The organism is Bacteroides intestinalis DSM 17393 (assembly GCF_000172175.1).
Classification (GTDB): Bacteria; Bacteroidota; Bacteroidia; order Bacteroidales; family Bacteroidaceae; genus Bacteroides; species Bacteroides intestinalis.
The window spans coordinates 1,613,396-1,671,066 of the sequence record NZ_ABJL02000008.1 but is presented as its reverse complement, the minus strand read 5'-3'; the positions used below and the strand labels follow the sequence as shown (position 1 = coordinate 1,671,066).

The 57,671-nt window shown below is 44.7% G+C and carries 47 protein-coding genes, 1 other RNA gene and 3 pseudogenes (2 of these 51 running past the window's edge); 29 read left to right on the top strand and 22 right to left on the bottom strand.

From position 1 onward, the window contains the following. The 3 genes in view from BACINT_RS16100 to BACINT_RS16090 are tightly spaced (at most 25 nt apart) and all read right to left on the bottom strand, a layout consistent with a single transcriptional unit that may run on beyond the window. On the bottom strand, positions 1–554 hold the 5' portion of the coding sequence (locus tag BACINT_RS16100; protein WP_007664942.1) for a dihydroorotate dehydrogenase-like protein. It extends 424 nt beyond the left edge of the window; 554 of the gene's 978 nt are visible here — the first part of the coding sequence; the start codon lies at positions 552–554; its stop codon lies beyond the left edge, outside the window. Between the two features lie 25 nt (positions 555–579). Beyond that, positions 580–1,248, bottom strand: a complete 669-nt coding sequence (locus BACINT_RS16095) for a YggS family pyridoxal phosphate-dependent enzyme (RefSeq protein ID WP_007664939.1) — start codon at positions 1,246–1,248, stop codon at positions 580–582. A gap of 20 nt (positions 1,249–1,268) precedes the next feature. Next, a complete protein-coding gene (locus tag BACINT_RS16090; RefSeq protein ID WP_007664937.1) occupies positions 1,269–1,733 on the bottom strand; it encodes a DUF4494 domain-containing protein in 465 nt (154 codons plus the stop codon). A gap of 625 nt (positions 1,734–2,358) precedes the next feature. Between BACINT_RS16090 and BACINT_RS16085 the strand changes: the two genes are divergently transcribed. Continuing rightward, positions 2,359–2,952 (top strand): master DNA invertase Mpi family serine-type recombinase, encoded by a 594-nt coding sequence (locus BACINT_RS16085; RefSeq protein WP_270348543.1) that lies wholly within the window; start codon positions 2,359–2,361, stop codon positions 2,950–2,952. Between the two features lie 72 nt (positions 2,953–3,024). Here the strand turns inward: BACINT_RS16085 and BACINT_RS16080 are convergent, their stop codons facing one another. Beyond that, complete coding sequence (locus BACINT_RS16080) at positions 3,025–3,633, bottom strand: HdeD family acid-resistance protein (RefSeq protein WP_007664932.1); 609 nt, start codon at positions 3,631–3,633, stop codon at positions 3,025–3,027. A 125-nt stretch (positions 3,634–3,758) separates the two neighbouring features. On the opposite strand from BACINT_RS16080, the gene tpx reads away from it, so the two are divergent. Both tpx and BACINT_RS16070 read left to right on the top strand, forming a co-directional pair. Further along, entirely contained in the window at positions 3,759–4,259 is a 501-nt protein-coding gene (tpx, locus tag BACINT_RS16075) for a thiol peroxidase (protein ID WP_007664930.1), read from the top strand. A gap of 220 nt (positions 4,260–4,479) precedes the next feature. Beyond that, on the top strand, positions 4,480–5,388 hold the full coding sequence (locus BACINT_RS16070; RefSeq protein WP_007664928.1) for a DUF368 domain-containing protein: 909 nt from the start codon (positions 4,480–4,482) through the stop codon (positions 5,386–5,388). Between the two features lie 72 nt (positions 5,389–5,460). Here the strand turns inward: BACINT_RS16070 and BACINT_RS16065 are convergent, their stop codons facing one another. The 3 genes from BACINT_RS16065 to BACINT_RS16055 all read right to left on the bottom strand — a co-directional run bounded on the left by BACINT_RS16065 (position 5,461) and on the right by BACINT_RS16055 (position 9,559). Further along, on the bottom strand, positions 5,461–6,885 hold the full coding sequence (locus tag BACINT_RS16065) for a tetratricopeptide repeat protein (RefSeq protein WP_007664926.1): 1,425 nt from the start codon (positions 6,883–6,885) through the stop codon (positions 5,461–5,463). Between the two features lie 27 nt (positions 6,886–6,912). Further along, complete coding sequence (locus BACINT_RS16060) at positions 6,913–8,652, bottom strand: glutamine--tRNA ligase/YqeY domain fusion protein (RefSeq protein WP_007664925.1); 1,740 nt, start codon at positions 8,650–8,652, stop codon at positions 6,913–6,915. Positions 8,653–8,749: 97 nt separating this feature from the next. After that, positions 8,750–9,559: a PstS family phosphate ABC transporter substrate-binding protein gene (locus BACINT_RS16055; protein WP_007664923.1), complete on the bottom strand. Its 810-nt coding sequence runs from the start codon at positions 9,557–9,559 to the stop codon at positions 8,750–8,752. Between the two features lie 258 nt (positions 9,560–9,817). Here BACINT_RS16055 and pstC point away from each other — a divergent pair, with 258 nt between their 5' ends. The 6 genes from pstC (at position 9,818) to BACINT_RS16025 (ending at position 15,020) form a co-directional block, all read left to right on the top strand. After that, positions 9,818–11,002 carry a phosphate ABC transporter permease subunit PstC gene (gene pstC / locus BACINT_RS16050; protein ID WP_007664920.1) on the top strand — a complete coding sequence of 395 codons (1,185 nt, stop codon included), beginning with the start codon at positions 9,818–9,820 and terminating at the stop codon, positions 11,000–11,002. Between the two features lie 27 nt (positions 11,003–11,029). Further along, positions 11,030–11,890, top strand: coding sequence for a phosphate ABC transporter permease PstA (pstA, locus tag BACINT_RS16045; protein ID WP_007664917.1), 861 nt, complete (start codon positions 11,030–11,032; stop codon positions 11,888–11,890). Between the two features lie 22 nt (positions 11,891–11,912). Continuing rightward, a complete protein-coding gene (gene pstB, locus BACINT_RS16040; RefSeq protein ID WP_007664912.1) occupies positions 11,913–12,668 on the top strand; it encodes a phosphate ABC transporter ATP-binding protein PstB in 756 nt (251 codons plus the stop codon). An 82-nt stretch (positions 12,669–12,750) separates the two neighbouring features. Next, entirely contained in the window at positions 12,751–13,446 is a 696-nt protein-coding gene (phoU, locus tag BACINT_RS16035; RefSeq protein ID WP_007664909.1) for a phosphate signaling complex protein PhoU, read from the top strand. Positions 13,447–13,872: 426 nt separating this feature from the next. Continuing rightward, a complete protein-coding gene (locus BACINT_RS16030; protein WP_007664903.1) occupies positions 13,873–14,475 on the top strand; it encodes a riboflavin synthase in 603 nt (200 codons plus the stop codon). A 5-nt stretch (positions 14,476–14,480) separates the two neighbouring features. Further along, entirely contained in the window at positions 14,481–15,020 is a 540-nt protein-coding gene (locus BACINT_RS16025) for a nitroreductase family protein (RefSeq protein ID WP_007664900.1), read from the top strand. Between the two features lie 89 nt (positions 15,021–15,109). On the opposite strand, the gene BACINT_RS16020 is transcribed toward BACINT_RS16025, so the two are convergent. Both BACINT_RS16020 and rnpB read right to left on the bottom strand, forming a co-directional pair. Continuing rightward, positions 15,110–16,426: a YihY/virulence factor BrkB family protein gene (locus BACINT_RS16020; RefSeq protein WP_007664898.1), complete on the bottom strand. Its 1,317-nt coding sequence runs from the start codon at positions 16,424–16,426 to the stop codon at positions 15,110–15,112. 25 nt (positions 16,427–16,451) lie between these two features. Beyond that, positions 16,452–16,839, bottom strand: an RNA gene (gene rnpB / locus BACINT_RS23430) — RNase P RNA component class A. 177 nt (positions 16,840–17,016) lie between these two features. Between rnpB and BACINT_RS16015 the strand changes: the two genes are divergently transcribed. The 5 genes from BACINT_RS16015 (at position 17,017) to BACINT_RS15995 (ending at position 23,660) form a co-directional block, all read left to right on the top strand. Then, positions 17,017–18,219 (top strand): C40 family peptidase, encoded by a 1,203-nt coding sequence (locus BACINT_RS16015; protein ID WP_007664895.1) that lies wholly within the window; start codon positions 17,017–17,019, stop codon positions 18,217–18,219. A gap of 45 nt (positions 18,220–18,264) precedes the next feature. After that, positions 18,265–19,431 (top strand): dipeptide epimerase, encoded by a 1,167-nt coding sequence (locus tag BACINT_RS16010; RefSeq protein ID WP_007664892.1) that lies wholly within the window; start codon positions 18,265–18,267, stop codon positions 19,429–19,431. A 39-nt stretch (positions 19,432–19,470) separates the two neighbouring features. Beyond that, on the top strand, positions 19,471–20,805 hold the full coding sequence (locus BACINT_RS16005; protein ID WP_007664889.1) for a transglutaminase-like domain-containing protein: 1,335 nt from the start codon (positions 19,471–19,473) through the stop codon (positions 20,803–20,805). A 231-nt stretch (positions 20,806–21,036) separates the two neighbouring features. Then, positions 21,037–22,611, top strand: coding sequence for a trypsin-like peptidase domain-containing protein (locus BACINT_RS16000; RefSeq protein WP_007664880.1), 1,575 nt, complete (start codon positions 21,037–21,039; stop codon positions 22,609–22,611). 188 nt (positions 22,612–22,799) lie between these two features. Continuing rightward, complete coding sequence (locus tag BACINT_RS15995) at positions 22,800–23,660, top strand: sigma-70 family RNA polymerase sigma factor (protein WP_007209697.1); 861 nt, start codon at positions 22,800–22,802, stop codon at positions 23,658–23,660. Positions 23,661–24,206: 546 nt separating this feature from the next. Here the strand turns inward: BACINT_RS15995 and BACINT_RS15990 are convergent. Further along, the gene (locus tag BACINT_RS15990; RefSeq protein ID WP_007664875.1) at positions 24,207–24,482 is read right to left on the bottom strand and encodes a hypothetical protein; all 276 of its coding nucleotides are present in this window, start codon (positions 24,480–24,482) and stop codon (positions 24,207–24,209) included. Between the two features lie 476 nt (positions 24,483–24,958). Here BACINT_RS15990 and istA point away from each other — a divergent pair, with 476 nt between their 5' ends. From istA to speD, 3 genes are all read left to right on the top strand, one after another. Continuing rightward, positions 24,959–26,539, top strand: a complete 1,581-nt coding sequence (gene istA / locus BACINT_RS15985; protein ID WP_007663077.1) for an IS21 family transposase — start codon at positions 24,959–24,961, stop codon at positions 26,537–26,539. Then, positions 26,526–27,308, top strand: a complete 783-nt coding sequence (istB, locus tag BACINT_RS15980) for an IS21-like element helper ATPase IstB (RefSeq protein WP_005824105.1) — start codon at positions 26,526–26,528, stop codon at positions 27,306–27,308. The genes istA and istB overlap by 14 nt, the downstream gene beginning before the upstream one ends. Before the next feature lie 114 nt (positions 27,309–27,422). Continuing rightward, a complete protein-coding gene (gene speD, locus BACINT_RS15975) occupies positions 27,423–28,820 on the top strand; it encodes an adenosylmethionine decarboxylase (protein WP_007664867.1) in 1,398 nt (465 codons plus the stop codon). Positions 28,821–28,953: 133 nt separating this feature from the next. Here the strand turns inward: speD and BACINT_RS15965 are convergent. From BACINT_RS15965 to BACINT_RS15925, 9 genes and pseudogenes are all read right to left on the bottom strand, one after another. Beyond that, a pseudogene (locus BACINT_RS15965) lies at positions 28,954–34,745 on the bottom strand (N-6 DNA methylase). Continuing rightward, on the bottom strand, positions 34,735–35,175 hold the full coding sequence (locus tag BACINT_RS15960) for a DUF1896 family protein (RefSeq protein WP_007664861.1): 441 nt from the start codon (positions 35,173–35,175) through the stop codon (positions 34,735–34,737). Before BACINT_RS15960 ends, BACINT_RS15965 begins: the two are co-directional and overlap by 11 nt. Positions 35,176–35,337: 162 nt before the next feature. Then, positions 35,338–37,071 (bottom strand): annotated as a pseudogene (locus BACINT_RS15955) (DNA topoisomerase); the annotation flags it as partial. Between the two features lie 115 nt (positions 37,072–37,186). Next, a complete protein-coding gene (locus BACINT_RS15950; RefSeq protein WP_007664858.1) occupies positions 37,187–38,989 on the bottom strand; it encodes a reverse transcriptase/maturase family protein in 1,803 nt (600 codons plus the stop codon). Between the two features lie 569 nt (positions 38,990–39,558). Then, positions 39,559–39,927, bottom strand: a pseudogene (locus tag BACINT_RS15945) (toprim domain-containing protein); the annotation flags it as partial. Between the two features lie 58 nt (positions 39,928–39,985). Then, the gene (locus BACINT_RS15940) at positions 39,986–40,192 is read right to left on the bottom strand and encodes a hypothetical protein (RefSeq protein ID WP_007664853.1); all 207 of its coding nucleotides are present in this window, start codon (positions 40,190–40,192) and stop codon (positions 39,986–39,988) included. Positions 40,193–40,196: 4 nt separating this feature from the next. Continuing rightward, a complete protein-coding gene (locus BACINT_RS15935; protein WP_007664850.1) occupies positions 40,197–41,801 on the bottom strand; it encodes a DUF4099 domain-containing protein in 1,605 nt (534 codons plus the stop codon). 122 nt (positions 41,802–41,923) lie between these two features. Next, entirely contained in the window at positions 41,924–42,256 is a 333-nt protein-coding gene (locus BACINT_RS15930; RefSeq protein WP_007664848.1) for a helix-turn-helix domain-containing protein, read from the bottom strand. Further along, on the bottom strand, positions 42,253–42,597 hold the full coding sequence (locus tag BACINT_RS15925; protein WP_007664846.1) for a helix-turn-helix domain-containing protein: 345 nt from the start codon (positions 42,595–42,597) through the stop codon (positions 42,253–42,255). Before BACINT_RS15925 ends, BACINT_RS15930 begins: the two co-directional genes overlap by 4 nt. 209 nt (positions 42,598–42,806) lie before the next feature. Here BACINT_RS15925 and BACINT_RS15920 point away from each other — a divergent pair, with 209 nt between their 5' ends. Then, the gene (locus BACINT_RS15920) at positions 42,807–43,106 is read left to right on the top strand and encodes a helix-turn-helix domain-containing protein (protein WP_007664844.1); all 300 of its coding nucleotides are present in this window, start codon (positions 42,807–42,809) and stop codon (positions 43,104–43,106) included. Positions 43,107–43,140: 34 nt separating this feature from the next. Continuing rightward, positions 43,141–43,437, top strand: coding sequence for a helix-turn-helix domain-containing protein (locus BACINT_RS15915; protein WP_007664842.1), 297 nt, complete (start codon positions 43,141–43,143; stop codon positions 43,435–43,437). 55 nt (positions 43,438–43,492) lie between these two features. On the opposite strand, the gene BACINT_RS15910 is transcribed toward BACINT_RS15915, so the two are convergent. Both BACINT_RS15910 and BACINT_RS15905 read right to left on the bottom strand, forming a co-directional pair. Then, the gene (locus BACINT_RS15910; protein WP_007664840.1) at positions 43,493–43,849 is read right to left on the bottom strand and encodes a hypothetical protein; all 357 of its coding nucleotides are present in this window, start codon (positions 43,847–43,849) and stop codon (positions 43,493–43,495) included. 19 nt (positions 43,850–43,868) lie between these two features. Next, the gene (locus tag BACINT_RS15905) at positions 43,869–45,101 is read right to left on the bottom strand and encodes a site-specific integrase (protein ID WP_007664839.1); all 1,233 of its coding nucleotides are present in this window, start codon (positions 45,099–45,101) and stop codon (positions 43,869–43,871) included. A gap of 401 nt (positions 45,102–45,502) precedes the next feature. Between BACINT_RS15905 and BACINT_RS15900 the strand changes: the two genes are divergently transcribed. From BACINT_RS15900 to BACINT_RS15870, 6 genes are all read left to right on the top strand, one after another. Beyond that, positions 45,503–45,913, top strand: a complete 411-nt coding sequence (locus BACINT_RS15900; protein ID WP_007664838.1) for a hypothetical protein — start codon at positions 45,503–45,505, stop codon at positions 45,911–45,913. 52 nt (positions 45,914–45,965) lie between these two features. After that, complete coding sequence (locus tag BACINT_RS15890; RefSeq protein ID WP_007664837.1) at positions 45,966–47,432, top strand: clostripain-related cysteine peptidase; 1,467 nt, start codon at positions 45,966–45,968, stop codon at positions 47,430–47,432. Between the two features lie 255 nt (positions 47,433–47,687). Continuing rightward, a complete protein-coding gene (locus BACINT_RS15885) occupies positions 47,688–50,132 on the top strand; it encodes an FAD-dependent oxidoreductase (RefSeq protein WP_007664836.1) in 2,445 nt (814 codons plus the stop codon). Positions 50,133–50,166: 34 nt separating this feature from the next. Further along, positions 50,167–50,529, top strand: coding sequence for a MarR family winged helix-turn-helix transcriptional regulator (locus tag BACINT_RS15880; protein ID WP_007664834.1), 363 nt, complete (start codon positions 50,167–50,169; stop codon positions 50,527–50,529). Positions 50,530–50,768: 239 nt separating this feature from the next. After that, the gene (locus tag BACINT_RS15875) at positions 50,769–51,305 is read left to right on the top strand and encodes a UpxY family transcription antiterminator (protein ID WP_007664833.1); all 537 of its coding nucleotides are present in this window, start codon (positions 50,769–50,771) and stop codon (positions 51,303–51,305) included. Positions 51,306–51,464: 159 nt separating this feature from the next. Then, a complete protein-coding gene (locus tag BACINT_RS15870; RefSeq protein WP_007664831.1) occupies positions 51,465–54,299 on the top strand; it encodes a bifunctional fucokinase/fucose-1-phosphate guanylyltransferase in 2,835 nt (944 codons plus the stop codon). A gap of 8 nt (positions 54,300–54,307) precedes the next feature. Here BACINT_RS15870 and rlmH read toward each other — a convergent pair whose 3' ends face one another. After that, positions 54,308–54,781, bottom strand: a complete 474-nt coding sequence (gene rlmH, locus BACINT_RS15865; RefSeq protein ID WP_007664830.1) for a 23S rRNA (pseudouridine(1915)-N(3))-methyltransferase RlmH — start codon at positions 54,779–54,781, stop codon at positions 54,308–54,310. Positions 54,782–54,875: 94 nt separating this feature from the next. Here rlmH and BACINT_RS15860 point away from each other — a divergent pair, with 94 nt between their 5' ends. The 4 genes from BACINT_RS15860 to BACINT_RS15845 all read left to right on the top strand — a co-directional run. Continuing rightward, positions 54,876–55,268: a DUF4783 domain-containing protein gene (locus BACINT_RS15860; RefSeq protein ID WP_007664829.1), complete on the top strand. Its 393-nt coding sequence runs from the start codon at positions 54,876–54,878 to the stop codon at positions 55,266–55,268. Beyond that, positions 55,261–56,109, top strand: a complete 849-nt coding sequence (gene nadC, locus BACINT_RS15855; protein ID WP_007664827.1) for a carboxylating nicotinate-nucleotide diphosphorylase — start codon at positions 55,261–55,263, stop codon at positions 56,107–56,109. The genes BACINT_RS15860 and nadC overlap by 8 nt, the downstream gene beginning before the upstream one ends. 208 nt (positions 56,110–56,317) lie before the next feature. After that, positions 56,318–57,028: a hypothetical protein gene (locus BACINT_RS15850; protein ID WP_044155314.1), complete on the top strand. Its 711-nt coding sequence runs from the start codon at positions 56,318–56,320 to the stop codon at positions 57,026–57,028. Positions 57,029–57,036: 8 nt separating this feature from the next. Further along, positions 57,037–57,671: the 5' portion of a hypothetical protein gene (locus BACINT_RS15845; RefSeq protein ID WP_007664825.1), read on the top strand. Its footprint extends 70 nt past the window's final position; 635 of the gene's 705 nt are visible here — the first part of the coding sequence; the start codon lies at positions 57,037–57,039; its stop codon lies beyond the right edge, outside the window.

Sequence of the window (57,671 nt, the reverse complement as noted above, 5' to 3'; positions counted from 1 at the left end):
CCATTGGCATATAGCTGGTCTATCAAAGCTATCGGATTAGTAAGGTTGTCGCCCAATTTCATAATGATCGGGATGCGAACTGTCTTTTTGATGTGGCTGAGAATATCAATATGACGTTGTTCAAATGAACCGTAATTGTACTGAACATCTGTTTGTAACGCCAAAATATTAATTTCTATAGCATCGGCGCCTGCAGCTTCCATTTGCTGTGCAAAGCCTACCCATTCAGCATCCTGATAGCAGTTGATACTGGCAATAACAGGAATAGGGCATACTTTCTTAGTCTCTTTAATCAATTCCAGATATTCAGACAGCTTATGCTGGCGGACGTATTCTACCAAGTAATCACTGCCTTCCGGGTACATATTCGGATCTCCGAGCCAGTCAGCTTCCATCATGATCTGCTCCTCGAAAAGAGATTTCAGAACAATGGCACCGACACCGGCTTCATAGAATTTCTGATTTTTTTCAGCACTATCAGTTAAGCCTGAACTGCTGACGATAATCGGGTTTCTTAATTCTAACCCGGCAAAAGTAGTTTTTAATGTTGCCATGGTAATAATGTTTAATGAATAATGATTAATACGTTCTGTCTCCAAAGATTTTGCTTCCTACGCGTATCAGAGTACTTCCAGCTGCAATAGCTTGGTGATAATCGTGGGACATTCCCATGGACAACTCCCGAAAAGCCTCTGTGTCGGCAAACCATGAGTCTTTCACTTCTTTGAAGAAGCTACTTAATGAACAAAATTCCTTCTCTATTTGTTCATTGTCGTCTGTATTTGTCGCCATGCCCATCAAGCCGCACAATTGTATGTTACTGAGAGTTTTCCATTCACCTTCCGCTAACATATCCCGACATTCTTCAAAACTGAAACCAAATTTAGTCTCTTCCTCTGCAATGTGTAGTTGCAGCAGGCAGTTGACCACTTTCCCGGCCTTTTCGGCCTGTTTATTGACCTCAACAAGAAGCTTGTATGAATCAATGCCGTGAATCAGAGCTACGTAGGGTACAATATACTTTATTTTATTAGTTTGCAGATGCCCGATAAAATGCCATTCAATGTCTTTGGGAAGGCTTTCGTACTTGGCAGTCATTTCTTGCACCTTACTTTCACCGAACACTCGCTGCCCGGAGCGATAAGCTTCTTCTATCGCTTCATTGGGGTGAAATTTGGAAACAGCTACCAATCGCACCCCTTCAGGTAGTTCGTTCAGCACTTGTTGAAGATTATCTGCAATATTCATGATACTAATATATATATATATTAAACCTCCGGTTTATCATTGGGTTCTGCACTGTACGGATATACATCCATAAGAGGTGTTTCGGACACTAAAGCGATTTGATAATCAGCCATTGTACCCTTCATACCTTCATCCAGCTTCTTAACGGCATCACGGAGGTCGGCAGCTTGTACCAATACCTGAGTCGATGTTTTCTTTTCAGCTCCACTCTTTTCATCCAGAGTGATGAAGACCAGTTTACATTTGAACCAGCGATCTGCGGCTTCTTCTTCGCTTGGGAATAATTCGCTATAGTTAGCACGTTTGATGTCCGATACCGTAAACTCTCCTGAAATAAACGGTGTCATTTCCTCAATAATACGTGCTTCTGCTTCCGTGAAGCTGAGTGCGTCTACCAAATAGGGTTCGGTTACTTTCTTGTTCATTCCGTTTTCCATTACTTTCTCGTAACGGATTTTGCACTCAAACCATGTATGCATTGCCATAATTTCTTTGTTTTTTAATTATGAATTTATATTCTTGTTATAAAACTGACCACAAAGATAATGCAAACGAAGGGTAGAATAAAATGAATCTATTCATTTTTTATGGGAAGAGCGGAATTGAAATCTTACAGAGATGAGGTCGTTTTCTTTCATGGTAACTCTTTTTATCCCCCATGCTAATCCTGTTCGCATGTCGCGGTAAAGACCGTTACATGTCGCGGTAAAGACCGTTACATACCGTGGTAAAGGTCGTTACAATATGGGGTAAAGACCGTTACATGCTGAGGTAAATGCTTTTACATTATGATGTGAACAGTTGGTAAATACAATGCTTTCATAATTAGATGATTAACGTTTCTAGAACTTAATACTAGGACTTGTGGAAAGCTGAAAAGGAAAAATTGTCTATTATAGAAAGAAGATTTTTTCTTGTTTCTTTTTATAACCAGCTTCCGGTATGGAAATGTGTATTCCTACATAATTTGCTTTGCCATCTTCGAAATAAGTGATGTAAAATAAAAGGGGTAAAGTGCGCGAACTTGCTGTATTTCATAGCTTAATGATATTGTGATTTTTCACTGTTATTGCTGTTCTTTGGCACTGTTAAACCTATAAAAACAACAAAATTATGGTAGTAGCTTATTTAAGAGTGAGTACAGAAAAGCAGTTTCTGGCTAATCAGCGTGAAGAACTTCTGCGCTTTGCAGAGAAAAATGGATTGAAGATTGACAAGTGGTACACTGAGACAGTGAGCGGTAGTGTGAGTAGTAAGGAGCGAAAGCTGTCGGGGATGTTGAACCGGATGCAGCGGGGGGATGCGTTGATTGTAACGGAGATTTCAAGATTGAGTCGCACCTTGTTAGAAATCATGACCATTCTCAATTCGTGTATAAAGAAAGAAATTATTTTGTACAGCACGAAAGAGGGATATGTTTTTCAAAATGACATTAACAGTAAAGTATTGGGGTTTGCATTTGGATTGATGGCGGAGATAGAGCGTAATTTGATTTCCATGCGGACTAAGGAAGCGTTGGCAAGACGAAAACAGGAAGGTGTCAAGTTAGGACGTAAAAAAGGAACCTGTCCTGCAATGCGAGTACTCCGTGAGAATAAAAGACGTTTGATGCGTGAATCCAAGCGAGGTGTTTCTTGTTCGGAATTAGCTCGTCAGATGGGGGTATCCAGAACCACTATGCATCGCTTTCTGAGGTGTAACTAATGAAAAAGCGAGTTGGCGAGTTCCTGTTGCCAGGTTCTTTAGTCAACTCGTTTTTCCGGGCTGGATTGCTACTTATCCTACTGGAATTTCTTTTTCTTCATTTTTATCTCTCATACTTCTTCCTCGCTTATGAAGGTTCTTCAACTCAAAAGACAACATAATGCGGAAAAATCCGATAATAAGGAATGCAAATGAGATCATGTAGACAGCATACATGGCACCTATTGCCGGTTGCCACAGAATGAGGAGTGAACAAATCACAGCTAATATGCCGAAGGCAATATACCATCCCCAGTCTCTGGTACCATATCTTTTCAGATCCATGGCATAGCCGATGGAAGAAAAGCCGCGGAACATTAACCAGAATGCAATGATGAATGGAATTACTTCCATGCTTAACAGCGGATAAGCTATCAGATAGAAACCTAATATCATGTCGATGATACCGCCTGCCAGATACCAACCCCAGCTGGAAACATTCTTCCGGTTGCTTACGGCGAAAGAAATCTCTAACAAACCGCTGAACAGCATCGATATACTGAACAGAATACTCAAAACTGCATAACCGCTGAACGGAGCAAACATCAGACTTATAGCAACTACTACATAGAGTATACCAAGTAAGAGAGACATCCACCAGTTTTTTACTTCGCATTGAAGTTCGTCAAATAAAGTTTTCATGCAAATTTAATTTTAAATGGTTATTGTAATCATGTTTGTGAGAGTAACAATTTGCAGTTGGAAAAGTTTTGGGCGAACTTTTCCAACAGTTCGTTTGTTATATAGACATATAAAACAAGAAAACTATGGCTACAACAAAATTTAAAGGACAGCCGGTTAAGATTATCGGTGAGTTTATAAAAGTAGGGACAGTTGCTCCCGACTTCGAGTTAGTAAAAACAGATCTTTCTTCTTTCTTTTTGAAAGATTTGAAAGGTAAGAATGTAATATTGAATATCTTTCCAAGTTTGGATACCAGTGTTTGTGCAACATCTGTGCGCAAGTTCAACAAGCTGGCAGCGAGTCTGCCAGATACAGTGGTTTTGGCGATTTCCAAAGATTTGCCTTTTGCCCATGCACGGTTCTGTACTACGGAAAGTATTGAAAATGTAATTCCTTTGTCTGATTTCCGTTTCTCTGATTTTGATGAAAGTTACGGTGTGCGTATGGCAGATGGACCGTTGGGTGGCTTGCTGGCACGTGCAGTAGTTATTGTCGGTAAGGATGGAAAGGTTGCATATACTGAACTGGTACCTGAAATTACCCAGGAGCCGGATTATGACAAAGCAATAGAGGCTGTAAAGTAGTAAACCTCAGATTTTAATAAGCAATTAGAAAAGACCAGGTGTATAGTAGTCGTGAGATTATTATACACCATTTCTTTTTTATACCTGTATCTAACTATTGTATAAAATTCCAATGTGTTTTTCGGATATTTTTGATTGATTTATAGTAAGTAACTGGCTTTTTTTGTTTTACTTTGCGTCCCATAAATCAAGTATTAATGGTTAATTGATAAAGAAAAAGATGGAACGAGGTTTAAAAGACTACGCCCTACTCATGCTGAAAGGTGTGGGAATGGGAGCAGCCGATGTGGTTCCCGGTGTATCGGGGGGAACAATTGCTTTTATTGTAGGTATTTATGACGAATTGATAGATTCGATAAAAAGCATTAACGGAAAAAGTTTAAAGTTGTTTTTCACAGGAAAATGGGGAGCATTCTGGAAAGCGATTAACGGTAATTTTCTGATCTCTCTGCTGGCGGGAATTGGAATCAGCGTATTTTCATTAGCTAAAATTATCACATGGTTGCTTACGGACCATCCGGTTATGGTTTGGGCTTTCTTTTTCGGACTGGTACTGGCATCCACATGGTTTGTAGGAAAAGACATAAAGGAATGGAACAAGAAAACGATTCCGGCATTTATTATAGGTGTGGCAGTTGCATATTATATTACGGTAGCAACTCCTGCTGAAACTCCTTCCAACTTATTTTTTATATTCCTTTGTGGAGCGATTGCCATTTGTGCTATGATATTGCCGGGTATATCGGGAAGTTTTATTCTGGTACTGTTAGGTAAGTACTTCTTTATAATGGAAGCTGTCAAAACACTTGATATAACGGTTTTATTAGTGTTTTTTGTGGGTGCTTTTATTGGAATAACTTCTTTTTCACGGATTCTTTCGTATGCATTAAAGCATTTCCGCAATATAACATTGGCTGTATTGACAGGTTTCATGTTGGGTTCACTAAACAAAGTGTGGCCTTGGAAGGAAACCATAGAAACTTTTACTGATAATCATGGAGTAGTGAAGCCATTAGTTGAAAGTAATATTCTGCCCAATCAGTATGTTGTTGAGGCTGTAATATTGATGATAGTGGGTTTCTTCCTGGTATATTTTCTGGAAAAGCTTTCTACTCGTAGTGCTAAATAAGAGATAACAAACAAATATCTTGATGGTATATATAAAATAGAGAGTAAAGATTCCTTTACTCTCTATTCTTTTTTATTGCAATGCTTTTATGATGTTTTGCATATAAGCGGCCAGGTCTTCCCGGTCTTCGCTTTCCATAAGCATCTGCATCTTCTCCAATTCTTTTAAATCGAATGGGCGGGGGCATTTCTGATTATACTTTATGAAGTTCTCTTTATCATGCAGTGTCATGTAGAGTACCGTCAACTTCTCGTTGATACCATCAAAGTCCGGTTCCAATTCGCAGACACGTTCAAAAGCTATCTTGGCATAATCCAGATAACCGATTTCCATGCTATGCATACCTATTTCATTCCAAGTGTCGGCAGTAGGGGAGCAATTCAAGGCCTTTGCCCACTGCTTTATTCCTTTGTCGTAGTCCCCTTCTTCAATGTATATGCGACCCTCTATCAGAAGAGATTCCGGCTCTTCCGGTGACAGTTTATGTGCTTTTTTACAATATTGGTGTGCTTTACGTTTCTTCCCCATCTTGGAGAGGCAAAGCCCTGCATTGGCATATAAGCTGGGCAGTATTGGAGAAGCAATTTCATCTGTTTCATTTTCCAGAATTGCTTTTTCCAGGTTTTCATAGCCTTCCTTCCATTCTCCCTTGGATACCTTGCATAATCCAATGTATGTATAGATAAATTCGGGAGCAAGTCCATGAAGCTCCTCCGCTTTCTGATAATACTCCAGAGCAGCATCTTCGTTACCTAATTGGTAGAAGCAATGCCCTTTCATTACATAGGCGTCTGCAAATTCATCGTCACCCACCAATGCATAATCGCAAGCATCAATAGCTTGGTTGAAGTTCATCTCTTCGAAGTGGCATCTTGCCAATCCGAACCAGTAAGGAGCCGAATATGGATTCATGTCTATGAGGCGGTTATACAAAGGAATTGCTTCCTCGGTCATGCCTTTGCCATAAAGGCAGTCTGCAACCACGGCAATATAGGCTTCTTCATCAGAATATTCTTCCTTTACCGGATCAAGCCATGCCAAGGCTTTATCCGGATACCCCATGTCAAGATACATATAGGATACATCTACCACATTTGCCAGATCAGCTTTATCTTCAATCGTGTCGAGTAACTGTTCGGCATCATCCAGTTTACCTTCACTCAATAGCAAATGGGCACGCACCACTTTTGCTTCCGGCGAATAAGTATCGGGAAGATTTTCAATGATTTCACGTGCTTTCGCTTGCTTCCCGTTATCCAGATGCAGGTAAGCGTATTCAATCATAAGTTCAGTGCTATCGGGATGCAGCTTTAATCCATATTCTACAATCTCAAAAGCCTTATCATATCTTTTCTTTGTACCATACCAGTCGGCAAGATCAGCTAACTCATCTGCATCCTGATAGAACGGTTTGTTTTCGGACATTGCCGCTTCATATTGTTCGGCAAGTTCCTGTAACTCTTTATCCCTGCCGGACAGCAGGTTTTTATTGCTCATTAATTGTTTACTCCTATAATCCTATTTTTATTTATTTATTTTGCCCCAGGTATCTTTCAAGCCTACAGTGCGGTTGAATACCATTTTCTCAGGTGTGGAGTCTGGATCTACGTTGAAATATCCGATGCGCTGGAACTGCAAATAAGTAAGCGGTTTCATGCCGGCGGCGTATTTTTCAATGTAGCAATGAGGCAATATATTCAGTGAGTCCGGATTGATGATGTCTTTCATCGCTTCCAGTGCATCACAGTTTTTAGCTTCGCGGATAGCAGCCAGTTCGTCACGTGGATTTTCCACTTTCCAAAGGCGGTCGTAGAGGCGTACTTCTGCTTCAAGGCAATGATCACAACTTACCCAGTGCAGGGTACCTTTCACCTTACGGTTTGCTTCGGGCATACCGCTCTTGGTGTTCGGATCATATTCACAATATACTTCAACTACTTCTCCGGCTTCATTTTTTTTGCAACCGGTACATTTCACGATATAAGCACTCTTTAAGCGTACTTCCTGGCCCGGAGTCATACGGAAATATTTCTTCGGAGCATTTTCCATGAAGTCTTCGCGTTCCATCCACAGTTCGCGGCTGAACTCAATGAAATGGCTGCCTTCTTCCGGTTTTTCCGGATTATTGATTGCCTCCAGTTCTTCCACTTTTCCTTCCGGATAGTTGGTGATAACCAGTTTCACCGGATTCACTACCGCTGAGATACGCGTAGCACGGGTATTAAGGTCTTCGCGTACGGCACTTTCCAGTAGAGCGAATTCATTAAGTGCATCGTATGTGGTATATCCTATTTTATCAATAAATTTGTGGATAGACTCAGGTGAGTATCCGCGACGGCGGAAACCACAGATAGTCGGCATACGGGGATCATCCCATCCGTTCACCAGTTTTTCTTTTACCAGAATCAGCAGGTTGCGCTTGCTCATCAGGGTATAGCTGAGATTCAGCTTGTTGAATTCATACTGATGGGGGCGGTTATCATCCAGATCTTTACCCTCCTTTACCCAGTCTACAAAGAGATCGTAGAGCGGACGGTGGGGAACAAATTCCAATGTACAGAGAGAGTGCGTTACACCTTCAAAGTAGTCACTTTGTCCGTGAGCGAAGTCATACATCGGATAGGCCTTCCACGTTGTACCAGTACGGTGATGCGGATGGTTCACTACGCGATAGATGATAGGATCGCGGAAGTGCATATTCGGGTTTGCCATATCAATCTTGGCACGAAGCACCATAGCGCCTTCTGCTATTTCACCCGTATTCATTTTCTTGAACAGGGAGAGGCTTTCCTCTATCGGACGGTTACGGTAAGGGCTTTCTATACCCGGTTGGGTAGGAGTGCCTTTCTGCTGTGCTATTTGTTCCGAAGTCTGCTCGTCGATATATGCTTTACCTTCTTCAATAAGGCGGATGGCAAAGTCCCATAATTGCTGGAAGTAATCGGATGCGTAGTATTCATTACCCCACTGATAACCCAGCCATTGGATATCTTCCTTGATAGCTTCTACATATTCCACATCTTCTTTGGTCGGATTCGTATCATCGAAACGCAAATTGCAAATGCCATTGTGGTCGGCTGCAATACCAAAATCAAGGCAAATTGCCTTGGCATGTCCGATGTGGAGGTATCCGTTGGGCTCCGGCGGGAAACGTGTTTGCACTTTACCACCATTTTTACCCTCTTTCAAGTCTTTCTCAACAATTTGTTCAATGAAGTTGAGGCTCTTTTTTTCGCCTGCTTCTTCGCTCTTAATATCTGCCATAATTGGTATGTATATATTCTTATGTATATATTCTAAGGTTCTATATTATATATTCTACAATTTAGTCGCAAAAGTAAGGCTTTTTTTTCGTATATTCTTATTTCACGGGAATATATCCACTCTTTTTAATGATTTCCTGACCTGCAGGTGAAAGGATGAAATGAATGAGAGGGGTTGCTTGTTCGGAGTTTTCTGTGTTATAATAATAGTATAGAGGCCGCACAATGGGGTAACTCTTATCTGTAGCACTCTCCATAGTAGGTGGGGCAAAGTGTGTCCCGTCGTAAGATATGGACAGTGATTTGACGCGAGGGGAAAGATAAGCCAATCCTACGTATCCTATTGCTCCCTTCGTTTGGCTGACAGATTGTATAATGGCACCGGTGGCAGGCATAGAGAGGCTGCTACTCATATAATTTTTATTTTTGAGAACACTTTCTTTGAAGAATTCATAAGTACCCGAAGATGTTTCGCGAGAGTACACCACGATTTTACGGTCATCTCCACCCACTTGCTTCCAATTCGTAATCTTACCTCGGAAGATATCTTCCAGTTGTTGGCGCGTCAGTTGCTTTACGGGATTGGAGGGGTGAACCACAACGGCAAGGGCATCGTAAGCTACGATCACTTCTTCCACTTCTTTTCCGGCTGTCTTTACTTTCATCTTCTCACTGAATTTAATGGGGCGGGATGCCATGGCAATATCTGTCGTTCCGTCCAATAGAGCGGAAATACCCACTCCGGTGCCACCACCGGTTACGGTAACACGGGCGTCGGGATTGAGGGCCATAAATCTTTCGGCAGTCTGTTGTGCTACAGGTAGTACGGTGTCACTGCCTTTGATGCGTTGCGCCTGTAGGCTGCTTACAGCTAATGTCAGGAGTAGGATGATACTTATTGTTTTCATTTTATTCAAAATTGTTTTTGATTCTATTTATAATGAATTTTATTATACTTGAAATGGGGTGATAATAGAACCCAAATATTATTCTATTTGTTTATTGATTGCAAATAAAACAATTGCGCATTACAATCTAATTACAAAACTTGTGTTTTTGGAGGTTGTAACGCTTTTGTAATAGGTTTGAAACATTTCTTTCAAACCTTAGTCACACTTTCTTAACATCGACGCGGTTTCTTTGCATACGAAATTCAATAGGCATTTATGAAGAAGCTTTTTGAGAAAATAATAGAAGGAGTGTTAGCTTGTAGCGGTTTTGTAACAAGCATCACCATTGTGCTCATCATCCTGTTTCTCTTTTCCGAGGCGTTGGGACTGTTCAACAGTCGGGTCATTGAAGAAGGATATGTATTGGCACTGAATAAAGATAATAAGGTAAGTGAGCTAACCCCAGCTCAGATAAAAGATGTTTTCGATGAGGAGATAACAAACTGGAATGAAGTCGGGGGGCAGGATATGCCCATCCGGCTTTTCCGTTTGGAAGATATCACTCAGTATTATACCGAGGAAGAACTGGGGGCAGCTTATGAACATGCCGGAGTAAAGATTACCGAACTGGTGGAACGTACGCCAGGCATTATTGCTTTTGTACCGCAACAGTTTATTGTTCGTCCGGATTCCGTCCACTTATTGCAGGATAACACCATTTCGGTGAAAGATGTCTTTGCGGGGGCGGAATGGTTTCCGACGGCTACACCTGCCGCACAATTCGGTTTTCTACCCTTAATAACCGGTACACTGTGGGTGAGTTTATTTGCCATCCTGATAGCATTGCCTTTTGGGCTTTCAGTTGCTATCTATATGTCCGAAGTGGCAAATTCCAGGATACGTAATCTGCTGAAACCGATCATTGAGTTGCTGAGTGGCATTCCATCGGTGGTCTATGGTTTCTTCGGACTGATTGTGATTGTACCATTCATCCAGAAAGTATTCAATCTGCCTGTGGGTGAAAGTGGATTGGCGGGAAGCATCGTATTGGCTATAATGGCATTGCCTACGATTATAACGGTGACGGAAGATGCTATGCGCAACTGTCCCCGTGCCATGCGGGAAGCCAGCCTTGCATTGGGGGCTTCACAATGGCAGACCATATATAAGGTGGTGATACCTTATTCCGTATCAGGTATCACTTCCGGTGTGGTATTGGGAATCGGACGTGCTATCGGCGAAACAATGGCGGTACTGATGGTGACAGGTAATGCGGCAGTCATACCGCATACCATTCTGGAACCGTTGCGTACCATACCTGCAACGATTGCAGCGGAACTGGGAGAAGCACCTGCCGGGGGAGCACATTATGAAGCCTTATTTCTTTTGGGTGTAGTGCTGTTCTTTATTAGTTTGCTGATAAACTTCACGGTAGAAGCTGTGTCAGCCCGGAAAAGATAATGTCTTATAGAGAAAAGAAAAATAAGTATGATAGATAGGAAACATCTTTCGCAACGTATTGCATTCGGAACATTCCGTTTGCTGAGCCTGACAGTGGTGGGGATACTCTTTGCCATTCTCGGCTTCATTATATATAAAGGTGTGGGAGTTATTAGCTGGGAGTTCCTGACTACTGCCCCCACGGACGGCATGACGGCAGGAGGTATTTTCCCCGCCATTGTCGGAACATTCTATTTGATGATAGGCAGTGCCCTGTTTGCCTTTCCGGTAGGAGTGATGAGTGGAATCTATATGAATGAGTATGCGCCGAAAGGCTGGGTAGTCCGGTTCATCCGAATGATGACAAACAACCTGAGCGGCATACCTTCCATCGTCTTTGGTCTTTTCGGTATGGCTTTATTTGTTAACTATATGGGATTTGGCGATAGCATCCTGGCCGGTTCACTTACGTTGGGATTGCTGTGTGTACCTTTAGTTATCCGTACCACAGAGGAAGCGTTGAAAGCCATTCCCGATACTCTACGTGAGGGAAGCCGTGCGTTAGGGGCCACCAAGTTGCAGACTATCTGGCACGTTGTTCTGCCTATGGCGATGCCTAATGTGATTACGGGGCTGATTCTGGCTCTGGGACGTGTCTCCGGCGAGACTGCACCTATCCTGTTTACTTGTGCCGCCTATTTCCTTCCACAACTTCCCACAAGTATACTCGACCAGTGTATGGCATTGCCCTATCATCTGTATGTTATTTCTACCAGTGGCACAGATATGGATGCCCAGCTTCCACTGGCTTATGGCACGGCTCTGGTCTTAATCGTAATCATCCTTTTGGTAAATCTTCTGGCAAATGCTTTGCGAAAATATTTCGAGAAAAAAGTAAAGATGAACTAACAGGAATAAAACAGAAAATAAAATGATTGGTAAAATAGAAACAAATAATGTAAACTTCTGGTATGGAGATTTCCATGCTTTGAAAGGTATCAGCATGTCGATAGAAGAACGTTCGGTAGTAGCATTTATCGGACCTTCGGGATGTGGCAAATCTACTTTCCTCCGGTTGTTCAATCGCATGAACGATCTTATTCCCAATACCCGCCTGACAGGTGAGATTCATATCGATGGAGAGAATATCTATGGAAAAGATATTCAGGTAGATGAACTTCGCAAGAAGGTAGGTATGGTATTTCAGCGTCCTAATCCTTTTCCGAAAAGCATCTTTGAGAATGTGGCCTATGGACTTCGAGTGAATGGCGTGACAGACAGTAGCTTCATCCGCCAGCGTGTAGAAGAATCCTTGAAAGGGGCAGCTTTGTGGGATGAAGTAAAGGATAAACTGAAAGTTTCTGCCTATGCACTTTCCGGCGGACAGCAGCAGCGTCTTTGCATAGCTCGTGCCATGGCTGTATCTCCCTCCGTGTTACTGATGGACGAACCGGCTTCTGCACTCGATCCCATTTCTACGGCTAAGGTAGAAGAACTTATTCACGAACTGAAAGAGCAGTATACGATTGTTATCGTTACACACAATATGCAGCAGGCTGCTCGCGTTAGTGATAAAACAGCGTTCTTTTATCTGGGGCAAATGGTGGAGTTTGACGATACCAAGAAAATATTTACGAACCCTGATAAGGTGGAGACTCAGAATTACATTACGGGACGCTTCGGGTAAGCGTTTGTTTCCTGTGGAGAAACAAAAAGGAACCTCGGGCTTCTTTTAATTCATGATACAAGTAATCTTAAAATAGAAATTTATGGTAAAGTTTATCGAATCGGAACTCGTCTTGCTGAAAAAAGAAATAGACGAAATGTGGACCTTAGTATATAACCAGCTCGATAGGGCAGGGGAGGCTGTGCTGACCTTTGACCGTGAACTGGCGCAACAGGTACTGGTACGTGAACGTCGTGTGAATGCCCTAGAATTGAAGATAGACAGCGATATTGAAGATATCATTGCTTTGTATAATCCTGTAGCCATCGACCTGCGCTTTGTGCTTGCCATGCTGAAGATCAATACGAATCTGGAGCGTCTTGGTGACTTTGCCGAGGGTATTGCCCGCTTCGTTCTGAATTGCAAGGAACCGGTTCTTGATCCGGAACTTCTGAAACGATTGCGCCTGGAAGAAATGCAGAGGCAGGTACTTGCTATGCTGGAGCTTGCCAAGAAAGCTCTTCAGGAAGAAAATCAGGATTTGGCGACTTCGGTATTTGCTAAAGATAATTTATTGGATGAAATCAATGCAGAAGCTACTACTGTTTTAGCAGACTACATTGCCCAGCATCCCGAGGCTGTACTGCCCTGTTTGAACCTGGTAAGTGTGTTCCGTAAGTTGGAGCGTTCCGGCGACCACATCACTAACATTGCAGAAGAAATAGTCTTCTTTATCGATGCAAAAGTGTTAAAACATAGCGGAAAAACAGACGAACATTACCCTTTAACTAAGAAATAAGCTCTTTTTTAGATAAAATTTAGTGTTTGTTAGAAAAATGATATATATTTGTCCACTGAAAACGATTGCGGGTGTAGAAAGGCTACATAAGTGGTAATAAAACCAAAGAAATTTCAAAAAGATGTTATAAGACATGTTTTTAAATTTGGTAAGTATCTCGAAAAGCCGCTATATTTGCAGCGTTATCCTGAAAACAATCTTTTTACCTTAAAAAAAAACTAATACCTATTGAAAACTGAAAAATGGGGCTTTGTGAAAAGCTCCATTTTTTTGTACCTATGTCCCATTTATTTCGTATCTTTAGAGAAGATAAACTGCATCTCGGCAGAACTTTTTCATGCAAGCATGAAAGTTCTGCGCTCAATTTGCATTATCTTTGTACCACCAGAATGAGGAATTGTAAATCACTAAATTATAAATAGACTTATGTTTTCCGGAATAGTAGAAGAATGCGCCACCCTCGTGGCATTGGTAAAAGAACAAGAGAACGTACACTTCACGTTCAAGTGCTCATTTGTAAATGAATTGAAGATAGACCAAAGTGTGTCTCACAATGGTGTGTGCCTTACGGTAGTCAGCATGACGGAGGATTCCTATACGGTTACTGCCATGAAGGAAACATTGGAACGTTCCAATCTTGGCTTTCTGAAAGTCGGGGATGTAGTGAACGTAGAACGCAGCATGATGATGAACGGCCGTCTGGACGGGCATATTGTGCAGGGACATGTGGACCAGACTGCCACTTGCATAAATGTGGAAGATGCCGAAGGAAGTTATTACTTTACTTTCCGGTATACTTTCGATAAGGAAATGGCCAAGCGTGGATATATCACGGTAGACAAAGGTTCGGTAACTGTGAACGGGGTAAGCCTGACAGTGTGCAACCCGACAGACGATACTTTCCAGGTAGCTATTATTCCTTACACTTTCGAGCATACGAACTTCCACGATATCAAAGCAGGTAGTGTAGTGAATCTCGAATTTGATATTATCGGCAAGTATATCAGCCGGATGATACAGTTTAACTAATAGATATGGAAGATTTTCTGAAGTTAGTTGCTTCTCGGCAGAGCGACCGTGCTTATGATATGAGCCGTCCTGTTGAGCCTGAGAAGCTGGAACGGATATTGGAAGCTGCCCGTCTGGCACCTTCGGCTTGTAATGCGCAGCCGTGGAAGTTTGTTGTAATTAATGATCCGGAGTTGTCCGTCAAAGTAGGTAAGGCCACTGCCGGACTGGGAATGAATAAGTTTGCTAAAGATGCTCCTGTACACATTTTGGTGGTGGAGGAATCAATGAACGTAACTTCATTTCTGGGTGCAAAGATTAAAGACAAGTATTTCCCTTTAATAGATATTGGCATTGCCACTGCTCATATCACATTGGCTGCCGAGAGTGAAGGGTTGGGCTCTTGTATTCTCGGTTGGTTTGATGAGAAAGAAATCAAGAAGCTGACCGGTATTCCGTCTTCCAAGCGCTTGCTGTTGGTTATCACCATTGGCTATTCCGTGAAAGAGAAGCGGAAGAAAGCAAGAAAGCCGAAAGAAAAGGTGGTTTCTTACAATAAATACTGAATAAATTAAAAATTGAGAATTAAAAATTAAAGAAGCTATGCAGATGAGTGCACAGACGACTTTTAATTTTTAATTTTCAACTTTTAATTTTACAAGTCTTTCAGCAGTACATGGCTCGCACTCTTATAATACTCCTCGCGTGCTTTCATCAGCACATCCCATTGATCGCTGAATTCTTTTTCCTTATCGATCTTGAAATCTTCCGAACCGTGCGTATCCAGTCTGTCCAACAATAGTGCGACATTCAGTTTGTTGATGTCCATTGCAGGCTGATAACCGATTACCTCGTCTTTTTCATCTACCACTTCATGCAGCAGGTTGATTTCCTGTAGCTCGTATAGCACCTGATGCGTCAAGCGGATAGGAATCTGGCATTCTTCGGACATTTCTTCGGCAGTGTACGGCTTAATATTCTCTTCAAACCGCTTGGCTATAAGAGACATGATAAGAATGGAAACAAAGTCCCGGAACCTTCTGCTGATATTTTTGGTATCCTTGTCAAAGCTGAAATTCCGGATGTTTTGTCCTGCGTAGGTCAGCTCTGCGCCAAACAGGCAAATGGTCCATGATATCTGAAGCCAAAGCAGAAATAAAGGGAGTGCGGCAAAACTACCATAAATGGCATTATAGCGCGATACCCATAGCTGACCACTGATATAGAGAAACTGGAATGCCTGGTGTGCCGTTCCTGCAAGAATTCCTGAGATGAGTGCAGGCTTAAACCTTACTTTGGTATTCGGCATATAGATGTACAGTCCCGTGAACATAAACCACGTCAGTACGAAAGGTATCAGGCGTATCAGGAACTTCAGGATAGGAGCCAGCAGAACAAAGTCTTCTATGTACTTTAAGCTGGTAGACATGAAGATAGAGAGACCACCCGAAATTACAATCAATATAGGCATCAGTAAGAACATGGAGAAGTAGTCCGTGATTTTACGGTACATACTCCGCGCTTTTTTTATTTCCCAAATACGATTGAATGTGATTTCAATGCTGCTGATCAGGTTGATAACCGTCCATAACAACATGATTAAACCCACTCCGATGAATATGCCACTCTTGGTTTGCGACAGGTAAGAATTGACAAACTGCAGGATTACTTCCGTCGTTTGATTGTGTCCTCCAAATCCCATTCGTACTTGGCTTTCCATAAGATTGTCGAAGCCGAATCCGCGTGCGATGGCAAACAGGATGGCAAGAATGGGAACAATGGCGAGCAGTGTGCTGTAAGTCAGTGCAGAAGCTTTGTTTACCAGTCTGTCTTTGGTGAAACGGTTAATGCAGAGATAGATTGTTTTGATAATATTATAGAGGGAGAAGGTCGTTTTAGTGACTTCGTCCTCCGTAATACGCCAAATGTCGTATGTCAGGAATTTCCAAAGAGCAGTAATACGTTTATTCATTCTTCATTCTCAGTTCTTCATTAAAAAAAGCAGTCGGTCTGTAAGCCGGGTTCTGTTCCTTGTTTTCAGGAAGAATTCTTCATTCTTCATTCATCAAGGTGTCCATCATTTATCTGAGCCGTATGTCACCATACAAGCTTTAGCGGTCTACCCTCCGACATGGAGCGAGCAGCTCTCATAGCGTCGGTTTACATGACCTTACAACTCCCAAGACGCACAGCCCTTGTGTTGCCACAAGACTGGTAGGCTCTTACCCCACCTTCTCACCCTTACCGACGCCCGAAGACGCAGGCGGTTGTTTTCTTCTACGTTACTCTACCCTCGCGGACAGCTTTCTGTTAGGAAGTGGGATGCTCTGTGTTGCCCGGACTTTCCTCATACGCCGAGACGCAAGCGACAGACCGACCAACTGCTTTTGTCTGGCAAAGATACGACTTTTATGCCAGTGGATACAAAACCTTGCCGAGTTTTTTAACTTCTTCTGAAGAATGAGATATTTGTCTCTCTTAATATTCCTAAAAATATATAACCAAAATAGAAATTATTTCTAACTTTGCTAATACTTAATAACCCCCAAATCATTTTAGCTAATGAAAAGACTTATTCCTATCGTCTCCCTGTTCCTTTTCGCTTCGTTATGTTCGGCGGCTTCGGAAGTCGGGGACAGGACTATTCCTGCTGATGTGGCACAATTATCCGACAGTTTGAAACATCAGTATGCCCCGGACAAACGAGTGGCACTTTTTGATGTAGATTATTCCTTTGCCGGTAAAAATGTGATGTTACGTGGTGTAACCACCTCTCCTGAAGCGAAGGCAGCTCTTCTCAATGGATTGTCGAAAGCCAATTATAAGGTGATGGACTGTCTGCAGGTATTGCCGGATGAGGTTGGGCTGGAAGGAAAAACATATGGTATCATTAATGTATCAGTATCCAATCTTCGTGTAGAACCGGATTTCTCATCCGAAATGATGACGCAGGGATTGATGGGAATGCCCATCCGCGTGTTGCAACGCGACGGCTGGTATCGCATTCAGACACCGGATAATTACATTGCCTGGGTGCACCGTGTAGGTATTCATCCGGTCACTAAAGAAGAACTTCATGCCTGGAATGCGGCAGAGAAAATTGTGGTGACTTCTCATTACGGCTTCGTGTATTCCGAACCTAATCAAACTTCCCAGGCTGTTTCTGATGTGGTTGCAGGTAACCGTTTGAAGTGGGAGGGAAGCAAAGGTGCTTACTATAAAGTTGCTTATCCTGATGGACGGACGGGGTATATCTCAAAATCCATCTCTATGCCGGAAAGTAGATGGCGGGCTTCTTTGAAACAAGATGCTGCCAGTATTATCCATACGGCACACACATTAATGGGCGTTCCATATCTTTGGGCGGGTACTTCTTCCAAAGGAATTGATTGTAGCGGTTTCATGCGTACCATTCTGTTCATACATGATATTATTATTCCGCGTGATGCTTCGCAACAAGCCTATGTGGGCGAGCATATCGATATTGCTCCTGATTTTAGTAACCTGCAACCGGGGGATTTGATTTTCTTCGGCCGTAAAGCTACGGCAGATCGTAAAGAGCGTGTGGTACATGTGGGAATGTATATTGGGGATAAACGGTTCATTCATTCACAGGGAGATGTGCATGTCAGTAGTTTTGATCCTGCCGACGAACTCTTTGATGAATATAACCTCGGACGGCTGTTGTTTGCTACGCGTGTGTTACCTTATATAGATAAGGAAGAATCCCTGAATACAACGGCAACAAACCCTTATTATGAATAATCCGTAATTCTCCCATCATCATCTAATAATTAAAAAACGAATCATATGCAAAACAGAAGAGATTTCCTGAAAACAGAGGCTTTCGCTGCATTAGGTTCCAGTGTGGCTATTAACAATGTATTTGCAGGGGAAAGCACCCCGTCTCTGTTCAATATCAATAAAAGTGGTGTGAATGCCAGGATGAAATTGCGTTTCTTCCCGTATGAGTTGAAGTTGCGCCATGTATTTACGGTGGCTACTTACTCACGCACCACAACTCCTGATGTACAAGTAGAGATTGAATATGATGGAATTACCGGTTATGGCGAAGCATCCATGCCGCCCTATCTGCAGAAAGAGTTGGGTACAATGGAAAGTGTAATGGCTTTCCTGAAGAAAGTGCAGGATGTCATCGGGCAGTTTCCTGATCCTTTCCAGTTGGAAGATATTCTGGCTTATGTGGATAAACTTTCGCCGGGAGATGCTGCTGCTAAAGCGGCTGTAGATATTGCATTGCATGATCTTGTGGGAAAATTGCTGCAAGCCCCGTGGTATAAGATTTGGGGGCTGGATAAGGACAAAGCCCCTTCTACTACTTTCACTATCGGCATTGATACACCCAAGGTGGTACGTGAGAAAACGAAGGAATGTGCGGATCAGTTCAATATCCTCAAAGTAAAACTGGGACGTGAGAATGACAAGGAGATGATTGAAACCATTCGTTCCGTAACCAGTCTTCCTATTGCCGTAGATGCTAATCAGGGTTGGACGGATAAACATTATGCTATCGACATGATACATTGGCTTCATGAAAAAGGAATTGTAATGATTGAACAACCAATGCCTAAGACCCAGTTGGATGACATAGCTTGGGTGACGCAGCAAAGTCCGTTGCCTATCTTTGCCGATGAATCTTTGCAACGGCTGAGCGATGTGGCTGGTTTGAAAGGTGCATTCCATGGCATCAATATTAAGTTGATGAAATGTACAGGTATGCGCGAGGGCTGGAAGATGGTGACATTGGCGCGTGCTTTGGGTATGAAAGTGATGGTGGGATGCATGACAGAAACATCGTGTGCATGTTCCGCCGCCGCTCAATTCTCTCCTGCAGTTGATTTTGCCGATCTGGATGGCAATCTGCTTATTGCTAACGACCGTTTCAAAGGTATGGAAGTGATAAAGGGTAAGATTACATTGCCCGATTTGCCGGGTATCGGAGTTGTGAAACTATAAAGGGGTATTGTCCCATCATCATCTATAAAAATAATCATTATGAAAAAAGTATTGTATGCCGCCGCTCTATTCTTCTTGGCCACTGCTTGTACTACGAAATCCGAAAACAAGCCTTACACCTGGGAAGAAGACCTGCATCAACGTCTCCTTACCGATTTCTCTCGTACAGAAACTGAAGTGAAAGACTACATCCGCAAGTATATTCCTGATGTTACTGATGAGCAAATGCGTCAATGGGAAGCTTCCAAGGCTTTGGAATGTATGACACTGGATGGCGAGAAACGTTATTTCCGCAATGCCGGGCCTAACTTATTCCGCGTGGACTCTGCCTGCTATAAGATAAAAGCTGCGAAAGACGGTGTTTCTTTTAGTGGAAGTGAAAAGGTGAATATGGAAAATCTGCCTGAAGTTATTGCAAGTGTGAAGAAGAGTGGTAATCCGATTACAACCCCTAAACGGATGCGTGTCACCTATACTCTTACTGTAGACAGTAATGCTGTTCCTGCCGGAGAGTTGATTCGTTGCTGGCTTCCTTATCCGCGTACTGACCAGCCACGACAACAGGATGTGAAGTTTATTGCTGCCAGCGAACCGGAATATACGTTTTCTCCGCAGAATTGCCTTCACAGCACTCTTTATATGGAGAAACGTGCCGTGCAGGATGAGCCGACCGTATTCTCCGAAAGCTTTGAGTATACTGCCAATGCTGAATGGCATAATCTGAAGCCGGAAGATGTTCAGCCTTATGACACGACCTCCTCTATATATAAGGAATATACGGCCGAGCGTGAGAAGCATATCATCTTTTCACCGCGTATGCGTCAGCTTGCTGCCAAATTGACAGAGGGTGAAACCAATCCCTTCTTAAAGGCTAAACGCATCTTTCGTTGGGTGAATGATAACTTTCCCTGGGCTTCTGCACGTGAATACTCTACAATAGAGAATATCCCCGAATATGTTCTGGATAACAATAAGGGCGATTGCGGTCAGGTTAGTCTGTTGTTCATTACACTTTGTCGTATCAGTGGCATTCCTGCGCATTTCCAAAGCGGTTTCATGATGCATCCCAAAGCGTGGAATCTGCATGACTGGGCAGAGATCTATTTTGAAGGTATCGGTTGGGTACCTGTAGATCAATCATTTGGTATTCCTACTTTCGCCCGTAATGCAGATGAAGAATATTTCTTCCTGGGGGGCATCGACTCCTGGCGTATGATTGTGAATAGTGACTACGGTATGCCTTTGATGCCCGAAAAGAAATATCCCCGCAGTGAAACCGTTGACTTCCAGCGTGGTGAAGTGGAATGGGAGGGAGGCAATCTTTACTTCCCGAAATGGGATTATCACATGGATATAGAATACCTTGATAATTAAGGATGTATTTTGTTTTAACGTCTATCTGCCTTATTTTCACGTCAGTAAACGTGCATAAATGTAAAATTGTCAGGTCTTGCCGTTAACCGCTGTTAAGCCCCAAAAGTTCACTGTTAAAAGAGAACAAAAAAGAGTGACAAGCGGAATAAGTGAACGATTTTTGTCGTTATTTTAACGTCGAAATGTTAAACGAGATTTGAATATTAACAATTAAAAGAATAGAAATTAAGTATGAAACAGACAACAAAAAACATTCTTGGGGTTGCAGCTATTGTACTTCTCAGTTCAGGAGTAGCAGGTTTAACCGCCTATAAGATGCTGCAAAAAAATACGCCTGCTGATAGTACTGCTGCATTTAGTGATATGTTCCAGCAGAATCCGAACGTACGTTTGGCCTCTTATAATGCCGTTGATGCGCAACCTGTAGATTTGACGCAAGCAGCAGAAAATTCAGTTCACGCCGTGGTACATATTCGTTCTACTCAAGCTTCCAAAGTTCAGGAAGTAGAAGTTAGAGACCCGTTCTCTGATTTCTTCGGTGAATTTTTTGGTGGTCGGGGTGGTACACAAAGACGACAGGTTCAGACTCCTGAACGTACAGGTTTTGGTTCCGGTGTCATCATCTCTAAAGACGGATATATCGTAACGAATAATCACGTAATTGCCGGTGCGGATGAAATCAGTGTAACGCTGAATGACAACCGTCAGCTTAAAGGACGTATCATTGGTACGGATGAAGTCACGGACCTTGCCTTGATTAAAATAGAGGGAGATGATTTTCCTACTATTCCGGTAGGTGACTCCGATGCATTGAAAGTTGGTGAATGGGTGCTTGCTGTAGGTAATCCGTTTAATCTGACTTCTACAGTGACTGCAGGTATTGTTAGTGCTAAAGCACGCTCGTTAGGAATGGGGCAGCAGACTGGTACGGAAAGCATTGAGTCGTACATCCAGACTGATGCTGCTATTAATCAAGGTAATAGTGGGGGGGCTTTGGTAAATGCACGCGGTGAATTGGTTGGTATCAATGCTGCTCTTTTCTCTCCGACGGGATCAAATACGGGTTATGGTTTTGCCATTCCTACCAGTATCATGAAGAAAGTTGTTGCTGACTTGAAACAATTCGGTACAGTTCAACGTGTAAAACTGGGTGTTGCTGTTACTCCGCTTGTAGAAGAACCGGGTGATACTCAACGTCCGGTAGATAAGAGTGGCAAGAAATTGAGTGAATTTAAAAAGGAAGCTCGTGAAAAATCAGGTGTTGTTGATGGCCTTTTAGTAGGAGAAATCGTAGAAGGTAGTTCTGCTGCAGGTGCCGATATCAAGGTTGACGACGTTCTTATCGGTATTGACGATAAACCTATTCATAAATTTGCCGATTTACAGGAAGCTTTGGCAAAACATCGTCCCGGTGATAAGGTTAAAGTGAAATTGATACGTGATAAGAAAGAAAAGACTGTTGAAGTGACGCTGAAAAATGAACAAGGTACTACAAAAGTAGTAAAAGATGCAGGAATGGATATTCTTGGTGCAGCTTTCCGTCCTATACCTGATGAATTGAAGAAACAACTGAATCTGGGTTATGGTCTTGAAGTAACAGGTGTTAACAGTGGCAAGATGGGAGCTGCCGGTATTCGTAAAGGCTTCATTATCTTAAAAGCCAATGGCGTACAGATGAAAACTGTAGAGGACTTGGAAAAGGTCATGAAAGAAGCTACGAAGTCTCCGGATCAGGTACTCTTTATTACAGGTATGTTCCCGTCAGGTAAACGTGCTAATTATGCGGTAGATTTGACTCAAGAATAAAAGGTATGTTTTTTAGGTAAGAAGATTGTAATATTAGCTAACAAAGAAGAAAAAGAATGTCGACAACTAACTTGTCGGCATTCTTTTTGTTTATAATACTATAGTGAATAAGATAAAAAAGTTAGGGCAAGTTAGCTTATAACTAAATTAAATGTCGTAACTTTGCAACCCAAATCTGTTTTAGAAGAATGAGACAACTTAAGATTACAAAAAGTATCACTAACAGAGAGAGCGCTTCTCTTGACAAGTATTTGCAGGAAATCGGTCGCGAAGACCTCATAACTGTCGAAGAAGAGGTAGAGCTCGCTCAACGCATCCGTAAGGGTGACCGTATCGCACTGGAGAAGTTGACACGTGCCAATCTGCGTTTCGTTGTATCTGTGGCCAAGCAGTACCAGAACCAAGGTTTGAGTTTGCCCGACTTGATTAACGAGGGTAATTTAGGACTGATCAAGGCCGCTGAAAAGTTCGATGAAACACGTGGTTTCAAATTCATTAGTTATGCTGTATGGTGGATACGTCAGTCCATTTTGCAGGCTTTGGCAGAGCAGTCGCGTATTGTGCGTCTTCCGTTGAACCAGGTAGGATCGCTGAACAAGATCAGCAAAGCATTCTCCAAGTTTGAACAGGAAAATGAACGTCGCCCGTCTCCCGAAGAGTTGGCAGATGAACTAGAAATCCCTGTTGATAAAATCTCCGATACATTGAAGGTATCCGGACGCCATATTTCGGTAGACGCACCTTTCGTGGAAGGAGAAGACAACAGCTTGCTGGATGTGTTAGTAAACGACGACTCTCCTATGGCGGATCGCTCTTTGGTGAACGAGTCTCTTGCGAGGGAAATTGATAGAGCACTTTCTACGTTAACCGATAGGGAAAAAGAAATCATACAGATGTTTTTCGGTATCGGACAACAAGAAATGACATTGGAAGAAATCGGCGACAAATTCGGTTTGACCCGTGAACGTGTACGCCAGATTAAAGAAAAAGCAATTAGAAGATTAAGACAAAGTAATCGTAGTAAATTGCTCAAGTCTTATTTGGGATAATAAGAAATATCAATTTCCGACAAATAGAAAGAATTAAAAACCGGTGGTCATATTATGATCATCGGTTTTTTTGTTTTTTTACCATAAAAGTGAAGATGAGCTGCGCTTTAGCATAAAAAAATGAATGAATTCATTTTATTTTGCTCTCGGTTTGCATTATCTTTGCCACGGATAATAAAATTTTCTGTATCTGCCTGAATGACAGTTTAGAGTAGAAAAGAAGAAAGTTATTGGTAACGATTTAGCGACAATGTAACTTCAGTGAAGTTCTGTGCTTTGCATTTCGTCAAACAACTCTTTGTGCAAAGGTAACGCAAAAAATGAATATAGCAAGAGAAGTTCTGCAAAAATCTAAAGATTAAATCATTACTCTTTTTATAGGCATATTAGACCTTGTTTAAATCCGAATACCATTACCCCATAAATAGGGCAACCGTATTCAGGTTATAACATAGCCATAGAACAATCCCCTGCCAGCAGTGAACAATCACTTGCAGGCAGGGGATATTTCTTTTTCCGGCTATGCGAACTTTCTTATAGTACCATTTACTTGATGACCTCTTCAAAAGCCGTGTCCATCGCTTCGTAATGGTCACCATCGTGCAGGCTTAAGGCGGCGACAAAACTGTTTAAGGTACGAATGGCATCCAAACGATGCTCCGTGCTTTGTTCTTCAATATTACTCAATACATCTATTGCCGTAGTCAGATGTCCTTTCAATTCCTGTAATGTTGACAAATCCTGAATCGGCAATAAATAGAAAAGTTCATTACTGCCCAAAGATTTCACGATGCCTTGTAGGGCTGTTGCTTGTAGTTTCATATGGTTATTATATTAAAAATGACGTAACTCTGCCAATCCACAAACTCAAGGCATCGCCAAACGCCCAATGCAAGATGAACCGGCAGGTTACGTCAAGATATAACCTTTCCAGTCCATTTACTTCTTGCATTTTGAAATTGGCGATTTCTGAGTTTAAGTAAACGAACAAATTACCACGATGCTATTTGCATCGCTGAGTGCAAAGATAGAAAAAAGAAAAGAATATATCTTCTCCTACCATTTATTTCTCAGCGAATGATATATAAATCAATGATTTGAGGAAATACAAGTACCATAGTAGGTGGAAAATCCAGTGTAAGCTGCCCCCTAAAACCAAGCGATTCTGCCCCCTTGTGCTAAAATAATCCTACCCCCTTGATTCCAATATAAAAATACCCCTGCTTAGCAATGCCCGGCAGGGGATTTTTCGTAGATTTGATTCCCGTCTTGACCGGTGGGATAAAATCATTTCTACTATGACAACAAAGATAGCAAACATCCTCCAATGTTACGCATTGGGGATGGGGATAAAGCAGATAAGCAGGAGCTTTGAGCTTTCCCGCAACACGGTGCGCAGATATGTGCGCCTGTTTCAAGAGTGTGGTATACCGATAAAGGAGTTGGCCGCCATGCCTTCCGCTCGCATCCAGGAAATGTTCTCTGAAGGTGTTGGCCGTAACAGGGAACCGTCACAACGCCAGCTTGAGCTTGAGGCACTCCTTCCTGAGTATGCTGCCCGGCTTAGCCGCCGAGGCGTAACAGTGAAAACCCTGTACGAAGAGTACCGCGAGACCCATCCTGACGGATACAGACATGCCAGTTTCGGCAACTATCTCATGCGTTACCGTATGGTGACACATGTCGTAGGCCATGTCGAGCATTATGCCGGAGACCAGATGTATATCGACTTCGCCGGTGACAAACTGGAAGTCGTTGACAGTGAAAGCGGTGAATGTCGCAGCGTTGAAGTGTTCGTGGCCATACTTCCGTGCAGCCACTATACCTATTGTGAGGCGGTCTGGTCCCAGTCAAGGCAGGACTTGATTAAGGCGTGTGAGAACGCGCTTCATTTTTACGGCGGGGTTCCGATGGCGATCGTACCAGACAACCTCAAATCGGCGGTAACCCGCAGCGACCGTAACGAGCCGGTAATCAACGAGGAGTTTGCGGCATTTGCCGAACACTACGGATGTACCGTATACCCCACACGGGTACGTCATCCAAAGGACAAGGCCTTGGTGGAGAATGCCGTGAAGCTGCTTTACCGATCCGTCTACGCTGACATCGAGGGTCTTGTATTCCACTCGCTGGAGTCTCTGAATGCGGCCATATCCGAATCGCTCTCGGCCTTCAACGGACGCAGGATGAGCGGGCGTCCCCAGTCCAGACGGGAACAGTTCGAGCAGATTGAGTCCGACTGCCTCCGCCCGCTTCCCGCCATACGCCATCAGATGAAAGAGCGACGCTCCGCAACAGTAATGCGTAACGGCTATGTCACCTTCAGGCTTCACCATTACAGCGTACCGAAAGAGTATATAGGCAAACGTGTCGAGATTGTCTATGATGCGGACACGCTGGAAATATATCATGGCCTGCGTCTGGTGACCACACACCAGCGCGATGACACGCCATACTCCTATACGACCAAGGATGCCCACGGACTGCCCGGACGTCATGGAAGTTATGAAAAGGATCTGGAACAGATTTACGAACGGGCCGGCCAGACAGATAACGTCCTGCGGCTGTATCTGCGCAAGGTGGCGGAACTCAAGAAGTATCCTCCCGCGGCGTTCCGTTCATGCAGAGGCATCATGGCGTTGGAGAAGACCTTCGGGCTGGAACGGTTGGTGGCGGCAAGCGCATGCGCCACGCAACTGCGCCTATACGGATATCAGGAGATAAGGCGGATCCTTGAACGCGGGGATGATGCAGACTTCCTGTCAAAAGACGACATCGACGATGAGGTCCCCGTAACATCTATCCACAAAAACATCCGCGGAGCAGCCTACTTCGCACAATTAAAACATTTAAATAGAGACAACAATGGAAACAAATAATCTTACCGCACCGATAGCTGTCGAAAAAGACCGCAACACGTTGACAATCGAACTGATGAACCGTATGAAGCTGCACGGCATGGCCGCCGCCTTCACTGAAAGCCTGACCTCCACTATGGCAGAAACAATGACAATCGACTCTTTCCTGCACATGTTACTTGCCAGGGAATGGGACTACCGTGCCAATGCAGCCATCCAACGCCTTATACGCGGGGCGGCGTTCCGCTACAAGGCCTGCCTCGAGCAGATAGACTATGCAATCCCGCGTGGCCTTGACCGCAATCAGATGGAGCGGCTTGCATCGCTGGAGTTCATCCGCAAGGGACAGAACCTCTTCATCACAGGGTCATCCGGTACCGGGAAGAGCTTCCTTGCCACAGCAATGGGGTATGAAGCCTGCAAGAAGGGCATACGGACATATTATGCGAATGCTCCGAAACTTATGGGTACGCTTAAGGTGGCAAAAGTAAAAGGCACACTGGAATCGGAACTCAAGAGAATCGAACGGAGCACGCTGCTCATATTGGATGACCTCTTCCTTGTGAACCTTGATGCCAAGGAACGCCCCATCCTGCTCGATATAATAGAGGACCGACATGGGCGCAAGTCCATCATCATCACCTCGCAACTGCCAACGGACAATTGGTATGATGCAATCGGAGACCCTACAGTAGCAGATGCCATTATGGATCGTATTATACATACGGCGCACCGGATTGAGCTGACAGGAGAAAGTGTCCGTAAAATGGCTGCATACAGAGGGAAATAAACTAAAATAATAATAACCCCATCGGTCAAGACTTTTTAAGGGGGCATTGTTGAATGTTTTAAGGGGGTAGAATCGCTTGGTTTTAGGGGGCAGCTTACACTGGATTTTCCACCAATGGTAACTGCATTAAAGAAAGAAGGTATCAGACTCGGAACATGGGAACAATGTGGTGGTGGAATAAAGCTAACTCTTGCCGGAAAAAGCTATAGTGAGCAGGTGCTTGGTTACGAAAATATAGATATTGGTTTGTATCGAAAATTGATGACAAGTGAAGAGGCAAGGGTAACATACGCGAATATCCTTTGTGAGAAATATGGAGTTGCTTTTGATGAACGTCCATCTGCTGACGTGACTCTGGATCAAGCCCAATGTACTATCCGAACAGCATTCCGCCGTGCTTTACTTTGTCTGACTCATGTGGTCTTAGTAGGTAAACATATACTCTGTTTAGGTGATGATGATTTTGTTAGTCTTGCCATTGGTTTCTTATTAAAAGAACTTTACCCTACTCAAAATGTCTATCCGACAAATATCCATGTGATTGATCTGGACAGACGTTATATTGACTTTCTACAGAAACAAGCGAAACTGTATGCATTACCGATAAAGTGTGAGCAAGGTGATTTACGAATGCCTCTTCCTACACATTTGTTAGGTCGTTTTGATTGTCTATTTACTGATCCGCCATATACTCAGGAAGGAGCATCTTTATTCCTTTCACGTGCCATCAGTACATTAAAAGAAGAGCAAGGCCTAAAGATTTTCTTTTCGTTTGGGAATAAGTCGATTGACGAAGGCTACTTATTGCAGAAAAGTTTCCAATTGCACGGTTTATCAATCAAAGATATTCTCGTGCAATTCAATGAATACGAAGGAGCCTCTTCATTAGGCAACAAAGGCCAATTATTCGTACTGGAAACAACGAATCGTACCAGAGCAGTTTTTCCTGTCGAGAAGAAAGGGCGTAACGATATATACACGAGAGATAGGCATCCTAAACAAAATAGTTATCGTTGCAAGCAATGCGGACAAACATATTTAGTAGGGAGTGACAAAGATTTCCAAACTATTAAGGATTTGAAAGAACATGGTTGTCTGATGTGTAAGTGCCACATTTTTCAACGACAGCATAAAAAAAAGAATCCGATAGTTTCCAAATACCACTCTTTGGGACATCATATTCTTGCCGATTTTTATGATTGTAGCAACGAATTACTTGATGATGTAGTACAAGTGCGTATTTATATGCATGAAGCAGCTATAAAAGCCGGAGCTACAATTGTTCAAGAGAATTTTCACAAGTTTGCTCCTATGGGAGTGAGTGGTGTTATTGTTATTCAAGAATCTCATCTGACCATACACACTTGGCCAGAGTGTCGTTATGCGGCTGTCGATCTGTTTACGTGCGGAACAAATGTTAATGCATGGGCTGCTTTTGATTATTTACAAGAAAAATTAGGCTCTGGTAATGTTGAGTACAGCGACTTGGTGAGAGGATCGAAGAACTCATGAATTATCAAAATAGATACTTGTAATCTCAAAATAATCGTTCTTTATTAAAACATAGTATAGCATTTCTTGTAAATATTAAATCATCCGCCATTACTAACATATAAAGGCGAATGATTTAATAAAGTCACATATTTTACAGTTTTATACCCTTCAACTCGTTTTTATCCTTGACATGAAATCCCGGACGCCCGATGATGATATGATCTGTAATGAAATTGCCTGCGACACTTCGTTCATTTACTGGACTACGTACTTGCGGAACATCTTCGGTGCGTAGTGGATTTGTATTGTCGGCATTTGCTACCAGCTTGATCCGTTGCCCGTCATTTCCTCTTTCGATTACTTCTGGTGTAGGCGGTACGAGTTCCAATTGAATCTTCCGTTCCAACACCGCCACTTCGGATTTGAGCTTCTTCAGCTCATCCTCCTTTTTCCACGTACCGCCGGCTACTTCCCGAAGTGTGGGCAAATCCTTCTCCAATTTCTCGTTCTCCGTCCTGTACTGCTCCATCAGTTTGGGAATGCGGTCAAGCGCATTGAGGAAATTCGTTGCTGCGGCCTTGTGGTCGGACATTGCCAACTGTCCGTTATTGTAGGTGTACTTGTACGCCCCCTCAATAAAGAAGCGGTTCTGTTTCACCTCCACGCCCTCACGGATGGAGCTTTCCGTTTTCACAAGTATAGGAAAACCGTACAACTCACCGATAGGCAGGTATTCACCGCCCGTTGTGGCGTTCTTGGCAATCTCCTGTAGCCGTGTCCCGACGCTTTTCGCATCGGTAGCCGCCAGACCGTCCAACTTTACCGGGTTGCGGTAATACCCGTCCTCGTCGGTCTGTGCCCGTGAGGTGAAGGTTTCGTAGTCTGCGGTCAGCTTGGCAATGTGTTCGTTGTTCTCATCCAATTTTTTGGTATGCGATTCCAATTTCCACGTCGAGCCGCTTTTATCTTTATAGAAACTCTTGCGCTCACTTTCCAATGCGGCGACTTTCTTTTCCAGACGCGCCTTGTCCAGCAGGTCGGTGTTGCCGGAAAGGATAGCCATGTACTCCGAGAAGTTCATACCCGATTTCTCGTCCATGCTGCCCTCGTCGATGGTACGTGCGCCCATAGCACCGCTTTTAAGCTGGGAAATAAAGGTCTGCTTGCAGTGTAACAGGTTGAATTTATAACTGTCCAGCGATTTTTCAACCGCATAGATAATCACGTCCACCTTGTTGTCGGCAAAGAACTTCGCAATCTCATTGCCCTTTCTTACCGCCCGTCCGTCCCGCTGGGAAAGGTCGGACGGTCGCCACGGCGTATCGAGATGATGAAGCGCAACCGCCCGTTTCTGTGCGTTTACGCCCGTTCCGAGCATACTCGTCGAGCCGAACAATACCCGCACCTTCCCCTCGTTCATGGCATCTATCACCGCTTTGCGTGACTTCTCATTCTTGCACTCCTGAATAAAACGAATCTCGTTTGCCGGAATACCGTAATCCTCAATCAACTTACGTTTAATCTCGCTGTACACGCTCCATTTTCCCGGCTGGTATGTCCCTAAATCCGAGAAAACAAACTGTGTGCCTTTCTGTGCGTCATACTTTTTGTAATACTCCGCAATCTTGGCGGCACAGTGGCTCGCCTTGTTGTCCGGGTGGTCGTCGTATTTGTCCGGATCAATCATCCGCATATCGAGTGCCATCTTGCGGGCGTAATCGGTGGCAATCAGCATCTTCGCTTTTTCCTCCGTTTCCGACAAGGGCAACCGTCCCAATACCGTCGCATCACCCGTTTGTGCGAACTCCATCAGTTTCTTGATGAACTCTTCCTGCACGGGTGTGGGCGGTATATTGTGCAGTATCTCGTTCTTCTCCGGCCTGTCCACGCCTACATCCGCCGCCGTGCGGTAATCGGTAATCTCATTGTAGAAAGCCGCCAGTTCCGGCACTTTGATAAAATAGCGGAACCGTTCTTTCTGTATTATCTGATTCGTAACAGAAAACTCAAAGTCGGTAGTCTTCTTGGCAAAGATAGCCGCCCACGCATCGAAACAGTTGATGTTCTGCCGTTCCAGTTCCTTCGGGCGGAGATATTTGAACAGCAGGTACAGTTCTGTCAGCGAATTGCTGATAGTCGTACCCGAAAGAAACGTAGCCCCCAAATCCTTGCCCGTGCGTTCCTGAATGGTACGCAGGGCAAACAGCATATTGAGAGCCTTTTGGCTTCCTTCGCTGTTTCCCAACCCCGCCACCCGGTCGTGGCGGGTGTTGAAGGTAAGATTTTTGAACTGGTGGCTCTCATCAATAAACAGGTGGTCGATACCCATCTGCTTGAAATCCACCACATCATCCGTGCGGGATTTGATGGCGTGCTCTACCTTTTCGAGTTTGGCGAGCAAGTTGATTTTCCGTTTCTCCAATCCTTTGAGCATCCCTCTCGATACCTCTTTGCCTTGTGCCCTCAAAACGTCCAGATTCTCTTCCACCGAATCCAGCTCCTTTTGCAGAATCTCCTGCTGCACGTCGGTCGGTTGCGGTATCTTTCCGAACTGGTCGTGCGACATGATGACACAATCCCAATCATTATTTTTGATATTGTTAAAGAACTTCACCCGGTTCTGGGGTGAAAAGTCCTTTTCCGTCGCATAAAGAATCTTCGCATTCGGGTATGCCGTGCGGTAACACTCGGCTATCTCCGCGACATTGGCTTTCAGCCCGATTATCATCGGCTTGTGCGCCAATCCCAATCGCTTCATTTCTTGCGCCGCAAGGCTCATAATCAGTGTTTTACCCGTACCAACTTCGTGTCGCAAATTCCGCCGCCGTTCTGTTTCAGCATCCAGACGCAGTCTTTTTGGCTCTGGTACACCTCCTTGATTCCATACTTCTTTTCCAACGCTTTCAAGTCCAAGCCCGGAAAACTCTGGTGCGAACCGTCATAGGTCGGACGGACGAAACAGTTGAACTTGCGGTTATACATATCCGCCAGCCGCTTCTGAAATTCGGGCGACTGTTCGTTCAGCCAATCCGTAAAACCGTTACGGATTTCATCAATCTTGGCGTTGGCAAGCTGTATCGCCTCGCTGTCCCGTACCTTGATGTCATTGCCGTGTTCATCCTTGCCGATACTCTTGCTGATGTCCGGTACGGTGTTCAGAAGGGCGTTTTTCAGCAGGCTGATACCGTCATATTTCCGGTACTGCCCCTGTACGGCATACTGGTCGGTGATTTTGGCGTTCTTTTCCTTACATTTGACCGAATACTCGTCGATGCTTTCCGAATAGGCAATCGAAACATCCGTTCCGAACAGGTGCTTGACGTAGGCGGTGTAGATACCCGTCGGAATCCAGCGTTCACCGAAATTGAAGTCCAATTCGTCAAACGTAATCGGTCGGGGCATGGCATCCCTGAGTGCCGCCAGCGATTCTTCCACCTCCGGTTTACGTTCGTTTCCTTCATTGTCCGCCGCCCAACGGAAGATTTTTTCCATCTTGTCACCCACGTTTCCGGCGACGAAGCGGTCTTTAATCTCATAGTTGTCCACGAGCGGATTGAAAAAGATGCGTCCTTTCAGTAATTTCACCAATTCATCCCGGCTGTTGTCGCACAACGTTTCCATGTAATCAAGATTCACCGCCCCGTAACGGTTCAGTGAAGCGGACAAAGCCTCATGCGGTGTTTCCACGTGCGTAATGTCGTTCAGGGCGAAAGCGACGGGATGGTCGAATATGTCCGCCTTGATGAACTGCCCGTTTTCCACCCGTTCCAGCGAGAGCATATCACGCCCGGAAGTGTCCATAAGCAGGAATTTCACGTTCGCTTTGGCGTTCAGCCTGCCATAACGCTCCACGAATGTGTCGTAGGCGGTATTCAGTGCTGCACGTTCCGGCTTGTTCTCCTCGTGCATCTCCGCCTCGTAAGTATAAAGCCGCTGGTAGCTGTCGCGCACGGAAATGTAAAGCTCCGCCTTGTCCTGTTGTGCCTTGTCCAGCTCCAACGGGTGAAACGTAGCCCCGTAGCGGGTAACACCTTTCAAATAGCCCACCTGATTGCCGTCCGCCACCAACATTCCTTCTTTGTGGTGCGGTTCCAATTTCGCCATCAGCGGACGGGGCTTCATTAACTCCGCCTCCAATTTCTCCGCTTCTTCCCGTTGTTTTATTTCCTCCTGACGGCGTTGCTCTTCCTCCAATCCTCCACCAACCGGGTACACCGGCTTTTCCGCATCGGGACGGTCGGATAGAGTTTTTCCTTCCCTCAGTTCCGCCCGTTGCTTTGGGGTAAGCCCCATCATCGCCTCATAAAAGCCGTTGATAGGCGGGTTGGTGTTCCAATCCATAGCGGCATATACCTGTTCCATATCTATGCTTGGAGATACGGGAGGGGTGGATATTTCATGTACCTTACCTGTATCATCCGCCGTCGGATTGGACTTGGCAGCTTGTGGTTGGTCGAACAAACTGCGCTGTTTGGAGGAAGCGGTACGTTTGGGTTTCTTTCCGGTCGGTTTCCTCTTCAATCCCGATTGGGCGAGCCGCCGTTCCTCTTGGCTGAAATTGAACAGGTCGTACAAGTCCATCACGGGAGGGGTGATTTCCGGCTTCTCTTCTCTTTTCGCGGACGGTTGCTTTTCGGAGATAACCTCTTGCTGTTTGGTCGGTTCCGGGGAATACACTTCCCGAACCTGTTGTTTCTCTTCCTGCTTTACTTCCTGTTCGGGTTGAATTGTCTTTTTAACTGCCGGTTTCTCGGTTTCCTGCTTCACTTCCGGCGCACCTTGCCTGTACCTATTATATAGGTCGATATTCAGATTGGCGGAAATGGCTATGTCCAGATGCTCTTTCAGGTCTTCGCCCATTGCCTGCATACCACCTTGATGGATGGTAAGCAGGGCAGGTTTGCCGTATGGGTCTGTCCCGTGCTGCATCTTCGTGTTCCGGAGCGGGGCGACGCTCATCGTATATTCATTCTCGATGATACCATCCCCGATGTCCGTTGCACGGATAAACCATTTTTCCTGCTCGGACAACTCCCGGTTCTTTGTCGTGTCTTTTTGCAGGATAACGAGGTCGCTGCCCACTTCCGTCCCGGCATGGTCGGTAAACAGGTTGTTGGGCAACCGTACCACCGACACGATATTAGCGTTCTTCACGATATGCCGGCGGACAAGCTCGTTTTTCGGGGAGTTCAATACACCCTCCGAAGTGATGAATGCCACGATACCGCCTTCACGTGCCGCATCCAGACCTTTGAGGAAAAAGTAGTTGTGGATGCTCTTGGCGGCGGTACGCCGGGCGTTGTCCGGAACGCCCGTATATTCGGGATCGAATACCGCCATGTCGCCAAACGGAATATTGGATGCCACCACATCGAAAGTACCCATGAAGGGTTTCTCAATCCGCTCGAACCCCTCCGCACGCACTTTATGTTCAGGGTAAAGGTGCGAGAGTATTTTTCCCGTAAGCAGGTCTTTGTCAAAAGCCATGACCTCCGCTCCCGGAGCGTCAGCACCGAAAGCGGAGATGAACACCCCTTGTCCTGCCGACGGATCGAGCAGGCGGTCGGGGATAATACCCTGTTCATGGAGCGTACCGGCAATTGCCGATACGATTTCGGGGGGAGTGTAAAACGCTGTAAGGACGGAGCTTTTCAGGCTGTCCATATAGCGTTTGTACTCTCTATCATCTGCCGAGTTATCACGGACAAGCCTGTGTAACTCCGCTGTCATGGGAAACAACTCGCGGTCTGATTTCGTCCAATGTACGGCATCCATCAGGTTCTCGGCAGGGTTGAGGATGAACTTCAACCCGCCGAAACCGCAGTAGCGGCTAAGTATTTCCCGTTCTTCGGGAGTAGCCGCCCTGCCTTCCTTTTCCAATGTGAATACCGTCCGTATCGCCTCGATGTTGTCCCGCAGCTTCGCTTTACGGTTAAATGCCATGCTCTTCGAGGTAGATTGCGACGGTTCCCGTCAGTTCTGTATAAAGTCCGTCATATCCGGCAGTGTAGGTGAAACCGTCCGCAAGCGGGTATCGGGCGAACACCTCTTCCATTGCGGGAAGCAGTGTCAAGGCGAATGCAGGGGCATCGCCCGGCGGCACTTCATCGGCAAACTCGTTCCACAACACTTCGATAACGATGTTGTACTTGGAAAAATGCAAGTCCTGAAGCAATGCCGCCATTACCAGCTCCTGCGCACCTTCCGGTGTAGCCCCTTCCAGACGGGACTGTTCGTACACATCGGCTGCATGGTCGGCACGTTCTTCTATGAAATCCGTGTCGGAAGCACGGTCGGGATGGTTCTCTCTCAGGTATTTTAGCAGGTACAGTCCGTAATAGGAAAACTCTGCGGATTTATTCTTATCATTCATATTTCTGTGGATTTTAGTGGATTATTGTAATCAGGAAAGGTATAAACGCGAAAGGCACCCGACGTCCCCGCCGAGTGCCACCACTAAAATCCACAGTAAAATCAGTACCAACTATCAGATAGTATGAATGACTTCCTGTAAATTCAGTGGTAAATATACGCATTATTTCTTTTTTCGCTTGGAGTTACGGTTGTTTTTCACATCGGGAAACACGAACACCGTGTTAAAATCCCTGTCAAAGGCGACGGCGGCACTGAACGGCTTGCCCTCCTTGCTGTTGAAGCCTTTTATAACGCCCGTCTGCCCTTTGGTAAGCAGTTCGGTAATCTCCGCATCCGTCAGCGTTTTTCCCGCTTTCTGCCGGAATATGGGTAGCCCGCAATCGGGATTGCCGTAACGTACCACCTTGCCGTAAAATTGCATCATCCCTTTCCCGCATTTGGGACAAGTGCAGCCGCTTTCGTTGTGCGGGAACAGCTTGTCCGAACTCAGCAGCTCCGATGTAATCTGCGAGGTGTACGCCTCAATGCCCTTGCGGAACGTTTCGGCACTTATCCCGCCGTCTTCGATCTGCGAGAGAGCCGTTTCCCATTCGCCCGTCATGGTTACGTCGGCAATGCGCATCGCCCTGACTACCGAGTAAAGCGCAAGCCCCTTTTCGGTAGGGACGAGGGATTTTTTCTGCCGCACCATGTATTCACGTCTGAACAGCGTTTCGATAATGGCAGCCCTTGTTGCCGGTGTGCCGATGCCGCACTCTTTGAGGGACTGGCGCATCTGCTCGTCCTCCAGCTCCTTGCCGCAGGTCTGCATGGCGGAAAGTAAAGTCGCCTCCGTATGCAGCGGTTTCGGCTTGGTCTTCCCTTCGGTCAGCGAGCACCCTTTGACGGGTAGCGTATCGCCCTCTTTCCATTCGGGCAGCGTCACTTCTTCCGTTTCCTCGCTCTGCCGGTACACGCCACGCCAACCGGCTTGCTTAATGACAGAACCTTTGATGCTGAATGCCACGTCGCCACATTCCGCCGAAACGGTCGTCACGTCTTTTACGCATCTTTCCCCGAAGGCTTCCAGCATACGCCCGGCAATCATATCGTAGATAATCCGTTCCTCCGCACCGAGATGCTGTGCCTTTACCTCCGTAACGAGCAAGGCGTGGTGGTCGGTAATCTTCGTATCGTCCACGCTCCGGCGTGAGAGGTCGCCCATACCGGAGATATAGCCGCCCCATGCCGGGTTGTTCTTCAACGTGAGCAGCAATGTGGGTATTTCGGCGAATACGTCTTCGGAGATATGGCGGCTGCCCGTGCGGGGATAGGTAATCAGCTTCGCCTCATAGAGCTTTTGGGCGATGGAGAGTGTCTGTTCCGCCGAAAACCCGTGCTTGGTGTTCGCCTCTTTCTGCAAGGTCGTCAAATCATACAGAAGTGGAGCTTCCTGCACGGTTTCCTTGCGTTCCACATGGGTGACAGTAATCTTCCCGCACTCTTTGGCTATGCCGTAGGCGGTTTCGGCAGGCTCTTTCTCTTTCCACTTTTCTATGGAAGAGAATTTCATGACTTCACCGTCCGCCGTTCCGTCGGTCGATAAATGGAGCTGGAATACAGGTTCGGGAACGAAACGCTTGTTCTCCCAATAGCGGTCGCATATCATCGCCAATGTGGGCGTCTGCACCCGTCCGAGCGAGTATGTGCCACGTCCGGCGGCAACGGTGATGGCTTGCGTGGCGTTGATGCCCACGAGCCAGTCCGCTTCACTGCGTGCTTTGGCTGCATAATACAGCTTGTCGTACTCCGCACCGGATTTCAGGTTTTCCAATCCCTCACGGATGGCTTTGTCGGTAAGCGAACTGATCCAGAGGCGGTCAAAAGGGGTGGCACATCCGATGTACTCGTATAAAGTAGGCTCGGCACTCAGCGCCTTGCCGTCTTGCGACGGTAGGTTTCCGAGAGCCTGCCCCCGAACCGTACGTACAAGTCTCCTTGTATACGGCTCTCCGTTGGTTTTTGTCATTTTAGCGAACATCAATTTTTGCATTACAGGTTTCACATAAGGCTAAGGTCTTGCGATGTCTTTTTAACATCAGTTGCTCCCGCTCGTTATCCCCTTTTAGGTCTTTGAGGGTACGCACATGATGCATCACCGTTTTGCCTTGCGCACCGCATAACTCACACTTTTCAGCCTTTAACCTCTCAATTAGACTTGGATAGGGGCTAATGTTTGTGTTGGGAATGTTGTCACATTGGGCGTAACCTTTTGCCGTTTTTCTTTTAAAACCTTCATTATAGAATACTCTGACCTTCTTTTGCCCTTTGCCATCCACATAGTCGACAATAAAGTTTTTACCCCTGCGGAGTTTTTTAATTGTCTGTGCAAGTGTACTGTTTTGCTTTTGAGCAATCGTTTTGAACATACTGTATTCCATATTAAATCCGAATGAGTTGCCGAGATATGAAATATCGTTAGCAATAGAATAGTAGTTGTAGAATCCTCTTATTTCCGCATTATACTGCGCCATAATATCCTCCGGCTTCATGCCTATCATGTAAGAACGAGTTTTGGGCTTCCAGACTTCTTTGCCGTTGGCTTGCCCAACCGATATTGCATCGTAGTCCAGTAACTTCTTTTTAACTATCTCGTTCGCAACACGTAGAACGATTCGACCATTGAACGGTCTTCTTAAAATACCATTCCTATTATGCCTTAGTGCTTGGGACTTACGAATAGAGACTTCGTATCCGAGGAATTTAGCAGAGTTCTGTGCATGAGTGATAAGCGTCTTTTCATCTGATAATTCCAAATGGAGTTTCTCGCTCATAAACCGAGCAATGTTTGCTTTAATCTCGATACATTCCGCTTTGCTTCCGATAACTCCGATTAGGAAATCGTCAGCATACCTCACATACTTTAATCTTTTAAACGTTTCATCCATGTTTGAACCATAAGGCGTTTTAATAATTTCTCTCTCGACCTTCCGTATCTCATTAATCAGGTTTATTCTGACCGATTCATCTTCAACGGATTTAGCCTTAATTACCAGCTTGCTTCTTTTGTTTTCAAGTCTTTTGTATTCTGTACTACTTTGCCTTTCCCTGCCTTTGTCGAATGATTGAGCGTATTCCTTTACGTACTTGTCGAACCTGTCAAGATAGATGTTAGCCAAAATAGGACTAATTAAACCACCCTGCGGTGTTCCGCTGTACGTTTTATGAAATTTCCAGTCTTCAACATACCCTGCATTCAAAAATTTTCTGATTAGGCGAATGAACCTTTCATCGGTTATCCGTTCTCTCAGAGTGTTTATCAGAACTTCGTGGTTGATGTTGTCAAAGAAGCCTTTGATGTCTCCCTCAATGAACCACTTTGTCCCACTAAACGACTTCTGAATGTGAGCCAGTGCAGTATGGCAGCTTCTCTTGGGTCTGAAACCATGTGATGAGTATTCAAAATACCCTTCATAAATGGCTTCAAGAATCATTCGAACTACCTCTTGCACCAGTTTATCCTCGAAAGAGGGTATTCCAAGCGGTCGTTTCTTTCCGTTCTTCTTGGGAATGTACACCCTCCTTGCGGGATGCGGCTTGTAGGACTCATCTCTGAGACTTACAATAAGGCTTTCTATTCTTTGAACGCTCATCTGGTCGACAGTTTTACCGTCCGTGCCAGATGTCATGTTGCCTTGTTTGGCGTAAATACGCTGATAGGCGGCATAGAACATTTGTTCATTGAATAAAATTCGGTACAGCCTTTCGAACTTGTAGCCCGAAACATTGCTGTGTTCACTTAAAATGTTTAATACATTCTCTGAATTTCTCATACGTCTCACACGTTTTTTCTTTGTTTGTATTAAAATTACCAACTGCTTCCCTTCGCCATGTACAGGGCTTTCCCCTGCTCGGACTACTACGGAAGCTCCGTTGCCATATTGGGTTTTCAGAGGCTAAACCTCATAGCCTTTCGGCATCCCAACTTAGGCAATCCCCATTTAGCTTGCATAATAACTATTAGCGCGACAAACTGTCGGATGCGACGTTCGACCTTTCCTCCGCATATTGCGGTTGTGCCGTAGTCTGTTCTTTTGCTCAGTCCGTCCGACATACCGGAAGAGTACTACAGCGTGACGTTTATAATTGCCTTCCGTCACGGCTCATTTAACAGCCACTGGACTATCGTTCAACCAATTCAGGCTTCATCCTTATGTTTGTCTTTCTACCTTGTCATTCAGTCGCCACATAGCAATTTGTGGACTTATGCCTTTACCGACATGCTACACTCCCCATTGGGTTTCCCCTCCGGATAAGTCGGTTGGTAGTAGGTTGTCTCAAAGAACACGAACCTAATCTCTTGCTAAAGAGATATTTATTATGCTGCCTTATGGGCGCACTAGCGGAAGATAAGCTCTCCCTCGCGACCTGCATCGGTGGCGACAATAATCTTATCGCTTTCACGGAACAGTTGGGCGATAACTTTAATTTGTGCCACCACGCCGCTGTCGGGCTTGTAGCCTTTCTCTCCCTTGACCTGCCGGGGGACAAGGGTAAACACGGGCGGAATAATCGGCAGGTTGTCACGATGAAAACCCTTGATGCCGTACCCTTCGGGCAGGGCGGGCATGACCAGATGCCCGAAAGCCCATGTTACATAATACCCGTTACCTTTCAGGTAACCTTCCGCTCTCTCCGTTGCGCCCACGATACGGGCGATTTCCCTCGCCACGCTGGGCTTTTCCGCGATAATGCAAATTTGATTGTTCATACTGATTTAATTTATTTATTGTGGATTTTAGTGGTTGGGGCGATGCCCCGGTTGATTATTATATTTCTTCTGCTGCTACTGATTTTGCTTTTAACTTCTCTTTTTGAAGTGCCACAATCAGTTTGCGGTCATAATAGATATGGTGTCCTTCCGCCGTGTAGTACCTCTTGTTTTCCTCTTCGATGGCTTGCCAATCGGTAAGCCACCACCAGCGGGCGACTGCACAGGGCAGAATCACGACTGCCAGAATGATAAATGCTGCCATACGCCTACATTCTTACGCCTGCCGCACGGTTCTGTGTCCTTTGTTGCTGTGTATTGGCAGGAGCCGTTTGTCCCTGCTGCAAAGGTTGGTTCAGATGTCTGGTAGCCTCATTGGTATTCCCGTGTGTATTGACCGCCACCTGCGTGCGGCTTTCCGAAGCGGGGGTGATTTCCTGTGCCACGTCGGGATTGTTGCGGTAATATTTCGGTTTGCCCGCCTCGAAACTGAATTTGACGTAGGCAGTAAAGGGTTCTCCCTTTCCGTCGCGTTTCATGTCCTTGACAAGAATGGCGTTCCCGGCTGTAAAATTCTGCTGTTGCTGCTGGGTGAGCGGTATGCCGCCCATCGTTTTCGGGGCACGGATGTTCCCGTTCTCATCCAGCCATTGGAATTTATAGACTTTCGGCTTCTGTTCGCCTTCCGTCCCAGTGGCGGTTTGTCCGCCTGCCGCTTGTGCGGTCGGAACCGGTCTGGCAGGTTGTTGTGCCGTTTGTCCGGTCACCTGCCCATTGCGCTGCCTTCTGTTCTGCCCGTTCTGTTTGGGTTTGGGCACGAACTCCACGCCCCGGCGTTCCACGTTCACCTGCAACGTGGCGGTGAATTTTCGTTTCTCGGACAAGACGATTTCTTTATTGGGCAGCGCACGCCCGGCAACGAGTTCGGCTATTTCATGTTCGGTAAATTCGGTCTGCCCGATTCTCGTGGTGACGGGCACGTCTTTTACGGGAATAGCCTCTATCTCGTTGGTCTGACGGTCGATACTGATATAGGAAGGGATGATTTCGCCCGTTTCCTTGTCCACCAGCTCCACCACACGCCCCATGTTTCCCGTCTTTTTCAGGTTCTCCTTGTCTTCGGGCGTAAATTCATGCTCCATGAACTTCTCATCAAGTTTGGGTTCCTTGCGGATGGTATGGGGTACGATACCGATACTGCCGTCCGGCATTTCCTTGAATGAAAGCCGTGCCTCTATCTCGTAGCGTTCCCCGGCAATCAGGGGAGTGACCGTCACAAGTGCCGATTTGCCGTAGCCGAGCATCTTTTCCAAATCGCCCGATGCTTCCAACGCTTCGCGTTTGATGCCGTACTGTTCTTCAAGATTTGCCCAATCAATACGGCTTTCATCAATGCCGGTACCGCTTTGTCCGGCTTGCTGTTGTGCTTGCTCGCCGGTTTGTTCCTCCGCTTGTTCGCCCGTGTTTTCCGGTACAGCCGCTTGTTCCGTTTCCTGCGCCTGCGGGGTATTTTCCGGTTGTGCCTGCTGTTCGTACTTGGACGTATCCACGTGGTGCGGTTCAAGCAGGTCACGGTTCTTTTCGGGATTTTTAAGCAGGTCTTTAAGCACGTCTATCACATGCTCGATGTTCTCCGCCGCCACACGGTAGAAGCCGAAGCGTTTCGGCTCCTTGCATTGCCGGAAAAAGTTGTCCAGAAAGCTGTCCAGCGGGTTGCTATTCTTGTCGAACAGTAGAAAATCCTTCTGGTTGGCTCCCGAAGCGGCGGTCGTTTTCGGTGTGCCGTCCTTTTTCAGCCCGGCGACGACGCTGATTTCGCCCGTCTTCTCGTCCCGGACAATCAGCACGTCCTTTTGATTCTTTTTTTGTTCCATACTTTATTGCTTTTAATTAAAAATGAAATTGTTTCGCCCACGAAAGTAGCGGCTATCAACCGTCCCGCAATGGGGGAAGAACCGTGTGGCAGCTTGTGGCTTCCGTCTGGAAGTTTGTGGCTTTATGCCTTTTGCCTTTTCTCACCGTTTTTCCCTTCGGACTCCTTGAAATGGGTTCGCAGGAACTCCTGCACGTCCGATTCTTTATAGTACACCTTGTGCCAGAGCATCTGGTATTTCAGTGTCCCAGAACTGCGGTAACGTTGGATGGAGCGTTTGCTCGTATTGAGCAGCTCGCACAAGTCCTGATTGTCAAGCAGCCGTTCCCCGTCGAGGTATTTCACCTCCCTGAGCTCCTTGCCCGTAAGAGAGGCGATAAGCTGTTCGTTCCGGTCGAAGCGTTCCATGATTTGGCGCATCCACCCCTCGAAGGTATCCAAGTCCAGCGTGCTCATCCTTTTTTGCCTCCCGTGCGTAACAGGTAATTGCGCTTGAACTCTTCAACCGTCCGCGCGTCGCAGTTGTAGATGCTTTCCTTGACCAGCCGTTCCACCTCCGACACGGGATAGCGGCAAGCACCCCCGAAGATGGCGTAACTGATGCGCTTGTTGTCCCGCAGTCGTTGAAGCGTGCGGGTGCTGATACCGAGCAGCCCTTTGAGTTCCCTGCTGCTCATCCATACCTCTGCCGCATCTTTCTTCTTTGACTGTTCATTCTCCCGGACATATCCGGCTATCAAATCTATTTTCGCCGTCAGTTCCTTATAGGCGGCACTTTCCATCGTGATGATTTCCATATCGTTGCTTTTTGATTTCGGGGCAAAATTCTCTCATTTGCGTGGGACGTTTCCACAGGTAGGCAACCACCTATGGAAGATTTTCAGGCATTTCGGGGAAGATAAAAAAGACAATAGCCGCCATGCGGACGACACAAGCTGCCATCCGCAGCGGAACAGTACGGAAGTAACTCGTTACGGGTTACTTTTGCACGAAAACAGATTAAATAATGGAAATAGTAATTATTGAGAAGAAGACTTTTGAGGCGTTGCTTTCCGGTGTGGGCACGCTGACGGAGAAAGTAAACACGCTGTACCGCAGATGCGGCGACAGGAAGATAAACAAATGGCTCGACGGGGAGGAAGTATGCCGCCTGCTGCATATCAGCCCCCGAACACTGCAAACGCTTCGGGATAACCGGCTGATCGGTTTCTCACAGGTAAACCGCAAGTTCTATTACAAACCGGACGAGGTGGAACGGCTGTTACCCGCCATAGAGCAGTTCCGGACGGAAAAAGATACCCCGTAGCCATACGTCAAACCACTAAAATCCATAATAACAGATGAACGACAATGTAATGACAGCGGATGATGAACACATCGCTGAAGCCCTGCACGCTTTGCGCAGAGGAACAAAAGAAGTGAGCCGTTTGGCAGAGAATTACCGTCCGTCGCTCGGCGGAGAACGGTATATGACGGACAAGGAGGTAGCCCAGAGGCTGAAAGTAAGCCGCCGCACCTTGCAGGAGTACCGCAATGACCGGAAAATACCCTTTATTATTTTCGGTGGGAAAGTCCTGTACCGAGAAACAGACATCGAAAGGATACTGGAAGAGAATTACAGGAAGGCAATCCGGTAAAAACAGACAAGGGGCAAACCACACGTTGCGGTTTGCCCCTTGTCTGTTTTTCTACTTAACACAAAAAGCCGTCTTTCAATTGGATAACGATAGGTGAATGTGTGCGTTGGGGTAATACTGCCTTTCGCACTATCCATTCCCGAAAGACCTTTGCAGGCTGACTGTTCAGTTGGAACGCGAGGGCGGTTATCATCTCCATATTATACGCATCCGCACGGTTACCGTTTTCAAGACGAATATACCGGTATGTGTCATTTTCCGACAATACTCCGCTTTTGTAGATGGATTTGATACGGCTGTTTACTGCCGGAAGGGTTACGCTGAAAAGTTCGGCGATTTCAAAATCGGTCATCCAGACGTTACCCGTTATGGTAACGCCATTCCTGTTAATTGTCATTATTCCTCTTTCCATAACTTTATCCGTTTTTTAGTTAGATAGCCTGACATATAAAACTCTCCATCTGTGCGATTTGCTTCGACAGCTTTTCCATATCGCGGCTGACCTTCTCCGCCGTAATTTTGGCGTAAATCTGTGTCGTGCGAATGCTCCTGTGTCCGAGCATTTTCGACAGCGTTTCAATAGGTACATCGTTTGATAAACAGACTGTTGTCGCATAGGTGTGGCGGCTCATGTGCCACGTGACGTTTTTCTCGATGCCGCATTTTTTCGCTATAACCTTGATACTGTTTTTGCAATTGACGTAGCACGGCACGGGTAGCAACTTGTTGTCATCGGTCATTCCGTCGTATTTTTCGATGATATGCTTGGCAACATCCAGCAAGCGGATATTACTTTCCGTTCCCGTTTTCTGGCGGTTTGTCTTGATCCACAAATGACCGTCAAACGAGGTTTGCAGGTTCTCTTTCGTAAGGTTCGCCATATCCGTCCAGCTCAATCCCGTAAAGGTACAAAAGATGAACAAATCACGTATCAGTGTATAGCTCGGCTTTTTGAACGTGCCTTTGATTAGGAGGTTGATTTCCTCCTTTGACAGAAAGCCGCGTTTGGTTTCCTCCTTTGTGATACTGTACGCGTAGAACGGGTCACGCTGTAACCAGCCGTTATTGATAGCCATGAAAATAATGCTTCTGAACGGCATCATATACGACCATACCGTATTGTTGCAGTGGTTCTTCTCCGTGCGCAGGAACAGTTCAAAATCCGTGATGAAAGCGGGCGCAAGCTCTTTCAACGCTATATCACTGACCTTATAGCGTTGCTTGATGAACTCTTCCAGATGCTTGTACACGATGCAGTATTTCCAATAGCTCCGCAGGCTCTTTATCTTGCCTACCTGCTTTTCGTAATCCTCATTGTGCTGACGGAATACTGCCAGCAGTGTTTCATGATTCATTCCCATACCTAAGAAAACGTTGCGTACTTTTTCGGCGGTAACATAATTGTCCTTATCGCAAATGTCCTGATAGGCTTTGTTGATACCCACGCGAATCTTGTCCAGCATACGGTTGGTTTCCTGCGCAACGGTGCTTCTGCCCGATACTCTGCCAAGCTCGATGTTCCATGTTTTTTCCTCTACATCCAGCTTGCAACTGAATTGGGAAATCTTGCCGTTTACCGTGATGCGGCACATTACCGGAATAAGCCCGTTTTTCTTCGGGGCGTTGCGCTTCAAATAAAATAATACTTTAAAAGTCGATCTCATACTCTACAATTTTTAATGGTTACAAAATTATTTCATGTAGAGTTGTCTGTAGATATGCAAAACGCAGTCAATCAGTGCAATCGCACCCGAAAAACAACTTTTTTCGCACTAACGGAACCGAAATCCGAATTTTCCACGACATTTGCCGCCGGAATCTCCCGGATTGGACTTGTTATTCAGCACTTTAAAAAGCTCCTAAAACCAACCTCGTTATTAGAAACAAAGTAACGGGATAGTAACGCAACTCCGGTTTAACTTGGCTTTTTTGCGGTTTCCGTTGGCTTTCACTTACTGACTGTTTTTCTCCTAAACCCTTTGTTTACAACCTTCTTGCGCTTATCTGCTCTCATTCTCATTTTTTATCCTTATCTTTGTCGCCAACATATAACAAAAAACAGATTATGAAATACGTTCGTATACTTTTTGCCGTAGCGTTGGTTTTTATGGTATGCTCGGCATTCTCATTCAAAAAAGGAAAAGAAGGCAAGGAAAAGGCTGTGTATGCATTTGGTGTTGCTGCCTCTTTCAATGACACGGTAGTGTATTTTACTGATATCCAAGTGTTGGATAGTGTCAAGCTGGATAAAGGTGGTTTCCTGCCTAAACGTGATCTTTATACGTATCAGTTAAAGAATTACTTGGAATTTGATTTGAAATGTCCTGATTATACTTGCATGATTTATTTCTCTGAGAATAAAAAGAAGTTGGAGAAAGAGTCAGCAAAAGTAAAAGGTAAATATAAGAAGAATAAATCGATAGTGTTGATGCCTATCGACCCTGATGCATTCCGCTTCAAGAAGCCGGAAGAATAGTCGGCTTCACTTCCTTGCTGAAACAAGGAGCTATCCATTATTACTTGTAACCATGAGAACTAAACTTGATTTTCTTCTGTGGATTTGTTTTTTTGTATTGTTTGTGGCCTGTGAAGATCATCCACAGGAGCCGGATATCGTTGCTGTAACAAGCGTTACATTGAATGAGAGCGCCCTTTCGTTAAAAGAGGGGAGGAATGTGACTTTGTCTGCTACCATTACTCCGGATGATGCTACCAATCAGAATGTAATATGGAAATCAAGTGATCCGGATATTGCTACGGTTGATACCAATGGTAAGATTAGAGCTCTAAAACCGGGAACTGCTACGATTACTGTCATTACTGAGGATGGCGGGAAAACTGCTACTTGTACGGTAACGGTTGAACCGGGTGATCCACTTAAGAGTAGTCGCACGGTGCTAGTATATGTTGCTGCAGATAACACCCTTTCTGGATTTGCTTTACCGGACTTTGAGGAAATGAAGGTAGGTATGGCAAAAGTGGAAGATGTTGATGTGAATTTCCTGGTTTATATAGATAAAGGTGGATCTCCTCAGCTGCTTGAATTGAAAAATGAAAATGGGACAGTTGTAGAAAAGGTAGTAAAGACTTACTCTAGTCGTAATTCGGTAGGTGTATCTGAAACGCAGGAAGTCTTTGCAGCTGTTTTCTCAAATACTCAATATCAGGCTGATAGTTATGGACTGGTTTACTGGTCGCATGGTGACGGCTGGCTTCCTTATCCGTTAGGCGCTAATACCCGCTGGGTGGGGCAAGATATAGGTAACGGTGATAAGAGAATGAATATTTCTGAATTTGTCGAGATCTTGGAGACTGCTCCTCATTTTGATTTTATCCTGTTTGATGCTTGTTTTATGCAATCGGTAGAGGTCGCTTATGAATTGCGTGACTACACGGATTATTGTATTGGCTCTCCAACAGAGATACCGGGGCCTGGCGCTTCGTATGATGAATTAGTACCTGCTATGTTTTTTTCAGAAGATGCGGCAGTAGATATAGCCAAGGCTTATTATGAACCTTATGCAGCTAAATATGATGAGGGTAATGGAATTTCGAATACTAATTGGACCGGTGGTGCTTCTGTATGTGCTTTGAGAACCGAGCCATTAGTTGATTTGGCTGTCTTTACAAAGCAAATTTTACCCGGAACGGTTGATAATGCATCACTTCGTAAATCAGTATTTGATTATGATAAACGTCGTGGTTCTGATGGATATCAGGATGGACATGTAGGGTATTATGATCTGGTGGGCATGATGCGAATGATTACTGATGATAATGCTTATGAAGCATGGAAACAGATTTTTAATTCAGCTGTAGCATATTGGGTTACTACTCCTATGAACTTTTCTGGTTTTTCCCAGAGTATGTTCTCTATGGAAGGAACTAACGGTGTATCCTGTTATATTCCTTCGACTTCTAATACTGCCACTGATAAGGCATACCGTTCTACTGAGTGGTATACATCTGCCGGTTTCGAAAAACTCGGTTGGTAATTCTCGATTTTTAGGGTTGTTATATGATCTTTCGAGGCATAAATATGCCTTGAAACAAATGTTTGTGTACTTTCCTGTTAACTTATATCTTGCATTTATGAACTTTCTTCTTCTCTTTATGTTCCATGTTTTATGATAGTAATTATCTTGGTCATTGTACTGTTTTGCTGTGTTTTAACATTGTTTTCCATCGGAAACTATTTTATTTAAGAAAATATTATTTCCTTTGCACCATCAAAACTAAAATAAAGAAGTATGAAGTATATAATTATTGGAGGTGTTGCCGGGGGAGCTACAGCGGCGGCACGATTGAGAAGGGTAGATGAAAAGTCTGATATCCTTCTATTAGAGAAGGGAAAGTATATATCGTATGCAAATTGCGGTCTACCTTATTATATTGGTGGCGTGATTGACGAACGTGAGAAGTTACTGGTGCAGACGCCGGCTTCTTTCGGTCAGCGCTTCAGAGTGGATGTGCGTGTAGAGAATGAAGTGATTGCCATTCATCCGCAGAATAAAACCATTACGGTTCGTACGGTTGACGGAGGCGAATATGAAGAAACTTATGATAAGCTTTTGTTGTCACCGGGAGCTACTCCGGTCAGGCCACCGTTAGAAGGCATTGATTCAGAGGGAATCTTTACCCTTCGTAATGTTGAAGATACCGACTGTATTAAATCTTATCTCACAGAACATGCTGTAAAACGTGCAGTCGTAGTTGGTGCAGGGTTTATCGGCTTGGAAATGGCGGAAAATCTGCATCATGCAGGAGTCTCTGTATCTGTAGTGGAAATGGGCAATCAGGTAATGGCACCTATTGACTTCTCTATGGCTGCTCCTGTTCATCAGCATCTGGTTCAGAAGGGTGTTTCACTTTATTTGGAAGAAGGAGTAACCCATTTTCAGCGCACAGAGCAAGGTATTACAGTTTTCTTGAAAAGTGGGAAGACAATTCCGGCAGATATGGTATTGCTTTCTATCGGTGTACGTCCGGCAACTGCTTTGGCCAAAGATGCCGGATTAAAAATAGGAGAAGCCGGAGGTATCTGGGTGAATGAGTATCTGGAAACTTCTGAGAAAGATATCTATGCCGTAGGGGATGCAATTGAATATCCGCATCCGCTGACCGGAAAACCATGGCTTAATTATCTGGCTAATCCAGCCAATCGTCAAGGACGTATTGTGGCTGATAATATGGTATTTGGCAATAAAGTTTCTTATGAAGGTGCTATTGGTACTTCTATTGCCAAGGTCTTTGATATGACTGTTGCCTCTACAGGACTTGCTGCTAAGCGCTTGAAGCAATGGGAGATGGAATATCAGAGTTCTGTAACCCATTCTGCTTCTCATGCGGGCTATTATCCGGATGCATTGCCACTGACTTTAAAATTAACTTTCCATCCTGTTACGGGAAAATTATATGGTGCACAGTGCATTGGTTATGAAGGAGTGGACAAACGTATCGACCAGATTGCCGGACTTATTAAGCGAGGCGGGACGGTTTACGATCTGATGGAAACAGAGCACACTTATGCACCTCCGTTCTCTTCGGCTAAAGATCCTATTGCCATTGCAGGATATGTGGCTTCTAATATAATAAGCGGTGCAATGCCCATTATTACCTGGCGCGAACTGGTACAGCAGAAGAATGAAGTCATGTTGATAGATACCCGTACTCCCGAGGAATTTTCTTTCGGTTCTATTCCGGGAGCAATTAATATACCCTTGGATGATTTAAGAGATCGTATGTCGGAAGTTCCTGCAAGCAAGCCGGTTGTCTTGTTTTGTGCGGTAGGGTTGCGTGGATATCTGGCACAACGCATCCTGATGGGAAATGGGTATCGGAATGTGCGTAACCTCTCAGGAGGATATAAACTCTATTCTGCTGCAGTAGCGCCTGTACCTGTACCCGATAAAGTTGCCATACCGCAGGTTAATTCAATAGAATCTACGGTGAGTTCTTCTAAAGAGCCATTGAAAATTAATGCCTGTGGCCTGCAATGTCCGGGGCCTATCATGCAAGTTAAAAAGGCAATGGATACTCTTGCTCCGGGAGAACAAGTGGAGATTGTGGCAACTGATGCCGGATTTGCACGTGATGCTTCGGCATGGTGTGATACGACGGGAAACCGTCTGATAGGAAGTCATGAAGAAAAAGGTCGTTATACAGTAACTATAGAGAAAGGTGATCCGGCTGCTGTTTGTCCATCGTCTGCCGGAGCAATAGCGGGTAGGGGAAAAACTTTGATCCTTTTCAGTGATGATTTAGACAAAGCTTTGGCTACCTTTGTATTGGCAAATGGTGCTGTGGCAACAGGACAGAAGGTTACGGTCTTTTTCACTTTCTGGGGATTGAATGTTCTGAAGAAAGTGCAGAAGCCGAAAGTTAAGAAAGATATTTTTGGTAAGATGTTTGGCATGATGCTTCCTTCCAGTTCTTTGAAATTGAAGTTATCCAAAATGAATATGTTTGGCATGGGTAGCCGGATGATGCGTTTCCTTATGAAACAAAAAGGTGTGGATTCTTTGGAATCACTTCGTTCTCAGGCTCTCGCACAGGGTGTAGAATTTATAGCTTGCCAGATGTCAATGGATATGATGGGAATCAGTCGTGAAGAACTGTTGGATGAGGTAACTATCGGTGGTGTTGCTACTTACATGGAGCGGGCAGATAAAGCCAATGTCAACCTTTTCATCTAGTAATTTGTTATTTAACAAATAAAAAAGAGAATATATGGAGGATTTATGTAAAATTCGTGATGTTTATCGGGCGATAGCCGAGTTTGAAACCCAATTTATCCAGCAATACAACCTCTCGTTGAATGAGGGGATGTTGCTCTGTGCACTTCTGGATAATCCCCGGCTCACTTCCGGAGAAATAGCAGAAGCATTAGGACTTACTCATTCTAATACTTCCAAGCTAATACGCTCTGTGGAGGAGAAGAAGTTGATTGCCCGCATTATCGGTAAAGTCGATAAACGCCAAATGTATTTCTCACTGACTGCGGAAGGAAAAGAGCAGATTCATACGATTAAGAATTCCAACCATGAAATGCCTGCATTATTACAGCAAGTAGTAGATATGCTGGAAAAATAGAAAAAGGGTTAACTTCCTGTTGACAAACTCTTAACTTCTTGTCAACGGGAAGTCTACTTTTTGTATTTCATGGAAAAGCTTCTACTCGGAACTGCTTTTTCTTTATCGTAATATTTTGTATTCTCATTGTTACGCTTTAACTTTGCGTCCGTTGGATGAACGATTAAGTCTGCATTATTGTGGCTAATTTATTAGTTCATACATAGTAAAAGTCTAAATGCTATATAAAAAATCCTATTGTGAATACAAGCTCCGCCGATCTGAATTGGTATCCCCTGCGTATTACTTATAGCCGCGAGTTGGCCTTGAAAAATTATCTGGACAGCAAGCAAATAGAGAATTTTATTCCAATGCGTTATGAGTATATTGTGAGGAATGAATGTAAAATCCGCAAGCTTGTTCCTGCTATTCATAATCTGGTCTTTGTTCGCTCCACCCGAAAGCAACTTGAAGAGATAAAAGAGGCTAAAGGAGCTATTCTTCCAATTCGCTACATCATGGATTGCGAAACTCAACAACCTATTACGATTCCGGATGTACAAATGCGGAGTTTCATAGCTGTTGCGGGTAATTGCGATCAGCAGGTTGTCTACTTAGACCCCACTACTATTAATCTGAAGAGAGGACAGCGTGTTCGCATTACCGGTGGCGTTTTTGAAGGTGTAGAAGGTGAATTTGTTCGTATAAAAGATGATCGTCGTGTGGTTGTTGTTATTCAGGGTCTTATGGCTGTGGCCACGGCTTTTATCCATCCTTCTTTAATTGAACAGATATAGGAGAATCTTTGTATAGGCTTTACACTTAAGTTTCGCTTCTATTTTCTTCGTGCGAGGATATTTCTATCTTCATCTTCAAAATCATTAAAATTTTTCGTGGATTTTGCTTAAGATTGCTTTAATTTGCAGCTAATATATTAAGCATTATAGCAATCGGATATGCAAAAATTATTATCCTTGCCGCCTAATCTTGTGTCGGCATTCTATGAACTGGAAAATGTAGATCGTACGGAATGGTTTTGTACTTCTGATCCTGTAGGGATGAAACTGGGATCGGGTGGGGGAACAACCTGGCTCTTGCGCGAATGGTATAGAAACCAACAAACAGAACACTCAACAGAGAAACGTATCCTGTTGCATGCCGGTGGACAAAGCCGCCGCCTGCCGGGATATGCTCCCTCCGGAAAGATATTAACCCCAATACCGGTATTTCGCTGGGCACGCGGGCAGAAGCTGGGGCAAAACTTATTATCCTTGCAAGTTCCACTTTATGAGAAAATCATGGAGCGGGCACCGGAAAAGTTGCGTACACTGATTGCGAGTGGTGATGTCTATATTCGTGCCGAGAAACCTTTGCAGGATATACCGGATGCAGATGTGGTATGTTATGGACTCTGGGTAGATCCGGTATTAGCAACACATCATGGGGTGTTTGTTTCTGACCGCAAACAGCCGGAAGCGTTGGATTTTATGTTGCAGAAGCCTTCATTGCAAGAGTTGGAAAATCTTTCCAAGACTCATCTCTTTCTGATGGATATAGGTATCTGGTTGCTGAGCGATCGGGCGGTGGAATTATTGATGAAACGTTCGCAGAAAGATGCTTCGTATTCTGATTTGAAGTACTATGATTTATATTCAGACTTCGGTTTGTCTCTGGGTAACCACCCGTGCATTATTGATGATGAGTTGAATAAGCTGTCTGTGGCTATTTTGCCCTTACCGGGTGGTGAATTCTACCATTATGGAACGAGCCGTGAATTACTTTCCTCAACTGTCACTTTACAGAATAAAGTGTACGATCAACGTCGGATTATGCACCGGAAAGTAAAACCCAATCCTGCAATCTTTGTGCAGAATGCAGAAATAGGGGTAACTCTTTCTTCTAATAATGATAATCTTTGGATTGAAAACAGCTTTGTTGGTGCATCGTGGAAGATTGGTTCCCGGCAAATTATCACAGGCGTACCGAGAAATGACTGGACGTTGGCACTGCCGGATGGAGTGTGTGTAGACATTGTGCCTCTTGCGGAGAAGCGTTGGGTGGTTCGTCCGTATGGCTTTGATGATGTATCTAAAGGAGATATCCAGGATGAAAAGACTTTGTTCCTGGGAATGCCCTTCATTGGTTGGTTGGCGAAACGTGGATTGACTCCGGATGATGTAATCGGAAGGAAAGACGACTTACAGGCTGCCGGAATCTTTCCAGTAGTAGAAGATATAGAACAGATGGGCAAGGTACTTTGCTGGATGACTTCGGAACTGGAATTGGCGGAAGGTAAGAAAATCTGGTTGAACAGTCAACGTCTCTCTGCCGATGAAATTTCAGCGAAAGCAGATTTACGTCAATTATATGCACAGCGCGAGAGTTTCCGGAAAGGCAATTGGGAATTGCTGGCACGCAATTATGAGAAGAGTGTCTTCTATCAATTGGATTTGGCTGATGTTGCCGAAGATTTTCATTGTTTGAAGATAGATAAACCGGATGTGTTACCGGATGATGCACCTCAGATGCAGCGTATCCATAACCGGATGCTTCGGGCGCAGATAGACAAGCTGAATGGAAAAGACTTTCAGAATGATGAAAGAGAGGCTTTCGGACTGCTGCGCGAAGGACTCCTTTCTGATTTGTATGAGAAGAAAAGCCGTCCTCACCTCAATGTATATAGCGATCAGATTGTTTGGGGACGTAGCCCTGTGCGTATTGATGTTGCGGGTGGCTGGACAGATACTCCGCCATATTCTCTTTTTGCGGGTGGAAATGTAGTGAATCTGGCCATTGAATTGAATGGGCAACCTCCTTTGCAAGTTTATGTGAAGCCTTGTAAAGAGTATCGCATTGTTTTGCGCTCTATTGATATGGGAGCGATGGAAGTTGTGAATACTTTCGGGGAATTGCAGGATTACTGTAAGATTGGGTCTCCTTTCTCTATTCCGAAAGCGGCGCTGACGTTGGCAGGTTTTGGCCCGGCGTTTTCAGAAGTGGGTTATCCCTCGTTGGAGAAACAGTTGCAGGCATTCGGTACAGGTATAGAGATTACTTTATTATCTGCTATTCCGGCAGGCTCAGGTCTGGGAACTAGTTCTATACTGGCTTCTACGGTTTTAGGCTCTTTAAGTGATTTCTGCGGCTTGATGTGGGATAAGAATGAAATATGCCGTCGTACACTTGCTCTGGAACAGTTGTTGACAACGGGTGGTGGTTGGCAAGATCAGTATGGTGGAGTGTTACAAGGCATCAAACTGTTGCAAACAGAACCCGGGTTTGTACAGAATCCGTTAATACACTGGTTGCCTGAACATCTCTTTACGCATCCTGAATATCGTGATTGCCACCTATTATATTATACGGGAATTACACGTACTGCTAAAGGTATCCTGGCAGAGATTGTGCGTTCCATGTTCCTTAATTCATCTATCCATTTGGCAATATTGGAAGATATGAAGGCGCATGCATTGGATATGGCAGAAGCTATTCAGAGGAACGACTTTGAGGCCTATGGTGCATTGGTTGGCAAAACGTGGATGCAGAATAAAGCTCTGGATTGCGGTACTAACCCTCCGGCAGTGGAAAAAATTATCAATAAGATTAAGGACTATGCACTGGGGTATAAGTTGCCGGGTGCAGGTGGGGGAGGCTACTTGTATATGGTGGCGAAAGATCCACAGGCAGCATTGCGCATCCGGGAGATACTGACGCAGGATGTATCGAACCCTCGCGCACGATTTGTAGAGATGGCGTTATCAGGAACAGGGTTCCAAATTTCAAGGTCTTGAAGAGACAGTTATTCGTGGTGATAAGGGCCGCCGTTGAGTATATTCATGGCCCGGTACAACTGTTCCACGAAAATCAACCGCACCATCTGATGCGAGAACGTCATTTTAGAAAGGGACATTTTCTCATGTGCCGCCTGATATACTTTTTGTGAGAAACCATACGGTCCGCCGATGACAAATACAAGCCGTTTATTTACGGTGTTCATCTTGCGCTTCATATAGTCTGCAAACTCTATGGAGCGCATTTCTTTTCCCCCTTCATCCAGCAATACAATCACATCACCTGGCTGGAATGTCTTACATATCAATTCACCCTCTTTTTCTTTCTGCACTTCCATGGAAAGGCTCTTGGTATTCTTCAATTCCGGGATGACTTCCATATCGAAAGACAGGTAGCGTTTGGTACGCTGCACATAGTCATTGATGGCAGTTATAAAGTGTTGTTCTACGGTTCTCCCTACGACGAGCAAAGTTGTTTTCATGTTGCTTACATTCTGATTCGTGCACAAAATTAGTGCTTTTTTATTGTATTTTACAATAAATGCTTACCTTTGCGTATCATTAATACTTGTGATTATGAAAAAACGAGTAGTTTTATTGTTGACCAGCCTCTTCTTATGGGTATCCTCGATCTTTGCTCAGGACGTACCTGTGGGGGTGGTTACGGCCTTCAAAAAGGGAAACTCTCAGGAGCTAAACGGGTATCTGGGTGATAAGGTGGATCTGATTATCCACAATCGTACGACCAATGCTGACAAGCGAACTGCAGAAAGAGCAATGGCTAATTTTTTTGCCGAGAACAAAGTCAGTAGCTTCAATGTGAATCACGAAGGAAAGAGGGATGAATCAAGTTTCATCATCGGTACTTTGGGGACCGCTAATGGAAACTTTCGGGTGAATTGTTTCTTCAGAAAGGTACAGAACAAATATGTGATACATCAAATAAGAATAGATAAAGCGAATGAATAAGGAAGAAGAATTGATTGACAGGTTGATAGACCTCGCCTTCGCAGAAGATATAGGTGACGGAGACCATACAACCCTTTCGTGCATCCCCGCTACGGCGATGGGTAAATCCAAACTTTTGATTAAAGAGCCGGGCATTCTGGCTGGTATCGAAGTTGCCAAAGAAGTGTTTCGTCGTTTCGACCCTACTATGAAGGTAGAAGTCTTCATCAATGATGGGGCTGAGGTGAAGCCGGGCGATATAGCAATGATAGTGGAAGGCAAGGTGCAATCTTTGTTGCAGACAGAACGCCTGATGCTGAACATTATGCAACGCATGAGTGGTATTGCTACCATGACGCATAAATATGCAGAGAAACTGAAAGGTACGAATACACGTGTGCTCGATACCCGTAAGACTACTCCCGGTATGCGTATCCTTGAGAAAATGGCTGTGAAGATTGGCGGTGGTGTAAATCATCGTATCGGATTGTTCGACATGATTTTGCTGAAAGACAATCACGTGGATTTTGCCGGAGGCATCGACAAGGCTATCAATCGTGCTAAAGAATATTGCAAGGAAAAAGGTAAAGACCTCAAGATAGAGATTGAAGTACGTAACTTCGATGAGTTGCAACAAGTGCTTGATCTTGGTGGCATAGACCGTATCATGTTTGATAACTTCACGCCTGAAATGACAAAGAAGGCTGTGGATATGGTAGGCGGTCGTTATGAAACCGAGTCTTCGGGTGGTATCACTTTTGATACGCTGCGCGATTATGCCGAATGTGGTGTAGACTTTATCTCTGTAGGTGCTCTGACCCATTCTGTAAAAGGATTGGATATGAGTTTTAAAGCATGTTGACAAAGGCGGAAGGTCGTATTAGGGAATAAAAAGGGAAGCCTCTCATAAGTTTGCCATCATATTGCAATCTTTATGAGAGGCTTTTCTATTAATAATCAGTATATTACGGAACACTAAGAAACAGACGGTCTGTTAGGGGTGAACGCATGGTCTGTTGAGGTCAAACAGATGATGCGTTTTGAGTGAATAGATGATGCATTTGGAAGATATGGAAAAGATAGATTGGAAAAGAGTAAAAACGATAGTCAAAGGATGGAAGCTGGGAGACTACGTGCGACAAATATCCATTGTCGTGATTGGTGTGCTGATTACCTTTATGGGCAGTGATTTGGTAACCCGAAATTCGGAGAAGGAGGATATCCGGGCCACCATGTTGCTGATTAAGGAAGAACTGAAAAGTAACCGGGAGAAATATGAAGATATTGTGGCTGAGTTTCAGGAAGACGAACGTCTTTCTGCCTTATTGGCAGAGCACGACTTGAAGATTCGTATCATACCTGAAGATTCGTTGAGGCAGTTTGCCCTTCTAATGGGGCATATACGTAGTTTCACTTATACCCAGAATGCACTGGATATACTTAAAAGTTCCATGTTGATGCAGAAAATTTCGGATAAAGAATTGCTGTTGCAGTTGACTGAGATTTATGAAGTATTGGATGGGTTTAAGGCGACTATGAACGGCTATTATGATATGAAAGACCAGGTTATGACACCTTTCAATCTTACACTGACCGATGAACAGATGCATTGTTTGTATGAGGGGGGATATGAGGCATGGGACATCTACCTTTCGAATATATCGGTGCGAAACTTTGTTAGGGTTGCTCATAGATATTTTACTCCCGACTATATAGAGCGTGTAGGGAAAAGAATTGATAGGGCAATACAGGCTATTGAAGAAAAATATCATTTAGAATAATCAGAGTTATGGGACAGAACGGTTGGGATAAGATAAAGAACGTGCTCAAAAGCTGGGAACTGGGAGACTATTTTCGTCAGTTCAGCATTGTGGCGGCAGGTATCATTGTTACTTTCTGGGGAAGTGACAAGATAGCGGAGCACAGTAGGCAGAAAGAAGTGCGAGCGACGATGCAACTGGTAGCGGAAGAACTGGAGTACAATAAGGAGGAATTGCGTAAAATAAAGCGGTTGCTGGATATTGATGTACACATGAGCACTGTGTTGTCGAACCACAATATGGATGTATCTAAGATACCTGGAGATACTTTATGGAAGTATGGCAAGCTTTTTAATAATTTTGATGAGTTCTCTTATAGAACCGATGCATTGGACGTGTTGAAAGGTTCCTCATTAATGCAGTATATCCCTGAGAAACGTATGTTGCAGGATGTGATGCAGGTCTATTTTGAGTTGGGAAGGAAAAAGAAAGATGTGGGTGATTATTATAAGATAAAGACCGATGTGCTGATGGGGCTTGCCTTGTCTGCGGGAAGAAAGAATATCTTGAGTGATGACCGCACTTTTAAGGATGAAGTCTCCTATCTTTTGGAACATGATAATTTTATTAACTTCGTCGTTATGGTTCCCGGTATCTTAGATTG

What these genes read in the sequence shown, in the direction of transcription:
- BACINT_RS15935 (WP_007664850.1), bottom strand. Translation starts at nt 41,801, where the DNA reads ATGGAACAAAAAAAGAATCAAAAGGACGTGCTGATTGTCCGGGACGAG.
- BACINT_RS15910 (WP_007664840.1), bottom strand. Translation starts at nt 43,849, where the DNA reads ATGGAAAGAGGAATAATGACAATTAACAGGAATGGCGTTACCATAACG.
- BACINT_RS15950 (WP_007664858.1), bottom strand. Translation starts at nt 38,989, where the DNA reads ATGAGAAATTCAGAGAATGTATTAAACATTTTAAGTGAACACAGCAAT.
- BACINT_RS15990 (WP_007664875.1), bottom strand. Translation starts at nt 24,482, where the DNA reads ATGAAACTACAAGCAACAGCCCTACAAGGCATCGTGAAATCTTTGGGC.
- pstA (WP_007664917.1), top strand. Translation starts at nt 11,030, where the DNA reads ATGATAGATAGGAAACATCTTTCGCAACGTATTGCATTCGGAACATTC.
- BACINT_RS16055 (WP_007664923.1), bottom strand. Translation starts at nt 9,559, where the DNA reads ATGAAAACAATAAGTATCATCCTACTCCTGACATTAGCTGTAAGCAGC.
- BACINT_RS16090 (WP_007664937.1), bottom strand. Translation starts at nt 1,733, where the DNA reads ATGGCAATGCATACATGGTTTGAGTGCAAAATCCGTTACGAGAAAGTA.
- BACINT_RS16095 (WP_007664939.1), bottom strand. Translation starts at nt 1,248, where the DNA reads ATGAATATTGCAGATAATCTTCAACAAGTGCTGAACGAACTACCTGAA.
- BACINT_RS15900 (WP_007664838.1), top strand. Translation starts at nt 45,503, where the DNA reads ATGAAATACGTTCGTATACTTTTTGCCGTAGCGTTGGTTTTTATGGTA.
- nadC (WP_007664827.1), top strand. Translation starts at nt 55,261, where the DNA reads ATGAATAAGGAAGAAGAATTGATTGACAGGTTGATAGACCTCGCCTTC.
- BACINT_RS16010 (WP_007664892.1), top strand. Translation starts at nt 18,265, where the DNA reads ATGCAAAACAGAAGAGATTTCCTGAAAACAGAGGCTTTCGCTGCATTA.
- BACINT_RS16000 (WP_007664880.1), top strand. Translation starts at nt 21,037, where the DNA reads ATGAAACAGACAACAAAAAACATTCTTGGGGTTGCAGCTATTGTACTT.
- pstB (WP_007664912.1), top strand. Translation starts at nt 11,913, where the DNA reads ATGATTGGTAAAATAGAAACAAATAATGTAAACTTCTGGTATGGAGAT.
- istB (WP_005824105.1), top strand. Translation starts at nt 26,526, where the DNA reads ATGGAAACAAATAATCTTACCGCACCGATAGCTGTCGAAAAAGACCGC.
- BACINT_RS16060 (WP_007664925.1), bottom strand. Translation starts at nt 8,652, where the DNA reads ATGGCAGATATTAAGAGCGAAGAAGCAGGCGAAAAAAAGAGCCTCAAC.
- BACINT_RS15850 (WP_044155314.1), top strand. Translation starts at nt 56,318, where the DNA reads ATGGAAAAGATAGATTGGAAAAGAGTAAAAACGATAGTCAAAGGATGG.
- BACINT_RS16025 (WP_007664900.1), top strand. Translation starts at nt 14,481, where the DNA reads ATGGAAGATTTTCTGAAGTTAGTTGCTTCTCGGCAGAGCGACCGTGCT.
- BACINT_RS16065 (WP_007664926.1), bottom strand. Translation starts at nt 6,885, where the DNA reads ATGAGCAATAAAAACCTGCTGTCCGGCAGGGATAAAGAGTTACAGGAA.
- BACINT_RS15940 (WP_007664853.1), bottom strand. Translation starts at nt 40,192, where the DNA reads ATGGCAGCATTTATCATTCTGGCAGTCGTGATTCTGCCCTGTGCAGTC.
- tpx (WP_007664930.1), top strand. Translation starts at nt 3,759, where the DNA reads ATGGCTACAACAAAATTTAAAGGACAGCCGGTTAAGATTATCGGTGAG.
- rlmH (WP_007664830.1), bottom strand. Translation starts at nt 54,781, where the DNA reads ATGAAAACAACTTTGCTCGTCGTAGGGAGAACCGTAGAACAACACTTT.
- BACINT_RS15880 (WP_007664834.1), top strand. Translation starts at nt 50,167, where the DNA reads ATGGAGGATTTATGTAAAATTCGTGATGTTTATCGGGCGATAGCCGAG.
- BACINT_RS16080 (WP_007664932.1), bottom strand. Translation starts at nt 3,633, where the DNA reads ATGAAAACTTTATTTGACGAACTTCAATGCGAAGTAAAAAACTGGTGG.
- istA (WP_007663077.1), top strand. Translation starts at nt 24,959, where the DNA reads ATGACAACAAAGATAGCAAACATCCTCCAATGTTACGCATTGGGGATG.
- BACINT_RS15960 (WP_007664861.1), bottom strand. Translation starts at nt 35,175, where the DNA reads ATGAATGATAAGAATAAATCCGCAGAGTTTTCCTATTACGGACTGTAC.
- BACINT_RS16020 (WP_007664898.1), bottom strand. Translation starts at nt 16,426, where the DNA reads ATGAATAAACGTATTACTGCTCTTTGGAAATTCCTGACATACGACATT.
- BACINT_RS15905 (WP_007664839.1), bottom strand. Translation starts at nt 45,101, where the DNA reads ATGAGATCGACTTTTAAAGTATTATTTTATTTGAAGCGCAACGCCCCG.
- BACINT_RS15995 (WP_007209697.1), top strand. Translation starts at nt 22,800, where the DNA reads ATGAGACAACTTAAGATTACAAAAAGTATCACTAACAGAGAGAGCGCT.
- BACINT_RS15885 (WP_007664836.1), top strand. Translation starts at nt 47,688, where the DNA reads ATGAAGTATATAATTATTGGAGGTGTTGCCGGGGGAGCTACAGCGGCG.
- BACINT_RS15925 (WP_007664846.1), bottom strand. Translation starts at nt 42,597, where the DNA reads ATGGAAATCATCACGATGGAAAGTGCCGCCTATAAGGAACTGACGGCG.
- BACINT_RS16030 (WP_007664903.1), top strand. Translation starts at nt 13,873, where the DNA reads ATGTTTTCCGGAATAGTAGAAGAATGCGCCACCCTCGTGGCATTGGTA.
- BACINT_RS16070 (WP_007664928.1), top strand. Translation starts at nt 4,480, where the DNA reads ATGGAACGAGGTTTAAAAGACTACGCCCTACTCATGCTGAAAGGTGTG.
- BACINT_RS15870 (WP_007664831.1), top strand. Translation starts at nt 51,465, where the DNA reads ATGCAAAAATTATTATCCTTGCCGCCTAATCTTGTGTCGGCATTCTAT.
- phoU (WP_007664909.1), top strand. Translation starts at nt 12,751, where the DNA reads ATGGTAAAGTTTATCGAATCGGAACTCGTCTTGCTGAAAAAAGAAATA.
- BACINT_RS15890 (WP_007664837.1), top strand. Translation starts at nt 45,966, where the DNA reads ATGAGAACTAAACTTGATTTTCTTCTGTGGATTTGTTTTTTTGTATTG.
- BACINT_RS15920 (WP_007664844.1), top strand. Translation starts at nt 42,807, where the DNA reads ATGGAAATAGTAATTATTGAGAAGAAGACTTTTGAGGCGTTGCTTTCC.
- BACINT_RS16015 (WP_007664895.1), top strand. Translation starts at nt 17,017, where the DNA reads ATGAAAAGACTTATTCCTATCGTCTCCCTGTTCCTTTTCGCTTCGTTA.
- pstC (WP_007664920.1), top strand. Translation starts at nt 9,818, where the DNA reads ATGAAGAAGCTTTTTGAGAAAATAATAGAAGGAGTGTTAGCTTGTAGC.
- BACINT_RS15930 (WP_007664848.1), bottom strand. Translation starts at nt 42,256, where the DNA reads ATGAGCACGCTGGACTTGGATACCTTCGAGGGGTGGATGCGCCAAATC.
- BACINT_RS16005 (WP_007664889.1), top strand. Translation starts at nt 19,471, where the DNA reads ATGAAAAAAGTATTGTATGCCGCCGCTCTATTCTTCTTGGCCACTGCT.
- BACINT_RS15860 (WP_007664829.1), top strand. Translation starts at nt 54,876, where the DNA reads ATGAAAAAACGAGTAGTTTTATTGTTGACCAGCCTCTTCTTATGGGTA.
- speD (WP_007664867.1), top strand. Translation starts at nt 27,423, where the DNA reads ATGGTAACTGCATTAAAGAAAGAAGGTATCAGACTCGGAACATGGGAA.
- BACINT_RS15915 (WP_007664842.1), top strand. Translation starts at nt 43,141, where the DNA reads ATGAACGACAATGTAATGACAGCGGATGATGAACACATCGCTGAAGCC.